Source organism: Dongia mobilis, assembly GCF_004363235.1.
GTDB lineage: Bacteria > Pseudomonadota > Alphaproteobacteria > Dongiales > Dongiaceae > Dongia > Dongia mobilis.
In genome coordinates this window covers 1-57,671 of the sequence record NZ_SNYW01000007.1, presented here as the reverse complement: position 1 = coordinate 57,671, position 57,671 = coordinate 1, and the positions used below count along the sequence as shown (strand labels likewise).

37 protein-coding genes (1 of these 37 running past the window's edge) are annotated in these 57,671 nt (G+C 64.2%); 15 read left to right on the top strand and 22 right to left on the bottom strand.

Going from position 1 to position 57,671, the window contains the following annotated elements; all coding sequences use genetic code 11:
- The 11 genes from pufC to A8950_RS05965 all read right to left on the bottom strand — a co-directional run.
- Positions 1–311: the beginning of a photosynthetic reaction center cytochrome PufC gene (gene pufC, locus A8950_RS06015; protein ID WP_133612742.1), read on the bottom strand. 709 nt of this gene lie to the left of the window's left edge; 311 of the gene's 1,020 nt are visible here — the first part of the coding sequence; the start codon lies at positions 309–311; its stop codon lies beyond the left edge, outside the window.
- Positions 308–1,288 (bottom strand): photosynthetic reaction center subunit M, encoded by a 981-nt coding sequence (gene pufM, locus A8950_RS06010; RefSeq protein ID WP_133612741.1) that lies wholly within the window; start codon positions 1,286–1,288, stop codon positions 308–310. The genes pufC and pufM overlap by 4 nt, the downstream gene beginning before the upstream one ends.
- 29 nt (positions 1,289–1,317) lie before the next feature.
- The gene (pufL, locus tag A8950_RS06005; protein WP_133612740.1) at positions 1,318–2,142 is read right to left on the bottom strand and encodes a photosynthetic reaction center subunit L; all 825 of its coding nucleotides are present in this window, start codon (positions 2,140–2,142) and stop codon (positions 1,318–1,320) included.
- Between the two features lie 110 nt (positions 2,143–2,252).
- Positions 2,253–2,447 carry a light-harvesting antenna LH1, alpha subunit gene (gene pufA / locus A8950_RS06000; RefSeq protein WP_133612739.1) on the bottom strand — a complete coding sequence of 65 codons (195 nt, stop codon included), beginning with the start codon at positions 2,445–2,447 and terminating at the stop codon, positions 2,253–2,255.
- Positions 2,448–2,466: 19 nt separating this feature from the next.
- Positions 2,467–2,700, bottom strand: a complete 234-nt coding sequence (gene pufB, locus A8950_RS05995; protein WP_133612738.1) for a light-harvesting antenna LH1, beta subunit — start codon at positions 2,698–2,700, stop codon at positions 2,467–2,469.
- A 141-nt stretch (positions 2,701–2,841) separates the two neighbouring features.
- Positions 2,842–4,287: a chlorophyllide a reductase subunit Z gene (gene bchZ, locus A8950_RS05990; protein WP_133612737.1), complete on the bottom strand. Its 1,446-nt coding sequence runs from the start codon at positions 4,285–4,287 to the stop codon at positions 2,842–2,844.
- Entirely contained in the window at positions 4,287–5,873 is a 1,587-nt protein-coding gene (gene bchY, locus A8950_RS05985) for a chlorophyllide a reductase subunit Y (RefSeq protein WP_243735547.1), read from the bottom strand. Before bchY ends, bchZ begins: the two co-directional genes overlap by 1 nt.
- 17 nt (positions 5,874–5,890) lie before the next feature.
- A complete protein-coding gene (locus A8950_RS05980; protein WP_133612736.1) occupies positions 5,891–6,889 on the bottom strand; it encodes a chlorophyllide a reductase iron protein subunit X in 999 nt (332 codons plus the stop codon).
- Entirely contained in the window at positions 6,886–7,824 is a 939-nt protein-coding gene (gene bchC, locus A8950_RS05975) for a chlorophyll synthesis pathway protein BchC (RefSeq protein WP_133612735.1), read from the bottom strand. Before bchC ends, A8950_RS05980 begins: the two co-directional genes overlap by 4 nt.
- Positions 7,825–7,920: 96 nt before the next feature.
- Positions 7,921–9,048: a methyltransferase gene (locus A8950_RS05970; RefSeq protein ID WP_133612734.1), complete on the bottom strand. Its 1,128-nt coding sequence runs from the start codon at positions 9,046–9,048 to the stop codon at positions 7,921–7,923.
- A gap of 22 nt (positions 9,049–9,070) precedes the next feature.
- Positions 9,071–9,940: a polyprenyl synthetase family protein gene (locus A8950_RS05965; RefSeq protein WP_133612733.1), complete on the bottom strand. Its 870-nt coding sequence runs from the start codon at positions 9,938–9,940 to the stop codon at positions 9,071–9,073.
- A 137-nt stretch (positions 9,941–10,077) separates the two neighbouring features.
- Between A8950_RS05965 and crtD the strand changes: the two genes are divergently transcribed.
- Together crtD and A8950_RS05955 are read left to right on the top strand one after the other, a co-directional pair.
- A complete protein-coding gene (gene crtD / locus A8950_RS05960) occupies positions 10,078–11,616 on the top strand; it encodes a 1-hydroxycarotenoid 3,4-desaturase CrtD (RefSeq protein ID WP_133612732.1) in 1,539 nt (512 codons plus the stop codon).
- A gap of 122 nt (positions 11,617–11,738) precedes the next feature.
- On the top strand, positions 11,739–12,482 hold the full coding sequence (locus A8950_RS05955; RefSeq protein WP_243735546.1) for a carotenoid 1,2-hydratase: 744 nt from the start codon (positions 11,739–11,741) through the stop codon (positions 12,480–12,482).
- Between the two features lie 144 nt (positions 12,483–12,626).
- On the opposite strand, the gene A8950_RS05950 is transcribed toward A8950_RS05955, so the two are convergent.
- The 5 genes from A8950_RS05950 to bchI all read right to left on the bottom strand — a co-directional run bounded on the left by A8950_RS05950 (position 12,627) and on the right by bchI (position 18,949).
- On the bottom strand, positions 12,627–13,673 hold the full coding sequence (locus tag A8950_RS05950) for a phytoene/squalene synthase family protein (protein ID WP_243735545.1): 1,047 nt from the start codon (positions 13,671–13,673) through the stop codon (positions 12,627–12,629).
- Positions 13,666–15,192, bottom strand: coding sequence for a phytoene desaturase (locus A8950_RS05945; protein ID WP_133612730.1), 1,527 nt, complete (start codon positions 15,190–15,192; stop codon positions 13,666–13,668). The genes A8950_RS05950 and A8950_RS05945 overlap by 8 nt, the downstream gene beginning before the upstream one ends.
- Positions 15,193–15,273: 81 nt before the next feature.
- The gene (gene bchO, locus A8950_RS05940; RefSeq protein ID WP_133612729.1) at positions 15,274–16,200 is read right to left on the bottom strand and encodes an alpha/beta fold hydrolase BchO; all 927 of its coding nucleotides are present in this window, start codon (positions 16,198–16,200) and stop codon (positions 15,274–15,276) included.
- The gene (locus A8950_RS05935) at positions 16,197–17,924 is read right to left on the bottom strand and encodes a magnesium chelatase subunit D (RefSeq protein WP_133612728.1); all 1,728 of its coding nucleotides are present in this window, start codon (positions 17,922–17,924) and stop codon (positions 16,197–16,199) included. Before A8950_RS05935 ends, bchO begins: the two co-directional genes overlap by 4 nt.
- Positions 17,921–18,949 carry a magnesium chelatase ATPase subunit I gene (gene bchI, locus A8950_RS05930; RefSeq protein WP_133612727.1) on the bottom strand — a complete coding sequence of 343 codons (1,029 nt, stop codon included), beginning with the start codon at positions 18,947–18,949 and terminating at the stop codon, positions 17,921–17,923. The genes A8950_RS05935 and bchI overlap by 4 nt, the downstream gene beginning before the upstream one ends.
- A 116-nt stretch (positions 18,950–19,065) precedes the next feature.
- Between bchI and A8950_RS05925 the strand changes: the two genes are divergently transcribed.
- From A8950_RS05925 to A8950_RS05875, 11 genes are all read left to right on the top strand, one after another.
- Complete coding sequence (locus A8950_RS05925) at positions 19,066–20,163, top strand: alpha/beta fold hydrolase (protein ID WP_208109761.1); 1,098 nt, start codon at positions 19,066–19,068, stop codon at positions 20,161–20,163.
- Between the two features lie 601 nt (positions 20,164–20,764).
- On the top strand, positions 20,765–23,023 hold the full coding sequence (locus tag A8950_RS05920; RefSeq protein ID WP_133612726.1) for a NosR/NirI family protein: 2,259 nt from the start codon (positions 20,765–20,767) through the stop codon (positions 23,021–23,023).
- Between the two features lie 41 nt (positions 23,024–23,064).
- A complete protein-coding gene (nosZ, locus tag A8950_RS05915) occupies positions 23,065–24,987 on the top strand; it encodes a TAT-dependent nitrous-oxide reductase (RefSeq protein ID WP_133612725.1) in 1,923 nt (640 codons plus the stop codon).
- A complete protein-coding gene (locus tag A8950_RS05910) occupies positions 24,984–26,252 on the top strand; it encodes a nitrous oxide reductase family maturation protein NosD (RefSeq protein WP_133612724.1) in 1,269 nt (422 codons plus the stop codon). Before nosZ ends, A8950_RS05910 begins: the two co-directional genes overlap by 4 nt.
- Positions 26,249–27,175 carry an ABC transporter ATP-binding protein gene (locus A8950_RS05905; protein WP_133613217.1) on the top strand — a complete coding sequence of 309 codons (927 nt, stop codon included), beginning with the start codon at positions 26,249–26,251 and terminating at the stop codon, positions 27,173–27,175. The genes A8950_RS05910 and A8950_RS05905 overlap by 4 nt, the downstream gene beginning before the upstream one ends.
- Complete coding sequence (locus A8950_RS05900; RefSeq protein WP_133612723.1) at positions 27,172–27,999, top strand: ABC transporter permease; 828 nt, start codon at positions 27,172–27,174, stop codon at positions 27,997–27,999. Before A8950_RS05905 ends, A8950_RS05900 begins: the two co-directional genes overlap by 4 nt.
- Positions 27,996–28,559, top strand: a complete 564-nt coding sequence (locus tag A8950_RS05895; RefSeq protein WP_133612722.1) for a nitrous oxide reductase accessory protein NosL — start codon at positions 27,996–27,998, stop codon at positions 28,557–28,559. Before A8950_RS05900 ends, A8950_RS05895 begins: the two co-directional genes overlap by 4 nt.
- A gap of 10 nt (positions 28,560–28,569) precedes the next feature.
- Positions 28,570–29,523: an FAD:protein FMN transferase gene (locus A8950_RS05890; protein ID WP_166645023.1), complete on the top strand. Its 954-nt coding sequence runs from the start codon at positions 28,570–28,572 to the stop codon at positions 29,521–29,523.
- A 108-nt stretch (positions 29,524–29,631) separates the two neighbouring features.
- A complete protein-coding gene (locus tag A8950_RS05885) occupies positions 29,632–30,072 on the top strand; it encodes a pseudoazurin (RefSeq protein WP_133612720.1) in 441 nt (146 codons plus the stop codon).
- 140 nt (positions 30,073–30,212) lie between these two features.
- Positions 30,213–31,127 (top strand): ferritin family protein, encoded by a 915-nt coding sequence (locus tag A8950_RS05880; RefSeq protein WP_166645022.1) that lies wholly within the window; start codon positions 30,213–30,215, stop codon positions 31,125–31,127.
- A 22-nt stretch (positions 31,128–31,149) separates the two neighbouring features.
- Positions 31,150–31,653, top strand: a complete 504-nt coding sequence (locus tag A8950_RS05875) for an RrF2 family transcriptional regulator (RefSeq protein ID WP_133612718.1) — start codon at positions 31,150–31,152, stop codon at positions 31,651–31,653.
- Between the two features lie 65 nt (positions 31,654–31,718).
- Here the strand turns inward: A8950_RS05875 and A8950_RS05870 are convergent, their stop codons facing one another.
- Positions 31,719–32,753, bottom strand: a complete 1,035-nt coding sequence (locus A8950_RS05870) for a CsgG/HfaB family protein (protein WP_166645021.1) — start codon at positions 32,751–32,753, stop codon at positions 31,719–31,721.
- Positions 32,754–32,839: 86 nt separating this feature from the next.
- A complete protein-coding gene (locus A8950_RS05865) occupies positions 32,840–33,172 on the bottom strand; it encodes a hypothetical protein (RefSeq protein ID WP_133612716.1) in 333 nt (110 codons plus the stop codon).
- A gap of 686 nt (positions 33,173–33,858) precedes the next feature.
- Between A8950_RS05865 and A8950_RS05860 the strand changes: the two genes are divergently transcribed.
- On the top strand, positions 33,859–45,144 hold the full coding sequence (locus tag A8950_RS05860; RefSeq protein ID WP_133612715.1) for a hypothetical protein: 11,286 nt from the start codon (positions 33,859–33,861) through the stop codon (positions 45,142–45,144).
- A 63-nt stretch (positions 45,145–45,207) separates the two neighbouring features.
- On the opposite strand, the gene A8950_RS05855 is transcribed toward A8950_RS05860, so the two are convergent.
- Together A8950_RS05855 and A8950_RS05850 are read right to left on the bottom strand one after the other, a co-directional pair.
- The gene (locus A8950_RS05855) at positions 45,208–45,948 is read right to left on the bottom strand and encodes an SDR family NAD(P)-dependent oxidoreductase (protein ID WP_456073074.1); all 741 of its coding nucleotides are present in this window, start codon (positions 45,946–45,948) and stop codon (positions 45,208–45,210) included.
- 502 nt (positions 45,949–46,450) lie between these two features.
- Positions 46,451–47,569: an aromatic ring-hydroxylating oxygenase subunit alpha gene (locus tag A8950_RS05850; RefSeq protein ID WP_166645020.1), complete on the bottom strand. Its 1,119-nt coding sequence runs from the start codon at positions 47,567–47,569 to the stop codon at positions 46,451–46,453.
- A gap of 762 nt (positions 47,570–48,331) precedes the next feature.
- Between A8950_RS05850 and A8950_RS05845 the strand changes: the two genes are divergently transcribed.
- On the top strand, positions 48,332–50,407 hold the full coding sequence (locus A8950_RS05845) for an oxidoreductase (protein WP_133612712.1): 2,076 nt from the start codon (positions 48,332–48,334) through the stop codon (positions 50,405–50,407).
- Between the two features lie 400 nt (positions 50,408–50,807).
- Here the strand turns inward: A8950_RS05845 and A8950_RS05840 are convergent, their stop codons facing one another.
- Positions 50,808–51,344: a hypothetical protein gene (locus tag A8950_RS05840; RefSeq protein ID WP_133612711.1), complete on the bottom strand. Its 537-nt coding sequence runs from the start codon at positions 51,342–51,344 to the stop codon at positions 50,808–50,810.
- A 126-nt stretch (positions 51,345–51,470) separates the two neighbouring features.
- The coding region (locus tag A8950_RS05835; RefSeq protein ID WP_208109760.1) for a DUF5801 repeats-in-toxin domain-containing protein at positions 51,471–57,671 on the bottom strand (6,201 nt) is incomplete at its 5' end.

The window sequence follows — 57,671 nt, the reverse complement described above, 5'->3', positions numbered from 1 at the left end:
ACCCATTCGGTGATCGCCGACATCACACGAATGAACTCGTCCGATCCGACATGCCCCAGCACCTGCACGTTCTCGTAGACCGTGGAGGATGGCTCGCCCGGCTCCACCGGATCCAGCGGCGGTGGCAGCACATTCGCCTGCTGCAGCTCGGCATAGGTGCGCGGGTTCTGAACCTGCTCCATGCCGGTGCCGCGATAGCCGTTCTGCGCGGTCATGACGGGCGGCCGTTCGAAAGTGCCGAAGATGATCGCCGCAGCGACGGTGGCGCCGATGATGGCGATGGCTGCGGTGGACTTCAAGGGCGCGCTCATGATCCACCTCCCGCTCCGACAGCCGGGTCGGTCACCGGCGGAAACACCGACGGATAGGCCGGGGCAACGCCGTGCTTCACCGCCCACAGATACCAATCATCGACCACGGTACCGGTCAGCAGGATGCCGATGCCGCCGGTCAACGGGCAGAGCACCGCAAACCACCACGCCCAACGGTGGATCGATTCCATCGTGGCATTGAAGCCCATGGTCCAGCGCCAGAACAGGGCGGCGCGTTCCGCGGCCGTGCCGCGGTCGACCGATTGCTCCAGTTCGCGCTCGCCGCCATAGCGACTTACCGCCAGGATGGTGGCGCCGTGCATGGCAAAGAGCAGCGTCGCGCCATAAAGGAACACGATCGAGAGCATGTGGAATGGGTTGTAGAACAGGTTGCCGTAGCGGATTGAGAAGGCCGCCGTCCAGTCGAGATGCGGGAAGATGCCGAAGGGCACCGCCTCGCTCCAACTGCCCATCAGCAACGGCCGGATGAAGCCCAGCACCAGGTACAGCCAGATCGCCGCAGCAAAGGCCCATGCGATATGCGTCCCCATACCGAGCGCACGGGCGCGACGGTACATGCGCACCCACCAGAGGATGATCGATGCGGTAAGGAAGAAGCCGGCCATCAGCCACCAGCCGCCTTCGCGCAGCGGTGGCAGCACCTTGAGGCCCCATTCCGGACCCGGTGGCTCCAGCGCCAACCAGGGGAGCTGGCGTACGAACTGGATCGGGTCCCAGTTCACCGAGGCCAGCATGTTGAGGCCGATGATCTCGATCGCGGCGAAGCCGCACATCAGCGAGGCGACGCCGAGCCAACCGAGATAGATCGGCCCGATCTGCGCGTCGCCGATCTTGCCCAGCAGATGCGAGAACCAGGGTTGACCGATGCGCGGCATGTCCGCACGCGGCAGTGCGACACCAAAATCCGCCGGCCCATGAACCTGGACCTGGGTGAAAATGTTCTGATACTGCGCCATGACCTTGCCCTTCCCTTGCCCGGATCGGCCTACGACCAGATCGGCAGGCTGAGCCACCAATCCCACCATTCCGGCCAGCCGCGGGTCCAGAACGGCCCGCTGATGATGATGCAGACCGCGCTCCAGAAGCCCGCCGACAGCGCCAGGAAGAGGCCGAGTCGGTGGATGCCGAGCGTCCCGATCGAGTAGCCGATGGCGTCACGGAAGAAGGTGTTCTCGTGCTCGACCGTCTTTACCCGCTCGCCTGGCGCGGGATTGAGCGCCGAGAGGATTAGGCCGCCATGCAGGGACAGTGCGAACACGGTGGCGAAGAAGAAGCTGACCCCCAGCATATGCGCCGGATTGTAATGAAAGTGCAGGTACTGGTAGCCGGTGTTCGACACCCAGTCGAGATGCGAGATGATGCCATAGGGAAAGCCGTGCCCCCATGCGCCCAGCAGCAGCGGGCGTATCACCACCAGCGAGAAGTATGCGAATATGGCCACGCCGAAGGCGATCGGGACATGGAAACCGATACCGAGCTTGCGGCAGATCTCGACCTCGCGCAGCGCCCAGGAAATGAAGGCACCGAGCGCGCATACCGTGATGATCTGCCAGAGTCCGCCCTCCCTGAGCGGCGCCAAGGCAAGTCCGTACTCAATATCTGGCGGCGCGATGCTGATCTGCCAGAGGTTCCAGGTCGGCCCGAGTGCCGCCCCCCAGACGATGAGCGCCGTGCCGACGGCGGCGAAGAAGATCGTCGTCACGCCGAAGAAGCCGACATAAAAGGGTCCAACCCAGAAGTCGAACAGATCGCCGCCAAGCAGCGTTCCGCCCCGGACCCGGTACTTGCGCTCGAAGTTCAGCAATGCCATCGCCGCCTACTCCCCTCGAAAGGCCCCCCGGCGTTGGATCGCCGGGCGGCCATCCGGTCGACATGCGGCAGAAGCCCTTAGGCTCCGGCCGCATGCCTGGCCGGGTGACGTCAGCCGACCTGTGTCGGCTGCATCGTGACAATCGATGATTGTCCGGTCGCTGCTCCATGGCCGGGACCTTCCAGCCAATTGAACCGGTCCGTGCTCAGCAAGATGAAATGAATCACGATTGCCAGCACGAACAGGAAGGTGAACAAAGCGACCAATGCTCTCCTTGGATCGAAGAGAAGCCATATACGCCACATTGTACTCTCCTCCGGTTCGTTAAGTGAGCATGGTCAGCAGGTTGCTGACCGCTCCTTGAGCGCCGTCGATCATCGACGTCGTGTACCCTTCCGGGCCGGGTAGCCACGGGCGCCACATCCACGCAAGTACATGCGCGACGATGGCGACGGCGACGAAGAGGATGAAGCTCCGCATGAAAATGCCGTGGAACTCCTGTGCCTCTCCTTCCGTCAATCCCGAAAGCGAACCGCTCCCTCTCCCATCAGCTGCCATTTCTGGATCCTCCGTATGGTGGGACGTTTCGACGTTCGCCGCGCAACCCCCGCGCGGCCGGGATCACCACACCCACAAGGAGAGTGGTGAACTCGTTGCCCGGAGCGACCGGGCGAATGCCATCTTGTGCGGCACGGCGGTTCATGCCGCCCTGCCTTCCGCCAGCGCGTGCCGCGCCAGCTCCAGTTGTTCGGTCGAGACCCGCTCGGCGCCCGCCCTGAGGGCTTCGCGTTCGGCCGCATCGCGCAGCCTTTTGGCGGCGGAAATGCGCACGACGACGGGTTCGGCGGCGACCAGGCGGTCGAGCGATTCCATGGCCTCGTCGTCCCAGGGCAATTCGCGGTGAAGTCGGGACGGCGTTGCCTCGACCTTATCCATTTCAGTGCCGAGCGGGAGAATGTTGAACAACGCGTCGAACAGCGCGTTGCAGACCTCCTGCAGCACGTAGGTGGCACCGGCATAGCCCATGAAAGGCGTGCCCGTGTGCCGCCGTATGACGGTGCCGGGGAACGAGGCCGGAATGTAGATCGATCTGGAGCCGATTTCGGCCAGGTACATGCGTTCGTTGTAGCTGCCGAAAAGAATGAGCGGGGTGTTCTCGCGCACCTGGCGGCGGATCGCCTCATTGTCGGTCTTTTCCCCGGGCCGCCGGGCCACTGCAAAGGTGCAGGGCAGACCCAGTTCGTCTTCCAGGAAGTTGCGCAGGCCGCGTGTATAGGTCTCGTTCGCGACAACAGCGAAATTGGCGGTGGCAAAGAAATCCTGAGTGACCGAACGCCAAAGATCCCAGAGCGGCTTGATGGTGGTATGCTTCTCCCGCGCGATGAAGGGTTCCGGATCGAGCCCGAGAAGTTCGCCAAGGGTGCGCAGGAACTTGGTCGTGCTGTGGAGCCCGATCGGTGCCTGCAGATAGGGTCGGTCCAGCGCTTCGCACAGCAGGCGGCCGAACTCGCGATAGAGGCAGATGTTGACATCGGCATCGATCAGCTTCGGCACATCGGCCAGATGGCTGCCGAGCGGAAACTCCATGTTGATTTCAGCGCCGATCCCTTCGACCAGCCGGCGTATCTCTGCCAGGTCTGACCAGGTATTGAAGTGGCCGTAGATCGGACCAATGATGTTGACCTTTGGCCTGGCACCCGGCTTGCGTGGCGGAATGCTTTTCTTGATTCCATATTCACTCCACAGCCAGAAGAGCGCGCGGTCGGCACTCTGCCACTGATCCTCGTCGATGGTGCGGGGCAGGAAGCGCTGGATATTGGTGCCTTCCGGCGTCACGCCGCCGCCGATCATCTCGGCGATGGAGCCGGTAACCACGACGCTCGGCAGATGCGGGTCGAGGACGCGATGCGCGCGTCGCATCGCCTGTTCGGTGCCGTGCTGGCCGAGTTCTTCCTCGGCGAGACCGGTGACAACGATCGGCAACTCATGCGGCGGCAGGGCGTCGGTATAGTGCAGCACCGAGGTGACCGGCAGATTCTCGCACCCCACCGGGCCGTCGATAATCACCTGCAGGCCCTTGATGGCAGTGAAAACGTAGACGGAGCCCCAATAGCCCCCGGCGCGATCGTGATCGAGGACCAGCATCAGACGGGCTCCTCGACGGATTTGCGGGAGGCAGCGCGCTCGGCCTGGCGCTTCAGGCGTTCGCGGAATTCCGGGCGATCCTTCGGCTGCGCTGTCCACACCCCGGCGGCATGACCGGTACCGACGCCCTCGAAGAAGTCGCGCATCGCGTCGAACTTCCCCTTGCGGCCGATTGCGGCATTGATCACCTGCGGGAGGGAGCCGGCGCCGGCCGGGCCCATCAACGGTCGCGCCGAAATCAGGTTGGTGAAGTAGAGCGCCGGAATGGCTCGCTCCTTGGCATGCTGCACGACGGGCGTCGTGCCGATGGCGAGGTCCGGCTTGAACTCCTCGACTGCGGCGATGTCCTGCTCCAGCGAGGCACGATACTGTACCTGGACGCCATGTGCCTCGAGCCATTCCCGGTCAGGATCCGACCAGGGCGTCTTCGGGCAGGCCGTGCCGACATAGCGCAGGTCCGCGCCGCTTTCGACCAGCAGCCGCGCCACCAGCAGTTCCGAGCCTTCATAACCCGAGAGCGTGATCCGCCCGGCGATGGGTGCGGCCGCAAGCGCGCCGGCGACGGCAGCATGCAGGCGGTTCTTCACCGCATCGATCCTGGCGCGTGCGACGCCACAAGTTTCACCCACCGCCTCAATCCAGGCGACGGTGCCTTCGGCACCGACCGGGGCCGAGCCGATGACCTTGCGGCCCGCCGACTCGAACTCGCGGATCGCAGCGGTATAGAATGGATGGATCGCCGCCACGGCAGCACAATCGAGCGCCGCATAGAGTTCGCGCCATTCGCGCGTCGGCACCACGGGCCCGGCGGCGAGGCCGAGCGGCTCCAGCATCATGCCGATGCCGACTGGATCGGCCGGAAACATTTCGCCAAGCAATGTCACCGTCGGGCGCTCGCTGCGTCCCCCGCGCGGCGCCTGCACAGCGCCCTGCTCTGCCTCGTTGCGGGCGTATTTCAGCATCGCGCCGGCCAGCACGTCCTTCGCCTCGGCATGGGTAGGAACGCCAAAGCCGGGCACATCGATACCGATAATCCGGACGCCGTTGATTTCCTTCGGCAGCAACTGCAGCGGCACACCGGAAGCAGTCGGTACGCACAGGTTGGTTACCACGATGGCGTCATAGAGTGCCGGATCGGCCAGCTTGAAGACCGCGTCGCGGATATCCTCGAACAGCTTGCCGGTGACCAGGGTCTCGGAATTGAACGGCACATAGCCGACCGTGCGGCGCGCTCCATAGAAATGCGCGGTGAAGGTAAGGCCGTAGACACAGCAGGCCGAGCCGCTGAGGACGGTCGCTGTGCGGCGCATGCGGAGGCCCACTCGCAGCGAGCCGAATGCGGGGCACATGCTCTGTGGCTTGTCATGGGGGCCGACGGGATAATCCTCGGCATAGCGGGCGAGCGTCTCGCTCTTGCCGGCTGCCTCGGCCGCATGAAGCAGCTCCGCCTTGCCGCCATGGCAGCCGCCGTCAGGCGCGTCCGGCGCGTCCGGACCTGCCATCGCTGTTGCGTCACCGAGCGAATCGCAGGCAACCTCGGCGCTTGGCCGCATCCTGTCGTCGCTGTACTGGTCGCTGCCGGGCATGACGTTTCGGGCGCTCCTCAGACGGATTCGTAGATGACTTCGAGCGACGGCTTCTGCACCAGCGTGCCGCCGCACATGTCCTCGGCCGAGGCCGGCTCCAGCACCACGCCGCGACCGACCGCGTCACCCTTGAACAGGCCGAGCAGTTGCTCGTGAGTCAGCGGCGTCGGATGCTTGGGCGGCGCCTCTGCCACATTGCGCGCCAGGTCGGCGAAGAGCGGACCCCATTCGCCGTCAGGCTTGCCGATGATCTCGTAATTGGCGCTCTTGCGCCGGATGTCCTCGTGCGCCGGGATCGACGCCAGCACCGGGATCCCGACCGAGTCGGCAAAGGCCTGGGCCTCGCCGGTGGCGTCATCCTTGTTGACCACCAGACCGGCGACTCCGACATTGCCGCCGAGCTTGCGGAAGTACTCCACGGCCGAGCAGACATTGTTGGCGACGTAAAGCGACTGCAGGTCGTTGGAACCGACCACGATCACCTTCTGGCACATGTCGCGGGCGATCGGCAGGCCGAACCCGCCACAGACCACATCGCCGAGGAAATCGAGCAGAACGTAATCGAACCCCCATTCATGGAAGCCGAGCTTCTCCATCAGTTCGAAACCGTGGATGATGCCGCGTCCGCCGCAACCGCGACCGACTTCCGGCCCGCCCAGTTCCATGGCGAAGACGCCGTCGCGCTTGAAGCAGACATCGCCGATTTTCACCTGCTCGCCAGCCAGTTTGCGCTTGGACGAGGTTTCGATGATGGTCGGGCAGGCGCGACCGCCGAACAGCAGAGACGTGGTGTCGCTCTTCGGGTCGCAGCCGATCAGGAGCACGCGCTTGCCCTGCTGCGCCATCATGTAGGAGAGGTTGGCAAGGGTGAAGCTCTTGCCGATGCCGCCCTTGCCGTAGATGGCAATGATCTGCGTTTCCTTGGTGGCGGAGACCGGCACCGGATCGGGTTCGATGGCAGCTTCGGCGCGCAATTGTTCCGTCATGGCGGCGGTACGTGGGGCGAGCGAGTTCATGCGTGGCCTCTCCAATCCAGAACCATCTTGAGACAGGCGGAATCGCCGAAGGCGGTGCGATAGGCATTCTCGGCCCCGCTCGCTTCGGCGCGGTGGGTGATCAAGCCATCAAGCGATAATCTTCCCGTCTCCACAGCTTGTCTGACGGCCACCAGGTCCGGCGCACGCCATTCCGCCGCGACGCGCAGGCGCGCCTCGCGCATGAAAGCGGGCGGGAAGGCGAAGCTGAGGGGCTCGGCATAGAAGCCGGCCAGGATGATTTCGCCGCCAGGGGCAAGCCGGGAGATCAGTTGGTCAAGCAGCGCCGCGTCGCCGGTCACATCGCAGATCACGGGATAGTCGCGGCGCGGGTCGGATGCGGCATCGCTAACCCGATAGCCATCGGAGGCTTGCGCCCGTTGCGGGTCGCATTCCCAGACGACAGGGTCGCCACCCAACATCCGGGTGACACGCGCGATGAGCCGGCCGAGGACGCCGTGGCCGACGACGAGATCCGGCAGTTGGCGGTTCCCCCCCGCGACGGCGTGATGCGCCGTGGCGGCAAGCGCCAAGAGAACAGCGCGTTCCTCGAGTGATTCCGGGACGGCAACGACCTTTTCCGCCGGCACCACGAGCCGGGAGGCGGCACCGCCGAAGAGGCCGCGGATCTCGCCAAAACAGCGGGCGCCAGGGACGAAGACGCGGGTGCCGAGTGGCAGAGTGGCGTCGGGCCCGGCCTGGACCACGCGACCGACCGATTCGTAACCGGGTACCAATGGGTAACCGAGGCCGGGGAAGGACGGCATCCGCCCATACCACAACAGCTTTTCGGTCCCGGTGCTGATCCCGCTCCATTCCACGTCGACCACGACATCCGCCGCACCTGGCTGGGCCAGATCAAGGCGCATCAGCTTCAGATCCTGGGGACGTTCGAGGACAACAGCGGTGGTGTTCATCGTAGCTCGCATTCCGCCGACGCCGGCAAAGAAGCATGAACCCTGTGTGTCACTATAACGTGACAATTATGAGTGTCAATTGAGATGTACACTTTTTCAAAGCGGCCTTTGGCCGGTCATCACGCGAACCAGCACGGGGCGCCTTGTGCGGCGCAGTTTCGGCGCAACGAAACCGGCCTCGGCCAGCAAGCCGGCAAGCGTCTCGGGCGGGCGGGCCCGCCCGCTACCCATGGCAGCGAGATAGAACCCAAAATAGGCGTCCCCGACCGGATCGGTGGCGTCCGCCGCAGCCATCGGCTCGGCGATCAGCAGCACACCGCCGGGCGGCAGGGCCGCCCAGGCCGCCCGCAGCAGGTGCCGCACGGCGGCATCCTCATGGTCATGCACCACGCGGACGAGGGTGATGAGATCGGCGCCGCCGGGCAGCCGATCGGTGAGGAAGCTGCCGCCGTGGATTGCCAGCCGGTCCTGGAGGGCGTCAGGCAATTGACGACCGGCGGATTCCGCGACCGCCGGAAGATCGAACAGCATGCCGGTGAGATGCGGGACGCGATCGAGTACCGCGGAGACGAAACCGCCGAGGCCACCACCGACATCCAGGACGCAACGGTGCTGGGCGAAGGAATAGGCCTCCAGCACATCCTCGACCAGTAGCGGCAACGACGCCGCCATCAGCGCCGAATAGGGGGCGACGGAAACAGCGGTGGGCTCAGTTGCCCCCGCATAGGGCCAGAACGTGCCCAACCCGGTCGACGGCTGCGCCCCGCGCAAGAGGGCAACCGGATTGCGCAGATCGTCATAAAACAGCCGGTGATGTCGTACCATCGCCGCGATGGCCGGGTTGCCGACCAGGGCAGCACCCAGCGGGCCGAGCCCCACCCGCCCGGCGCTGCGGCCTTCCACCAGTTGGAGTGATTGCGCCGCGCGCAGCAGACGGGTCATCGCTGCCAGCGGCAGATTGAGCCGCCTTGCCAGTTCCGCCGCGTCGCAAGGGCCATGCTTCAGGATCGCAAAGAGATCGAGTTCGACGCAAGCGGCGAGAACCTGCGTATAGACGAAGCCCGCGCAGAGATCGAACAATTCCCGTGTCCGCCGCTCGGCAATGCCACGGGTCATCGGAAACGCGGCGGCCCATCGCTGGAACCGCTGGCTGGCCAGCAATTGGTCGCGCCAGGTCAGCAGCCGGTCACGCAGGGTTACCGCTTGCGCCGGAGCATCCGGCATCAGCACATGCATTGTCCGGCGCTCACGCCGCCCGCAGCGCCAGCCCTTTTGGCAGCAACCGCCCGGACTCGGAGAGAATATGCGCCTTCAGATCCTCGGCGCCGGGACAAGCGGGAATGCCCTCGACCGCCTCGGCGACCAGGCATTTGAGCCGTCGGATGGCACCGTCTAGGCCAAGTTGGAGCACTGCGCTGGGGCGGCCGAGCAGGGCATCCTGCCCCACGGGCTTGCCCAAATCTACGCTGTCGCCAGCCGCATCGCGGATGTCGTCCGCCACCTGATAGGCCTCGCCGATGCGCTCACCGAGCAATTGCCAGGGCGCCGCTTCGGCACCTGCCGCGGCAGCACCGGCGACCGTCGCCGAGGCAAACAGAGCGCCGGTCTTGGCGCGGTGATAGGCGGAAAGATCGGCCTCCGGCTCGCATTCCCAGGCCTGGCCCGCGACGATGCCGAGCGGCATGCCGACCGAGCGCGCGACGACCAATTGCAGCGCACCGCAGCGCGGCGGCGCCAGCATCGTCTGCCGTGCGATGGTCTGGAAGGCGAGCACGATCAGGGCGTCGCCGGCGAGCACCGCCAGGCGTTCGTCGAAGGCGCGATGCACCGAAGGTTTGCCGCGCCGTTCGTCGGCATTGTCGAAGCAGGGCAGGTCGTCGTGCACCAGCGAGGCGCAATGCAGCATCTCGATGGCGCAGGCCGCCGCGTCGGCAACGGCCGGTTGGTCGTCACCGCAGGCTTCCGCGACCGCAAGGCAAAGGCGAGGCCGAATACGCGCACCGCCCGGAAAAACGGCATAGCGCACCGCGGCCATCAATCTTGGGGGACATCCCGATCCATCCGAGGCGGCGATCGCCTCGTTCATCGCCCGCTCAATGCGCGTCATGGCAACCATGGGGGCCTCCCGCGTCCGACCGACTGTCAATTTGTTTGGTCATTTTATAGTGTCATGTATACTTGACACTCATAAAACAGTCAACCGGGCAGTCACCCCGGACATTCATTCGGTCTCAGGGAACCACGGACGGAGCCATGGCGCGGGTCATCATCATCGGTGCCGGCATCGGCGGCCTGGCGGCGGCGGCGCTGCTGGCAGCTCGCGGCCTCGACGTGACGGTCGTCGAGCGCGCCGCGGAAATCGGGGGAAAAATGCGCCTGGCGACGATCGGCGGGCGGGCGATCGATTGCGGGCCGACCGTCTTTACCATGCGCTGGGTATTCGACGAGCTCTTTGCCGATGCCGGCGGTGATTTTGCCGCCGCCGTTGCGGCGCGGCCGGTCGAGATCCTTGCCCGCCACGCCTGGGACGATCGCGGCCATCTCGATCTCTACCCGGACTTGGATCGCTCCGCCGATGCAATCGGCACGTTCTGCGGTGCGGCCGAGGCGCGTGCCTATCGCAGTTTCTCTACACGGGCAGCGGAGATCTACCGGACGCTCGAGCACAGCTTCCTGCGCGCGAGCCGGCCAAGCCCGGTCTCGCTGATGTTCCGTGTCGGACCGCAGCGGCTGCCGGAGTTGCTGCGCATATCGCCCTTCGCCACGCTGTGGGATGCGCTTGGCGAGCATTTCAACGATCCGCGGCTGCGCCAGCTCTTCGGGCGTTATGCCACCTATTGCGGGTCATCCCCCTTTCAGGCGCCGGCCACGCTGATGCTGGTCGCCCATGTCGAACGCGAAGGGGTCTGGCTGGTCGACGGCGGCATGCACAGCATCGCGCGCGCACTCGCCACACTGGCGCGCACCCACGGCGCCGAGATCCACCTTAATGCCGAGGTGAAAGAGATCGAGATCACCCGTGGCCGAGCCACCGGCCTCACCCTCGCCGATGGCATCCGTTTGCCTGCGGACGCAATCGTCATGAACGCCGATGTGGCGGCGCTCGCTGCCGGGTGTTTCGGCGCCGCCTTGCGCGGCGCCGTTGCGGCGGTGCCGCCGGCGGCGCGCTCGCTCTCGGCCGTGACTATCGCGAATTTGGCCCCCTGTGACGGCTTCCCCTTGCTGCGGCACAACGTCTTCTTCTCGCCGGATTACCAGGCCGAGTTCGACTCAATCTTCCGCGCCGGTCGGCTGCCGGACGATCCGACCGTCTATCTCTGCGCCCAGGACCGAGGCGACGGCGACGCGGACGTTCCCGCGCCCGGCGAGGCTGAGCGGCTCTTCTGCCTGATCAATGCGCCGCCCGGTGGCGACACGAGGGCCCCGGCGCCTTCGGGGGAAACGACATGGCAAGCCAGGATCGCACACCGGCTGGCGCAATGCGGCCTCAGGATCACCAAATGGGAGAACGGCCAATGGACCGGACCGCGGGAATTCAACCGGCTCTTTCCGGCGACGGGGGGGGCGCTCTACGGCCGGGCCTCGCATGGCTGGGCGGCGACCTTCAGGCGCGAGGCGGCACGCAGCCGCCTGCGGGGCCTCTATCTGGCGGGGGGCGGGACGCATCCGGGGCCGGGTGTGCCGATGGCGGCGCTCTCTGGCCGGCTGGCGGCGGATGCCCTGCTGGCGGACCTCGCTTCGACCAGAGAGTCGGTCCGAACGGCTATGCCTGGTGGTATGTCGACGCCCTGAGTGAAGACGGGCGGCACGCCCTCACCGTCATCGCTTTCGTCGGCAGCGTCTTCTCGCCCTATTACGCCCGGGCGCGGCGGCGCGGCAACGCCGACCCGGCAAATCACTGCGCCATCAATGTCGTGCTCTACGGTCCGCGCGCCAAGCGCTGGGCGATGACCGAGCGCGGCGCGAGGTCCCTCTCCCGCGATGCCACCAGCTTCGCCGTCGGGCCGAGCGCGTTGCACTGGGACCAGGGCCGCCTCGTCATCCGGATCGACGAGATCGGCGTCCCACTGCCGTTGAGGCTGCGTGGCGAGGTCCGACTGACACCCCATGTCCTGCCCGAATTCGCGATCAACCTAGACGGTGCGGAACGACATCACTGGCGCCCCATCGCCCCCAGCGCCGCTGTCGAGGTCGTGATGGAGCAGCCCGCGCTGCGCTGGCGGGGAACCGGCTATTTGGACAGCAACTGGGGTGACGAGCCACTCGAGAAGGGCTTCATTGCCTGGGATTGGTCGCGGGCGCATGGCGACGGTACCACCGCCATTCTCTATCACGGCGAAAAGCGGGATCGGGACACCTTCGGCTTTGCCATCGCCTGCGACGCTGCCGGGCGGTTTCATCACATTGAGGCGCCGCAGCGCGTCGCCTTGCCCGCCACCCTGTGGCGCATCGGGCGGGCGACGCGCGCCGACAATCCCTTCGATGCGCGCGTGCTGCGCACCTACGAGGATACGCCCTTCTACGCCCGTTCACTGATGGAGACGCAGTTGCTGGGGCGCCGGATGATCGCCATGCATGAAAGCCTGTCGCTCGACCGCTTCGCCAATCCGTTGGTGCAGTTGATGCTACCCTTCCGGATGCCGCGACGATCCTCCTGACCGGGAACTTGACCCACCCTCAGATTTCCCGCGTTCACCGGGCTTCGGCGTCGCGCGCAACTCGTAGACGGCCCAGCCGAGCACCAGACCACCGACCAGCAGAAGCTCGATCAGACCCAGCCAGTTTCCGCTCATGGCGAGCCCTCAGGCGCGGGAGCGTTGCTGCTCCAGCCGCGCCTCCCGCTCCAGACGGTGGAACAGGTCGATGACCCAGCCGGCCTCCTCGTCGAAGCTGCGCGCCTTGCGCGGCGCTGCGACGGGGCTGCAACGGACGGCCTCGACCAGGAAGCGCAGTTCATGCGTCGGTACATCATCGCTTCCGCTCCTTCCGGCCAGCACCGTCAGCGCAAGCTGCACGCCAACCGCTTGCGTCAGGCGCCACACCTTGCGCCGGCCGCTCACCACGGCCCGGCGGGTGACCGAATCGCCGCCCTGACGCAGCACCTCGTTGCCGATCTCGGCATAGAGCCAACGCGCCGCCGCGATTCCGGGCCGACAGGCAAAGGGCAGCCGCGTGATGGCCGGGTCGGCGCGGCGGTAATGCTGATCGGCCGCCTGCACCAGGCGGGACACGATCCCCGCGAGGCGTGCATCGAAGACCGGCCGTGCCAGGAATCTCTCGGCATCGATCCCCGCCGCAGCCAGCCAGTCCAATGGCAGATAAAGCCGACCTGCCGCCGCATCCTCGCCGACGTCGCGGACGATGTTGGAGAGCTGCATGGCCATGCCGAGGTCGCCGGCACGGGCCAGCGAATCCTCATCCCGCGTCTCCATCAGCAGCGCCATCATCGCCCCGACCGAACCGGCAACCCGCGCCGCATAGGCGCGCAGTTGCGGCAAATCGGCATAGCGACGCCCCGCGAGGTCCCAGGCGAAACCCTCCAGCAGTGCCGCCGGCAGGTCGATCGGAATCGCGAATTCGCGCACCACGGCCGCCATGGCACGGTCGGCGGCGATGGGTGCCGGACGCCCGGCATAAAGGTCATCGAGACGCCGCCGCAACGCATCGAGCGCCGCGCTGCCGCCACCCAGATCGACCGCGTCGTCCGCCAGCCGGCAGAAGGCATAGAGCGCATAGGCCGGCGCGCGCACGCGGCGCGGCAGCAGCAGGGAGGCCGCATGGAACGAGCGTGAGCCGCCGCGAATCAGCCGCGCGCAGGCGACGATGTCGGCATCAAGGGCGTCAGGCAAAGCTGGCTGCATCGGGGACCACGGAATCGAGCACGCGGGCGGATGACAATACGCCGGGCAGGCCGGCGCCCGGATGTGTACCGGCACCGACCAGGAACAGGTTTTCGACCTCCTCGCTGCGATTGTGCGGCCGGAACCAGGCGCTCTGCAGCAGGGTCGGCGCCATGCCGAAGGCGGCACCACGATAGGACAGCAGCCGATCCTGGAAATCCTGCGGTGTCAGCAGGCGCGAGGTGACGATCTCGCGCTCGAAGCCCGGCAGCAATGTCAACGAGAGCCGCCCGGCCACCGCCTTGCGGAAGCCCTCCGCCGCCTGCGACCAGTCGATCCCGCTCTCCAGATGCGGCACCGGCGAAAGCACGTAGAAGGCGTCGCAGCCCGCGGGGGCCAGCGATGGGTCAGTTGCCGTCGGGCGATGCAGATAGAGGCTGAAATCGGGCGCCAGGACCTTGCGGTCGAAAATGTCGGAGAGCAGTTCGCGGTAGCGCGGGCCGAGCAAAATCGTGTGATGCCCGACCGCCGGATATTGCCGCCGTGTGCCGAAGTACCAGACGAAGAGGCTCATGGAATAGCGCGCACGCTCGATGCGGCGGTCGGTCCAGCGGCGGCGGATTTCCTGTGGCAGCAGGTTGCGATAGGTCCAGGCCGCATCGGCGTTGGAGACGACGATGTCGGCGCGGATTTCCTCGCCGCTTGCCAGGCGTACGCCGGTGACTCGCTTGCCGTTGAGGGTGATCGCACGTACTTCGGCGCCGAAACGCAGCACATTGCCTTGGCGGCGAATCAGCTCGGCGAGCCCGTCGACGATGCGCCCCGTCCCGCCCATGGCGAAATGCACGCCCCAGCGCCGTTCCAGAAAAGCGATCAGCGTGTAGACCGAGGTCGTGTCGAACGGATTGCCGCCGACCAGCAGCGGATGGAAGCTGAATACCACGCGCAGGCGCGGGTCCTTGATGTAACGCGCGACCAGCCCATAGACGCTGCGATAACCCTGGTGACGCAGCAGGTCGGGCGCCACCTTCACCATGTCCGTGATTGAACCGAACGGCACGTGGCCGAGCTCCTCGAAGCCGATGCGGAAGATCTCCTCCCGGGTCGCCATGAAGCGTTCGAAGCCGGATACGTCGGCCGGCGAGAACCGCGCCACTTCCGCCCGCATCGCCTCGGGATCGCCGGAATAGGAGAACTCGGCGCCATCGTCGAAACGAATGCGATAGAAGGGTGTGAGGGCGCGCAATTCGACGTCGTCGGCCAGGCGACGGCCGCACATGGCCCAGAGTTCTTCGAGGAGGAACGGGGCCGTGACGATGGTTGGCCCGGCATCGAAGATGAAGCCGTCCTGGCGGTGGACATAGGCGCGACCACCCGGTGCGTCGAGGCGCTCCAGCACGGTCACGCGGTAGCCGCGGGCACCCAGCCGCACCGCCGCGGCGAGACCGCCGAGGCCGCTGCCGATCACGACGGCATGTGGCTTCGCGGGCGCCGATTGCGACGCCGTCCTGGCAAGCGCGGCCATCATGGCGCTATGTCACTTTTTTTTGACATGTCGAACTGTAGTCACATGTTGTCATTCGGCGCAAGTGGCGCTGGACTGAATGACTTATGAAGTTGCCGTGCTGACTGCCTTGAAGATGAGGTCGGCAACGCGCTCCGCCTGCTCCTCATGCGCCAGATGGCCGAGACCCGGCAGGCGTACCACCTCTGCCTGCGGCATCAGGGCATGCAGCCGATAGGCGTCCGCCGAGGGGATCGTGCGGTCGTTGGAGCCGGCGACCAGCACCAGCCTTGTCTTCAGTTTCGGCAGATCATGGGCAAGGCCGTGCAAATCCCAGTTGGCCATCATCGACAGCGCCGCGCCCACATGGGCTGGATTGCGCGCAAGTCGTTGATAAATCTCCGCGCCCGCCGCATCGATGGTCGAGCCGGTGCCACGCAGCAGACGCTGCACCATGTTGCGGTCGCCGGCCCGCCACGCGAAAAACTGCGCTGCCAGCGCATTCGAGGCCAGCACCTTGGCGAGCGGCGAGAACAGGCGGCCCGGCAGGCCACCCAGCGGCAGCAGGGCGCCGTTGAGGCTGATCAGGCAGCGCGGCGCGATCAGGCTGTCGAGGCACATGCGAGCAAGGATCGCTGCGCCCGCGGAATGGCCGACGACAATCTCCGGTCGCATATTCAGCACACGCAGCAATTCGCCGAGCAGATGCGCCATGCCGGGCAGCGACATGCGGTGCGGCGCCGGCTGCGCCGTGAAGCCATGACCTGGCAGGTCAGGGCCAACCACAGCGAAGTGCTGCGCCAGCAGCGGCAACAGCCCGCGCCAGGAATGTGTCGTCGCACCGGTACCATGTACCAACAGGAGCGGCGGTCCCTGCCCCATCTCCTGCACATGCCAGTTAATGCCGCCGGCGGCGACGAAGCGACTCTGCGCGCGATTGGGCCAGTCACCGCCGTCGCGGTCCCAATCGAGCCGTCGGTCAAGGCGCCGGTCAAGCCGTCGATCGAGCCGCCGATCGAGCCGGTCGCTCATGCCGCGCCGCGCCGCGTAGCGGCGGCCTGAACCGTGCGCGCAATGGCCGAGGCGTCGGCATAGGGCAGCGGCAGATACTGCGCCCCCACCTCCAATGCAAGGCGTTGTGCGGCCGGGGTCGGGGCGGGCGAGGTATCGACCAAAAGGGCGCTCAAGCCCGCGGTACGCGCCATCCGAGCCGCAGCCAGCGCATCCGTTTCCGCCTGCGCCCGACCGCCGCTGCCGTCGCGGGCAACATTGGCGCGGCCATCGGTCAGCAGCACGACCAACGGACTCTTGCCCCGTCGCCGCGAGCTTTCCGCCAGTGCAGTCATGGCAGCGATTGCTGAGGCAAGGGGAGTTCCACCCCCTCCCGGCAGGTCGGCCAATGCCCGGCGGGCACGCACGAGGGACCGCGTCGGCGGCAACAGCAACTCTGCGCCGCGGCCCCGGAAGGCGATCAGTGCCACCTCGTCGCGCCGCACGTAACACTCGGCCAGCAGCAATTCCACCGCCCCCTTCGCTTCGGCCAGGCGATGCAAGGCCGTGGAACCCGAGGCATCGACGGCGAAAATGGTCACCGTCTCGCTGCGCTGTCTGCGGCGGACGAGCCGCAGGTCCTCGCGCTTGACGACAATGCGCCGGCCCGGCAAGGCGGCGGTCTCGCGCAGCCGCTGCCACGGCGCCGCGGCGCGCAGGGTGTCGATAACGCTGAGGCGCAACCCGCCACGTGGAACCCCGGAAAGAATTCCGGCCGGCCTCCCCCGTTGTCTGGAAGCGATCTGCGCCCCGGCACGGCCACCCGGGCCGGCTTTCTGCTGCACCCCGCGCTGCGTCAGGCGCGCCAGCAGGCCGGGCGGAATGCTCGCCGCAGCCGCGGCAAGTACACGATCGGCCAATGCGCTGTCACCATCTGCCGAGTCGGACGACACTTCCTCTTCCTGCCGGTCCGGTTGCTCGGGCGGGTCTACTTCCGTTGCCTCCGCTGGGGCCGTGGTCGCGCGCGGCGCCAGCACCAGCCGCGCGGCCGCCGCGAGGTCGGCCTCCTCGATGCTGTCCGCATCGCGCAGCGCCGCGTGCGCCCGCGCAGCTGCCAGGGCAAATGCCGGCATGCGCAGCGACCAGATGCCGAGCGCCAGCGCGGCGGCACACAGGATCTCGATGTTGTCTGCGGTCACCCTTATCCCTACAAGCCGCCGGCGCGCCGCTGAGACCGTTGCTCGTTCGACAGATGTAGTGAGACCATCCGCCTTCACGCCATCGAGTGAAATCACCAAGCCAAGTCGATCAGTCAGAGCTTCAGGCGGCGCCTCGTCGCCGGCGATTCCCTCATCCAATGCAATGACGGCGATGCGCGTCGGCACTAGGCGCGAAAAGCCGTCCCGCTCAACCACAACCTCGCCACGATCAAGCGCGACGGCGAGATGCGCCGCGATGACCGGACGCATTCGTTCGGCCATTGTCGCGATCAGGAACCCGCCATTGGCCCGCGTGAGCAGGCCGCTTTCGGCAATCGGCCGACCGGCACGCAAGGTTGCCGCAAGATCCAACCCGCCCAACAGGCGGTCCTCGCCCACATGGCTGGGCAGGCGGAAACAGGGTGTATCCGCGGGTGATATGTCGTCGAGGGAACTTAGCCAGCGATCGCGCGCCGGGCCGGGTGCGGCCAACAATCGAATGCCGCCGAGGCCGCTCGGATCGATCGCGAGGAGCGCGGCGGCGAGTACGGCATCGCTGGCGCTCACGGCCCGAACAGCTCCTCGATCGCGCGGGCGACACGCGCGCCGGCACCGCTTTCATCCAGTGGATTGCGCCGCAGCCGGTGATGCAGGGCCGGTGCCGCCACCCGGCGCAGATGCACATCGCCGACGCGCTTGTTGCCATCGAGTGCGGCCAGAGCGCGTGCGGCACGGATCAGGGTGAGTTCGCCGCGCAGGCCGTCGGTGCCAAGCGACATGCAGAGCTGCGCGACGCGTTCCAGCGCTGCGTCCGGCACGTCGATCTCCGCCAGCCGCTTGCGCCCACCGATGATGCGGCGACGCAGGGCGGCCTGTTCCTTTTCCCAAGCCGTCACGAAACCGGCGCGGTCGCGCTCGAAGGCATCGCGACGCCGTACCACCTCGACACGTGTCGGCAAGTCGGTCGGCGTCTTCACCTCGACCGAGAGGCCGAAGCGGTCAAGCAGCTGCGGACGCAACTCGCCCTCCTCCGGATTGCCGCTGCCGATCAGCACGAAACGCGCCGGATGGCGTACACTCAAGCCTTCGCGCTCGACCACATTCTCGCCGGAAGCAGCGACGTCCAGAAGCACGTCGACGAGGTGGTCCTCCAGCAGATTGACCTCATCGACATAGAGAAAACCGCGATGCGCACGCGCCAGCAGGCCCGGCTCGAATGCCTTGACACCCTGGGACAGTGCGCGCTCCAGGTCCAGCGCGCCGATCACGCGGTCTTCCGTGGCGCCCAGCGGCAGATCAACCACGGGAACATCGGTGAATTGCGCCTTGAGCCTGCCCTTTTTCATCAGGGCGCGGCAATCCTCGCAAAGCGCCTCCGGCGTCGCGTCGGGATCGCAATGGTAGCGGCAGCCAGCGACCGCCTTCATCTTGGGCAGCAAAGCGGCGAGCGAACGGACTGCGGTCGACTTGCCGGTGCCACGATCGCCAAAGACCAGCACGCCGCCGATCCCCGGATCGATGGCGGCAATCAGCAGCGCCAGTTTCATCTCGTCCTGCCCGACCAATGCTGCGAAGGGATACGCGATCGTCATGCCGGACTGGCCTCTCTCACCATGCCATCGGGACTGGAGCGCATCGAACGCCAGCCGCACTGATATAACCTGTGCTGGCTGATGTGACTTGCTGTAGGCTCCCTCCGGGCGGCGCCATGCCGATGCCGACATACTTCACCGATCGCGAGGCAGACTGCATGTTCTGGGCCCTGATGGCATTTGCCGCTTTCGCTGTGCTTGTCGGCCTCGTTGTTCTTGGCTGGATTGCCTATTGCGGGATCTTCATCCCGCGCCAAATGCCCTTGCCGCCGGCGCTCTCCGGCAAGCGTGAGGAGCTGGATACGCCAGCGGGCCGCGTCAGCTACTATCGGGCGGGGCCGCCCGCCGGGCGACCGCTGCTCCTGATCCATAGTGTGAATGCCGCCGGTTCTGCCTATGAGGTACTGCCGCTCTTCGACCAATATGGCGGCCGCCGGCCGGTCTATGCCCTCGAACTTCCGGGGTTCGGATTCTCGGCGCGCGACAACCGTCCTTATACGCCCCGGCTGATGACGGATGCCATCATCGCCATGGCGCGGGAAATCACCAGACTTCACGGCGGCCCGGACGGCACGGTCCCGGTGGACGCCCTCGCTTTGTCGCTGTCGAGCGAATTCCTGGCCCGCGCGGCAATGGAGCAACCGGACCTTTTTCGCTCGGTCGCCTTCGTCAGTCCAACCGGCTTCAACCGCTCCACGCCGGAGCAAGCTCCCGCCGGCAGCACGCGGGCAATGCCAGGCCTGCGCCGCGCCCTCACCCTGCCGATCTGGCGGCGCGCCCTGTTTGCGGCGCTGACAAGCCGCCCCAGCATCCGTTTCTTCCTGGAAAAGACATGGGGCGGAAAATCCATCGACGAGGGCATGGTCACCTATGACTATGCCACCGCGCATCAGCCCGGCGCCGAGCACGCGCCCTATTGCTTTGTCAGCGGCTATCTCTTCAGCCGCGACATCCGCGCAATCTATCGGGCGCTCTCCTGCCCGGTCTGGATGCTGCATGGCACCCGCGGCGATTTCGTCGACTATTCCGGCGCCCCGGCATTCAAGGACCGACCGGGCTGGGAGATCCATATCCTCGAGACGGGCGCCCTGCCACATTTCGAGCGCTTGGAGGTGTTCGCGCATGCCTACGACGCCTTCTGCTCGAAACTGGATGCTCCGGGTGGCTCACGGATCGCGTCGGGACCAGAAGCAGCGCTCCGGCCCCATGGGTGAAAGCGTAGCGCAAATCATAGCGTCACTCTAGCATTACATTTGTTGTTGTCCAATTTGATGGACTCACGTCGCTGCAAGGCTGCATCGACCGTGGGGCCATGATCGCGCTCCGTCCATATCCGGGAACCCGAACTGGCCCGACTACGCTTCCTCAGACGCCTCAGTTCAGGGGCCGTGAAGTGCGTCGCGCCGCCGCGCGGTATGACCCAATCTGCCGGTGGCGCCGGAAAAATGCGCCCGCACCTGTCAGGCGCGATCTGCCAGCCATGGGGAAGGGAATTCGCGCGATATCGGCGACATCTCTAGCCAGGCGCCGGAATGACTGGGGTCCGTCGACTGCTCTGAATGCCACTGCGACCTATGGCCGCGACGATCAGAATTCGGCCGCGCAACCAGATAGTTGCCGAGTTGGCGGATGTTTTTCTACCGCACCAGACATGAGGATCCAAGTGGGCAGGGCTGTACATTCTAAAAGATACATTTTATATGAATATTAAACCGAGACAGTAGTTCGCGTGGTGACGCAAGCCAGTTCCCGGAAAGGCAAGCCAATGCGCCCCTTCGTTCGTGCCGGCGGTGACAGTTCCAGTGGAAGGCGGTCATGAGTCCGGCCATCCCGGCAAGCGCCAGGGCAACCACGCGCCAAGTCTTGGGCGGGGCGATCCGGATTTTTTCTCTCGTCGTGCTGCTGCTGGTTGCCGGCCTTGCGGAGGCCGCCGCCCAATCGCAGCTTGCCCGGTACCTCCCCGACTTGACGGCAGCCGAGCTGATTGCAGATGCAGACGGCTTCGGCGCCGTTACCGGTGATCCGCCGATTGCTCCGGTCCTCAAGGCAGGCGCGGTGGTCGGGTATGCCTATGTCACGAGTGATTTCGTCAATACCGTCGGCTATTCGGGAAAGCCGATCGACATTGTCGTTGCCCTCGACACGGCGGGAACGATCATCGGCGCCCGGTTGCTCATGCATCACGAACCGATCGTGCTGATCGGCATTCCGGAGAGCGAAATAGCCGACTACATCGCCGGCTATATCGGCTTCAATCCCCTGCGCCCAACCGGCGCCACCGGCGGGCGACCGGACGTCGACATCGTCTCGGGCGCCACGGTTACGGTCCTGGTGATTGGCGATAGCCTGATGCGCTCCGCAGCTCGCGTGGCTGCGCGCGTGACAAAATCGCCCGACGTGGCGGTCGCTGGTGAGGCACGCGATATCGACCCGGATGCCGGCGAAATCATGGATTGGGCGGGACTTGTCGGCAATGGCGCAGTCCGGCGCCTCCACCTGACCATCGGAGATGTCAACGCGGCCTTCGAGAAGCTGGGTGATCATCAGGGCAAGTCGCGACCGGAAAAAGGCGCCGCCGGTGACACATTTATCGACCTTTATGTCGGCCTCGCCTCTCACCCTGCGATCGGCCGCAGCCTGCTCGGCGAGGCCGGTTTCAAACGCCTCCAGCAACGCCTGGGCGCCGGGCAATCCGCCATCCTGGTCATGGGGGAAGGTCGCTATTCCTTCAAGGGATCGGGCTATGTCCGTGGCGGCATATTCGACCGGGTCGAACTGGTACAGGGCACCGAAACCGTTCACTTCCGCGACAAGCAGCACGAGCGGATCGGCGCCGTGGCTGCCGCGGGAGCGCCCGCTTTCAAGGAGATCGCACTCTTTGTCGTGCCGAGCGAGGTGACGTTCAACGTCACCGATACGTGGTCGCTGCAGTTGCTGGTGGCGCGCGCCACCGGCGCCCTCAGCAAGGTTTTCTCCACCTTCGCGATCGATTACCGCCTGCCTGACCTCTACACCAAACCGGCACCGCCGCCACCTTCTGCCGCGACAGTGCCGACGATGATGTCCGACGCCACTGCCACAGCCGATGCCGCGTCCGCAACGCCCGGACTGGCCGTGGAGCCGCCCCCGCTCTGGCAGCGCGCCTGGCAATCTAAGATCGTCTCGATCGGTGTTCTCGTCGTCATGGTCCTGGTGCTCACCGCCATCTTCTTCTTCCAGGACATCCTGGTGAAGCACGAGAAGCTGTTTGACCGCGTTCGCCTCGGCTTCCTCGCCATGACGCTGTTCTGGCTGGGTTGGGTGGCGCAGGCGCAGCTCTCGGTGGTCAACGTGCTGACCTTCGCCAGCGCCGTGCGCGCCGACTTCCAGTGGTCCTATTTCATGCTGGATCCGCTGGTCTTCATCCTGTGGTTTGCGGTGGCGGCCTCGCTGATCTTCTGGGGCCGCGGCCCGTTCTGCGGCTGGCTGTGCCCCTTCGGCGCTTTGCAGGAACTCGCCAACCGTTTCGCCCGCCTGGTGCGCATCCCGCAGATCAAGGTGCCCTGGGCCGTGCACGAGCGCCTCTGGCCGATCAAGTACATTATTTTCCTGGTCTTGTTCGGCATTTCGCTCTCGTCGCTGGCACTCGCCGAGCAACTGGCAGAAATCGAACCCTTCAAGACGGCGATCATCCTGCGCTTCATGCGGGAATGGTGGTTCGTCTTGTTCGCCTTGCTTCTCATCGCCGCCGGACTCTTCGTCGAACGCTTCTTCTGCCGCTATCTCTGCCCGCTCGGCGCGGCGCTGGCGATACCCGGCCGCATGCGCATGTTCGACTGGCTTAAGCGCTATCGCGAATGCGGCAACCCCTGCCGGCGCTGCTACAACGAATGCCCGGTAGAAGCGATCCATCCGGAAGGCCACATCAACCCCAACGAATGTATCTCGTGCCTGCATTGCCAGGTGCTCTATCACCACGACCGGAAATGCCCGGTCGTCATCCAGCGCCGTCTCAAACGCGAAAAGCGCGCGGCGCTGTCCAGCCCCGGCATGACGGCCGTGCCGAAATCAGCGACAGGCGGAACGCCGCAATGACTTCCCGCCATCAACCGGCTAACCAAATGATGGAGACAGCCATGACCGAGAAAGAGATCCGCGAAGAATTCAGCCGCCGCAGCCTGCTGGGAGGCACCGCAAAGGCCACGGTCCTGGCCGGCCTAGCGGGAGCCGGCGGCCTTGCCGGTGGCACCATGATCGCCCCGCGGCGGGCAGCGGCGCAGAACGATGCCAAGCATGTCGGCCCCGGCGAGCTGGACGAATACTACGTCTTTTTCTCCAGCGGCCAGAGTGGCGAGGTCCGCATCGTCGGCCTCCCCTCGATGCGCGAGTTGATGCGCATCCCCGTGTTCAACCGTTGCAGCGCGACCGGCTGGGGTCAGACCAACGAGAGCCGCAAGATTCTGACCGAAGGCCTCACCCCGGAGACCCGCGCCTTCCTGGAAAGCCGGGGCGGCGTGTGGCTCAACGGCGATCTCCACCACCCGCACATGTCGTTCACCGATGGGACCTACGACGGGCGCTTTGTCTATGTCAACGACAAGGCCAACACCCGCGTCGCCCGCATCCGCTGCGACGTCATGAAATGCGACAAGATCATCGAGCTACCCAACCAGCACACCGTGCATGGCCTGCGTGTGCAGAAATTCCCGAAAACCGGCTACGTCTTCGCCAACGGCGAATACCGCGTGCCCGTGCCGAATGACGGCAAGATCCTGGACGAGCCCCGCAAGTACCACTCGATCTTCAGCGCTGTCGACGGCGAAACCATGAAGGTCGCCTGGCAGGTGATGGTCAGCGGCAATCTCGACAACGTCGATGCCGACTACCAGGGCAAGTATTGCTTCGCCACCTGCTACAATTCCGAGGAGGGCGTAACCCTGGCGGAAACAACCGCAGCCGAACAGGACCACATCGTCATCTTCGATCTCAAGGCGATCGAAGGCGCCATTGCCAACGGCGACTTCCAGGAAATGGGCGGCGTGCCCGTAGTCGACGGCCGCAAGGGATCCAAATACACGCGCTACGTACCGGTGCCGAACTCGCCGCACGGCATCAATACCGCTCCCGATGGCATGCACGTCGTCGCCAACGGCAAGCTTTCACCGACCGTGACCGTGTTCGACGTGCGCCTGTTCGACGACCTCTTCGCCGACAAGATCGGACCGCGCGATACGGTCGTTGCCGAGCCGCAACTGGGGCTTGGCCCGCTTCACACCGCCTATGACGGCAAAGGCAATGCCTATACCACCCTGTTCATCGACAGCCAGGTCTGCAAGTGGAACATCGATGTGGCCATCCGCGCCTACAAGGGCGAACAGGTTGACCCGATTATCGAGAAACTCGACGTCCATTATCAGCCGGGCCACAACCACACCTCGATGGGACAGACCAAGGAAGCGGACGGAAAGTGGCTTCTCTCTCTCAACAAGTTCTCCAAGGACCGCTTCCTGAACGTCGGCCCACTGAAGCCCGAATGCGATCAGTTGATCGACATTTCGGGCGACACGATGCAGATCGTGCATGACGGACCCAGCTTTGCCGAGCCGCACGACGCCACCATTATCCACCGCTCGAAGGTCAACCCGGTCCATGTGTGGGACCGCAGCGATCCGATGTTCGAGGATGCGAGAGTCCAGGCCAAGGCGGACGGCATCGAACTGGAATATGCGGCCGATGTGGTGCGCGACAAGGATGACCCCAGCAAGGTGCGCGTCTACATGTACTCCGTGGCGCCTGCCTTCAGCCTGGAGAGCTTCACGGTGCGCCAGGGCGACGAGGTCACTGTCTATGTCACCAACATGGACGACGTCGAGGATCTCACCCACGGCTTCACCATCATCAACTACGGCATCGCCATGGAGGTGGGCCCGCAGGCAACGGCATCGGTTACCTTCAAGGCCGACCGCCCGGGCGTCTACTGGTACTACTGCCAATGGTTCTGCCATGCCCTGCATATGGAGATGTCCGGGCGCATGATCGTGGAGCCGCGCGCCGCATGATCAGAAGGTCGATCATCGGCCTGCTCGCGCTGGCGGGTGCCGTCGCGGCCTTTGCCGCGGCGGCCGCCCCCGACGAAGGCGGCATCCGGGTGGAAGCGGGAGAGAACCTGCAGGCGGCTGTCGACAATGCCGCCGCCGGAGCGACCGTTGTGCTTGCCGCCGGGAACCACGCTGGACCGATCAAGATCGACCATTCCGTCACGCTTGCGGGTGAGCCTGGCGCCATCCTGCGGGGCCGGGGAGTTGGCAGCGTCGTCACAGTAACCGGCGACGATGTCACTATTCAGGGCCTCACGATTGAAGGTTCGGGCCGGGACGTGCCGTCCATGGACGCGGCCATTCTGGCAGAACGGCCGGCGAGTCGGTTGCTGGTAAAGGACAACCACCTCGCCGGCAATCTTTTCGGCGTCTATCTGCACGGTGCGGTCGACTCGCGAGTCGATGGGAACCTCATCACCGGCATGGTCGGGCTGCGCCTGTCCGATCGCGGCAACGGCGTCTCGCTCTGGAACGCACCGGGCAGCATCGTCGCTGGCAATGACATCAGGGACGTGCGCGACGGGATCTTCGTCAATAACAGCCGAAAGAACAGGTTCCTCCACAACCGCTTCGCCAGCCTGCGCTTCGCGATCCATTACATGTATACCCATGACAGCGAGATTATCGCGAACCTGTCGACCGGCAACGATGTCGGCTATGCAATCATGTATTCCGACCATCTGCGCATAGAAGACAACGTCAGCATCGGTGATCGCGACCACGGCCTGTTGCTGAACTATGCCAATCGTTCCGTGGTCTCCGGCAACCTGGTGCGTGACGGTGGTGAGAAATGCCTCTTCATCTACAACGCCCACCGCAACCTGATCGAGGCCAATCGTTTCGAAGGCTGCAGCATCGGCATCCACTTCACTGCGGGGTCGGAGCGCAACACTGTTGCCGGCAATGCCTTTATCCGGAACCGGACCCAGGTGAAATATGTCGGCACCCGCCTGGTCGAGTGGTCGCATGAGGGATCGGGAAATTACTGGAGCGACAATCCGGCGTTCGATCTTGATGGCGACGGCATCTCCGATCGTCCCTACCAACCAAACGATTTGGTCGACGACATTCTGTGGCGCCATCCGTCGGCGAAGCTGCTGCTCAACAGTCCCGCCATCGATCTTGTGCGCCTGGTGCAATCGCGCTTTCCGGCCCTCTATCCCGGCGGCGTCGTCGATTCGGCGCCACTCATGACGCCGCCCACCCAAGCAGCCGAGGCACCATGAACCAGACGATTGCCAGATTTGACGATGTCACGATGCGCTTTGCTCAAATTTCTGCGCTGCAGAACGTCAGCGCTACGCTGGCGCCCGGCAAGGTCGTTGCCCTGGTCGGTCACAACGGTGCCGGCAAGACGACATTTCTGAAACTGCTGCTGGGCCTGCTTCGCCCGACATCAGGTTCGGTCGCGGTACTTGGTGCCGACCCGGCCGGCAGGAATGCATCAATCCTGCGGCGCCGGATCGGATTTCTGCCGGAGACGGTGACCTTTCATGGGGCCATGACCGGTCGCGAGTTGATCTGCTTCTTCGCCGGTCTTAAGGGTGTTGCGGCCGCGGCCGCGGTTGAACTGCTCTCGCAGGTCAATCTCGAGGATGCCGGCAGCCGGCGCGTCGGCACCTATTCAAAGGGTATGCGGCAACGACTAGGCATGGCACAGGCATTGCTGGGCGATCCGGAATTGCTGCTGCTGGACGAGCCCACCTCGGGACTTGACCCGCATTCCCGGCATCGCATGTATGAAACGATCGATGCGCTGAGGGCGCAGGGAAAGACCGTCGTCGCCTCCACCCACGCGCTGGCCGAGATCGAGTCCCACGCGGATGAAGTGATCCTGATCCATGGCGGCCGCGTCCTTGCGGCCGGAACCCTGACAGAATTGCGCGGGGCGGCCGCGCTGCCGACCATGGCAAAAGTCAGGTTGCGGCATGATGCAGCGCACAGCATGCCGTGCATAGACGCGAATGGGATCGAGATGAGCCGTCCGGCGCCTGATCGGCTGGACTTTCGTATTCCCGCCGGACATCTGCCTTCATTCCTCGACATTCTGGCCACTTCGAGATCATGGATCGAGGACATCGAAATCGAACCGCCGACGCTGGACCGCCTCTATCAGCATCTTCTGGCGCAGGCGGAGGAAGACCAATGAAAGCCATTCTGCGCATGGCCATGCAGGAGGTTCGGGCCGGCATACGCAATCGCCTTGTGCTCGCAACGACGCTGGTGCTGGCCGCCCTTGCCGTGTCGATCGTCTTCCTCGGCAGCGCGCCGGTCGGCGTCGTCGATGCCGATCCGGTTTCCCTGACCGTAGTCAGCCTAGCCAGCCTGACCATCTTCCTGGTGCCATTGCTGGCGCTGATGCTCTCTTTTGACACCGTGGTGGGCGAAGCGGAGCGCGGTACCCTGCTGCTGCTGCTGTCCTATCCTGTCACACGCTGGCAGATCGTCGCCGGCAAGTTCCTGGGGCAGAGCGTGATCCTCGTGATAGCCACGCTGCTTGGCTTCGGTGCTGCCGGCCTATTGCTGCTGCTTCAGCACGGTTCGGATGCGGGCGACTGGCCGGCCTTTATCCGGCTTATCGCCAGTTCGATCCTGCTCGGCGCCGTCTTCATTGCTATTGGCGGCCTGGTCAGCGTCACCGTCCGCGAACGGGCCACGGCGGCGGGAGCAGCGGTCGGCATCTGGCTGGTTTTCGTCCTCCTCTATGACGGCGCGCTGCTTGCCCTGCTCGTCGCGGATCAGGGCCGCTTTATCGGGACGGCGACGCTCGATGCATTGCTGTTGCTCAACCCGACTGACGCCTATCGGCTCTACAATCTTGCCAGCGACCCGCGCATTGCCATGTTGTCCGGCCTTACCGGCACCGCAACTGCCGAGGGCGGCAGCAATGCTCAGCAATTGCTGGCATTGTTGGCCTGGGTTGTTGCACCGCTTGCCCTCACCGTCCGGGTCTTTTCGAGGAGGCAACCATGAGGCTGCTGCGTCTGATCGCTGCCCTCGCGCTGGCAGGATTTGTCGGCGCCTGCGACGGCGCGCCCGCAACCGGCGCATTGCCAGCACCGCTGGAGCCGACAGCCGAATCACTTGGCTATTTCTGCGGCATGAACCTCGAGGAACATGCCGGGCCGAAGGGGCAAATCCACCTCGCGGATGGATCGCCGGTTATCTGGTTCACCTCGGTGCGCGATACGCTGGCTTTCACCCTGCTGCCCGATGAGGCGAAGAACTTCCTGGTCGTCTATGTCAACGACATGGCACGCGCGCGCAACTGGGATCAGCCGGAAGCCGGCGCCTGGGTCGACGCCAGTGCGGCCTACTTCGTGATCGGAAGCTCGCGCCTCGGCGGCATGGGCGCTCCGGAAGCGGTGCCATTCTCTGATCCCGAATCAGCGGCGGATTTTCGCGGCCGGTTCGGCGGCGCCGTCGTGACACTGGCGGACATGCCGCGCGACTTCATCCTTGGTGAGGGTTGGGTCGGCGAGATTCCCGCGGGTGATGCGTCGGGCGAGGGAGGTGACCATGGCCAGCATTAGCCGCCGCGGCATGCTGATCACCGGCGCGGCCGGCGGTCTCGCGCTTGCCGGCCAGTGGCCCCAGGCCGGAATGGCCAAGGCACCGCGCGGCGGTACGGAGTTGCTGCACTGGCGTGGCAGCGCGCTCGGCGCTTCCGCAGAGATGCGACTGCTCCACCCAGAGGGAATGAGGACCGGGCACTTTGTCAAACTGGCGCTGGACGAGATCGAACGGCTGGAGCGCATCTTCAGTCTCTACCGGCCGGATTCGGCGCTGGTCGCCCTCAATCGGGACGGGTTCCTGGCGTCGCCGCCGTTTGATCTCGTTATCCTGCTGAATGAGGCGCAGGGACTGGCCGGGCGCAGCGGCGGCGCCTTCGATCCCACCATTCAACCGCTGTTTGCCCTCTATGCTCGGCATTTTGCAGTATCCAACGCCAATCCGGCTGGCCCATCACCACACGAGATCACGCGATCCCTGGCCCTGGTCGATTACGCTGCTATGGAGATCCTCCCGGAAAGGATCGCCTTCGGCCGCGCCGGCATGGCGGTGACGCTCAACGGCATAGCGCAAGGCTATCTGGCAGATCGGGTGACGGCGCGGCTGGCCGAAGCCGGCATCACCGATGCCATGGTCAATCTTGGGGAGATCACCGCGCTCGGCCGAGCACCCGATGGCACCGCCTGGCGGGCCGGCATCGCCGGCAGCGACCAGGTTCTGGATATGGGCACCCAGCCGGGCGCCTTTGCCGCACTGGCCACCTCGGGCGCTGCGGGCACCCTCTTCGAACCGAGCGGCCGGCACAACCACCTGCTTGATCCACGCACCGGCTGCTCCGTTGTAGCCGGCCGCCTGGTCAGTGTCGCCGCCGCAACCGCGACGCTAGCAGATGGACTTTCCACGGCGCTGGCCATTCTACCGCGTGGTGAGGGAAGGCGATTGCAGATGCAATACCCGGGCATCCGGGTAGTCGAGGGCAGCTGATCCCGGATGGGGATCGGATTGCCGGCCGGCACGATTCGTAGCCGGCATTCAGGTGGGCCCCTGGCAGGGCCTCCATCTAGAAGAAGAAAGAAAGAGGAGTTTGCGATCATGAGTTTGAGATCCGTCCTGATCCTGGCGACGTTTGCCTTGTTGTCGATTGGCACCGCGCAGGCTGCGGAGCATGAAGTCAAGATGCTGAACAAGGGCGAACGCGGCGTTATGGTGTTTGAACCTGCTGTGCTGCAGGTTGCGCCCGGCGATACCGTGCATTTCGTGCCGACTGACAAGAGCCACAACGCCGAATCCATCGAAGGCATGCTGCCGGAGGGTGCGCAGCCCTTTGTTGGCAAGATCAACGAAGCGATAACGATCACGTTCGCGCAGGACGGGGTCTATGGGATCAAGTGCAAGCCGCACTATGCCATGGGAATGGTCGCCCTGGTTGTAGTTGGCGACCCGAAGGTCAATTTCGAGGACGCCAGGGCCGTTCCGCAGAAAGGCAAGGCGAAGAAAGTCTTCGAAGAGTTGTTCGGCGAACTTGCCCATTGAACGACTTGACGACCATTGGCCGGAGGGCAGCGCAACGTGCCGCGACATGCGGTGCAGCACCTGCCGTTCCGGCCTGAAGGAGGCAGCAGGAGATGGTGCGGGATGCACAGGGTGAAAGGTCTGGCAGGCGGCCACCGCGGATGGATTTCGCCGCGCATCCGTCGACGCATGTCCGCAGTCTCGCGGAGTTGCTGTCGATAGCGCTCGCCATCGAGACCGAGGCCGTCAGGCGATACCGGGAACTGGCTGCGGCGATGGCACGCCGGGGCGAAGCCGAGACGTCCGCCGTCTTCGCCGATATGGCGCTCGAGGAAGATGGCCATATCCGCGCTATTCAAAAGCTGGCGGCACAAGTCGGCTGTCCGGCGATCCAACCGGAAACTCATGCCTGGCGGCTGCCGCCGGAATTTGCCGAGTCCTGGGATCGCGTTGCGGGGAGCGCCTTGCTGACGGCCTATCGAGCGCTCGCCATCGCCGTCGACAACGAACAGCGCGCCTTCAGTTTCTACACTTTCATCGCGGCCGAGGCCGAAGATGCAGAAACAATCAGATTCGCCGAGGTATTGGCTCAGGAGGAACTGAACCATGCCGCACTTCTGCGCAAATGGCGCCGAGCCGCCTATCGACGGGGTGAGGTTGATTCCCTGCCCGTCGAGGTGACCTCACCGGGCGTCCTGGACCAGTTGATCGCCGGTTACGAACAGAAAGCCGCCGGCAGCCTCATTCCGATCAGCCACCAGCTGACGGAAATAGGTGCCATAGAGGCAGCGGCGGTACTGCGGGGCCTCATTCGACCAGCCGGTGGCTACGCCGAACCTTCACTACCGGTCAACATCGCACCCCCGGAGAACGTCGCCGGTGATGCCGGGCGCATCGCCCTGCTCAATGCCGCGCAGAAGCCGCTTGAGCAAATGGCCGAGAGGTTGGAGCGGGCAGTTCTGGAATCCGCCAGTGAGGAGGTCAGGATCAAGGCAGCCAATCATCTGGCGGACGTGTTGCAACGGCTGGCCTCGCTGCGCCGGCTGATAGACGACGCGAGCACGCCCGGGACGTGACGGGAATGGGCGGGGGCGCGCCATGAGGATCACGGTATTCTCCGACTACGCCTTGCGGGTGCTGATGTATGCGGCGGCGAACAGTGAGAGGCTGATCACTGTAGGGGAAACAGCGCGCGCCTATAACGTGTCGCGCTCCCACCTGACCAAGGTGGTGACGTTCCTGACTGCCGGAGGCTTCCTTCGCAGTGTACGCGGCCGGGCCGGCGGGTTCACTTTGGCCATGGCACCAAAAGAAATGAGCCTCGGCGCGATTCTGCGCAGGACGGAGGCGAATATCACGCACACATCTGGACGCGGTGCCGGCAAAGGAGGCGCCAGCGCCACTCCGGCCAGCCTGCGGGTTATCCTGGACGAGGCCATGGCCGCCTTTGGCGCGACGCTTGATCGCTACACGCTCGCCGACATTGTCCTGCCGCGTGCCGCATTGCCCCGGCTCATTGGTCAGAATTCGACGGATCGAGTCGATGATCATCCGGCAGAAACCGAGCGGCAAAGCCAGCGACGCTATCCTGGCTCTGGCTAAAAGGGGCGGCAGGTGCAGAGCAAATCCGGCCACGGCATCGACCGGCGAACGGCTGACCATCCGGCCTAGGGCGCAGTGACCAGATCGCCGCGCTGCGGTTTGATGAGATCCGTCGGCGCAAACTTGCCAGAGCTGATCCGCTCCTCGACGCTGGTCAGCGTGACCATGCCGAGAGTCTGCTTCTTGACACTCAGCACCTCGCCCGTGGCGGGATCGGTTAGTGTCTTGGCAATTTGTTCGATCTTCATCCGGTCTCCGACCTTGAGTCCACTGGATTTGCCGGCATTGACGTAGAGTTCGGCACCATCATAGTCGACCACGAGACCGCTCCAGGGCACCTTGCCGACTTCGGTTGCCAGCTGCTGCACCGCACGGGTAATCGCCCGCCGCGTCGCCTCGCCGAGTGGCGTTTTGTAGAACTGGTTGGTACCGATGCTCATTCCCTTGTATCCGGCGGAGAGGTCCCAGGAAGTATTCTCGATCTCCTCGCTGATCGTTACCGTCTGCATGATCTGGCTGGTCGTCGCATTGACATAGCGGACATCGATCGTGACCTTGCCGCTCTGCGATTGCTGCGACAAGCCGCCGACAACCCCACCCAGCAGACCGCCGCTGCCGCCGGCACCCAGGCTGAAGCCGCCGCCGCTCTCATCGACGCCGAAGGATGTCACCGAACCGATGATGAAGGCATGCACGCCAGTGATGTTTCCGACGCCTGGCCCCGTCGTCGGACTGGTGACACCACTCGCCTTCATCTGCTGTTCTGCGAGGATGGGCTGGATCTGCGCCCGCTCGACGACAATGAAGCGCTTCGATTCCAGCAAGGCCGTGATCAGCATGGCTTCCAGCCCGCCGCCGACATCCCAATTGCCATAGACGGCGGTGAAGGAACCGGCCGCGTCGAAGCGGGCAACAGCGACCACGCGCTTTGGTCCGCTGATCTCCGCGACCGAGCCCGTCAAGACGCCGGGCGCCGCCGGCGGCTCGGTGATGAAGCCATCGTCATTCGGCGGCGTCTCGGCGATCTGCGGCGACGCGCTCCAGGTCCCGGAGGCATCCGGTTCAGCGGCCAGCGTGACAGGCGATCCGAACCCGAGCATCAGAACCAGCAATCCCGGAACCACTGGGGAGAACATTTTGTCGATGCCAGACTGATCCATACGTTGCATCCTCAGATATGATGGGCCTAAGGCAGCACAGCCTCCTCGGAGACCGCCTGCGCATAAGCGGCATTCTGGGCCTTGATCAGTGCAGCCAATGCGGCAATCTGCTGATCGATAGTGTCGTAACGCGGCGACACGACGACCGTCACATGGTCATCATCGTTGTCATAGTGATGGGTGACGCGCTGGTAGCCAAGTTGCGACTGCGCCCGCTGCTGCGCCAATGCCCGCTGCAGTGAAGCCTGATTGGTGGCACTCAGCTGCGACGACAGGCAGCCATCGGCCAGAGTAGTGCCGGCGCTTGCCAGAAAGGCAACCGACACAAACAGAATTCCGAAGACCGGTTTCGAATGCATGTCGTCACCCTTTTTTGATGGCGAAGGCCGGCGGTGGAGACGTGCGGGCCTGGATGATCATGCGCTAGCGGCAACGATAGTCCTGACACCAAGGACTGTAAAGCAGTGCGCAGACAGGCATCGGCGGCGACCGGAATTGCTTCCTGCATTTCCAGTCAGTTATCCGGTGCAATGGTTCCAGCCCCAATAGGCTCGCGCCGCAGTCGGCTCGCACCATTGTGTCGATTTGCCTTGAGCAACGGTTCATCACAAGGGGTCAAGGCCCGCTCGGCGCCCGTGTTCGTCGCACTAATTAACGATATCGGGATCATTAACATTCTTTGGCAACTGCCGCCGGATGAATTCTTGCTCCATTTGGCCGTCACAGCTACCGTGAGTTTGCAAGAACCACGATGCGCCATCAGCGTTTGCGCATCGGGCAAGCCAGCGCCGCAGATGCCGCGCCAAAAAGACCGCCACCATTCTAGGGGTAGTTTCGCTGCAGCCATTGCAGCGCGCACAAGACGTCATCGGCCGCAGACGGGATCAAGTGGAGTTCCCAATAATTCAGCCGGACGGTCATAGCACCAATGACCGTCCGGACGATGCAGGGAGTGACTGCGATGGTTCACCGATCCTTCCACCTCGGACCCCCGGCGCCTGATTCGGCGGGCAGCTGCCTAGCTGCCGCCCTGGCATTCTGCATCATGACGTCGGTCGGCAATTCCGCCTGGGCCCAGGAGATCTATGTCGGTGGCGGCACGTCATCACCCGGCATATACACGACGACACCCAACTACGTGTCACCGGGCGGCCTCGCCAGCCAGGCGACGCAGGCCCAGCAGGCAACGCAGGCCCAAGGCTATGTTTCCCCTTACGCACTGGCCACGACGCAATCCTTGCCCGTCTATCAGAACAACCTCACCGGCACCTTTTCCCTGGCGCCGCAAATTGCGACCCCGGCCGAGACCTATTCGCCCACGCCAACGGTATCGACCTATCCCCTGCCGGCGCCGAGCCTGACCACCCTGCCGGCGGGTGTTGTCGGCAGCCAGATTACCCAAGGCGCGCCGCTTGAGACGGCACCCAGCCAACCATCCGCCCCGGCGCTGATTGAATCGCGCTATCCCTTTGTCAGCATTGCGAACAACCCGCCACCGGTCGAGACTCCGGTGGCAACCCTGCCGACACAGGTGCTGACCAGCCCGGGCGGCACAACCCTGCTGGTGCCCATGGGCGGGGAGGTCAGCGTGGTCGAGGACCCGCCGATGGCGCCGCCGGCGAGCGCGCCCACCGCAGCGACCGGTGGTGACAATGAAATAGCCACCACGACCGGAGAAGATTCCGCTGGCGGCGGTGGCAATGCCGCCGCCGCACCAGTCGAAGAGGGTGCGAGCGCACCCGCCGAAGGCGAGGCGGTGGTGGCCGAAGCGCAGGCCACGGAAGGCGGCGAAGTCGCGGCGGCGAAAGGCGCCAATGAGCAGCGTCATGCCGAGCACAAGCCACCGGAGAAATCAAAAGCCCAGATCGAATACGAGGCGACCCTGCGCGCGATTGGCGAGATGGAGGCGGCCAAGCAGCGCGCGCAGAGCAAACTAGGCTATGCCCAGGTCGAGGAGGACATCGCTACCGCAACGCAGAGCAAGCAGATCATGGGGCCGGAGACCCTGGCCTTGATCGGCCAGCTCGGCCAGATGATCCAGGGCGGCAACAGGATCGCCATTGCCAAGCCACCGAAGGAAACCATCGAAATTCCGATCGACCCCAACGCGGTTGATGACGCCATTGCAGAGGAGGAGAAGCGCCGGGCCGCCCGAGAGAAGGCTCTGCGCGAGGAAGCCGAACGCCAGAAGAAGGCGGCAGAAGAGGAGAAGAGAAAAGCAGACGCAGAGGAGGAGCGCCGCAAGCGCGACAAGCGCTATCGCGACCGCGTAGAGCGCGAGGAAAAACACAGGAAGACCGGCAAGGACCTGGCCGACGAGCAGCGCGATCTCAAGAACCGCGGCGACGATCTCAGCCAGCAGGAGAAGGACCTCGATACGGAAGACAAGAATCTGCGCAATATCGAAGACGAGATGAAGAAGGATGACCCGAACTGCCGCAGTTCGAGCTGCCAGAACGTGCGGCGCATGCGAGCAGACCTTCAGAAGGAGCGGACGCAGCTACAAAAGGACCAGACGCAGCTGCAGAAGGACGCGCAGAAGTTCAACAACAAGGTGCGCGATTGGCAGGCGGACGGCCGCGAACTCGAGGACCTCAAGGATCGTGGCTACGGTATGAACGAGGCCGAGCGAAAGGCGCGCGCCGACCAGCAGCGGGTTGATGCCATCAGGGAACAGCGTGCCGAGGTCGAGCGCGCCAAGAACGATCTGCGCCGGCAGGCCAAATGGATGGAGGCGGAGGGCGGAATAGGCGATGCCGATGCCGACCGCCTGCGCTCTGAAATGGAGCGCCTCGACCGACTGGGGGACAAGCTCTCCGACGCCGCCAAGTCGGCGGAAGAGCAGGCGCGTGCCAGCGAGGCGGCGTCACTCGGTATCACGGCAACAGATCCAAACAGCCTCCGGGCTGCTCGGGCGGAGGCCGACTACTGGCGCAACATGAGCGATCAGGATCTTGCCAAGACACGCGAGAACCTTGGCAACGTCATCAACGATCTGGACAAGCTGACCGGAGACATTGGCGGGGCGGTCGTGCCACAGCCAGGCGGCGCTGCCGACAAGGCGCTGGACCTGGCGCGCCAGCTGGAGGAAATCGATGCGAAGCTGAAGGACGTCGCCTACGGGCAGAAGTACATGAGCGATTCGACCTGGCGTGATCTCGCGCAGCAGCAGAACAAGGCCTACGAACAGATCGAGATGCGCGAAAGGAAGCTGCAGGAGCTTGGCGACAGCGATGCCACGATAGACCGCTGGAGCAATCTTGGCAGCGACCCCGAGCTGCCGCGCTCGCAGGCCGAACTCGAGCGCCGCCACAGCTTCTCCTTCACTGGTCCGGCCGCCCTGCGTGATGAGGTCATGAAACAGCGGGCGGCACTCGAGGCGGCGACCGAGGATTTCCTGACCGCCCAGGAAGCCAAGAACAACTATGCCATGAATTCCAGCTCATATCAGGAAGGGCAGCGTTTGAAGGCCGAGGCCGAGAAACTGCGCGGCGAATTGCGCGGGGTGCTGCCGGATGCGCAGCTGGATCTGTTGAAACAGGATGTCGGCATTGCCAACGCTTCCGCCGCCGGAGGGCTGCCCAAGGATGCCGCCGGCAATATCGATCGGCAGGCCGTGGCCAACGGCGTCTCCGGCCTTGCCCAGCAGCAGATGCGCCTGGTCCAGGCCAGCGTCGAACTTGACGCCGCCAAGCAGGCCGGAGCAACCGACCGCGTCGCCCAATTGCGCGGTGAGTTGGCCGACATCCAGGGCGATCTGGAATCCATGGGTGTCGGCGGCGAAATCGTCGAGGATCGCTTCAAGCCGGCGATCCAGCAGGAGGGCGTCGGCATCATGTGGGATGTTGCCAGGGGACAGGTTGGCAAGCAGCTGGAAGAGATCGACCGCAATCGCGCCGCGGCCGGCATGGCGGGGCAGAAACTGCTGCGGCCGGGCGAAGCGGGCCGCACCACCGAGGAACGCAAGATCGACCAGTTGCAGGATAGGGTCGACAGCAACCGGGCCGCAGTCGAGAATGCCGCCTCGCCGCCGCCACCGCCGGTGCCGCAAAGCGCCGAGGCGGCATCGCTTTCCCGCGCCCGGGACGGTCTCGAAGCCCAGATCAATGCCATAGACGACACACTGGCCGAGTACGAGAACACCGAGGTGCCGGAACTGCGCGGGCTGGTCGAGACCAGAAAGGCGCTGGAGTCAGCCTATGTCCAGGTCGACAAGGCCTTGGAGACCCTGGAGGCGAAGGAATTGTCCGAGGCAACGCGCGACAAGCTTGCCGACAAGACCGAGGTTGCACTCGCGAAACAACAGGGCGCCATCGCCCAGGCGGAGAAGAAAACCGATCCCATCAGTGCCGCCGGAAGTGCTGTTGCCGAGGCCGGCGCCGCCATCGGCAAGGCCATCGACATTGTCACAAGCAACGTGGCCGGCGAAGCGGTGGCAACGACGGACGTCACACCTGCGCCAATTTCGATACCCAGTCCTTCAGCCGGCAGCATCGCCGCGGCGGCCCAGACGATCGTTGTTCCCCAGAACCAGGGAGCCGTGGATGCGCTGACGCGCGGCCGCGACATGATCGAGCGGCAAATCGAGCAACTTGACACACAACTGGCCGGCATGCCGGATGGCGCGGCCGAGGCACAACCGCTGGAGCAGGTGCGCGCCGGTCTGGTTGCCCAGTTGCAGGGATTCGAACAGGCTCTCTCGGTCGCTGGACAGATTGCCCCGGACAACGTTGCGGCCGAGGAGACAGCGCCTGCCCTGCCCACGCCGGCCTCCGCCTTGAGGGCACAGACGTCGCATCTCGAATCCGAGATGGCTTCGATCGACGAACAGATCCGCCAGATTGACATCAAGCTCGATAGTGGTGCCGTTACCAGTGCCCAGGAAGCGGCATTGTCCGCACAGCGGCAGCGGCTTGTCGAGACACACGCCGCTTATCGCGCGGAACTGGAGCAGGCGGCCGATCTCGCCGCGAACCCGGCGAGCGGCAACGAAACCCAGCACGATGACATTGGCGCCGAGCTCAACCAAATCGATCAACAACTGATGGCCATCGACCGCGCGCTCGAAGGCGTGGCCGAGGGATCGGAACAGGCGAACGCGCTCGAAGAGCAGCGCCAGGGTCTTGCCGACCAGCATGCCCGGCTGCGTAATCAGCTGGATCAAGCGACGCAGGAGGAGCAGGAGCAGGAGCAGGAACAGCAGCAGGAAGAACCGGAACCGGCGCCGCTGCAGCGCGCGCCTACCAGTGTCGACGATGACATGCGCGTGCTGCGCGATGCCATCCTGAGGATCGACGGCGAACTGGCCGAACTTCCGCCCGGGTCGCCGGAAGCGGCCGGTCTGCAACAGCGCCGCGCGGAGATGGTGCAGGATTTCCTGAAACTGGGCGGGCAGGCGGCGGCCGAGCGGCGGGTCATCGCGGAGAACCAGGTCAATGCGCCGGCGTTGGACCCGCTCAGCCAGTATGTGGCCTGGGTCGATGCCGACGTGCTCTCGCATTTCCCGGAAGCGGGCCTGGCGCAGAGTGCCCTGCCATCCGTGCTGTCGGGCCTCGCCGCCCGATTCGGTCCCGAAACGGCACGGGGAATCGTGGAGGCTTCACTCGGCGACCTCCCAGCGCAGGAACTCGCGGGCAGCGACGTCGCTTTCCTCGACAATCTCCTCGCCCGGACGGCCGGAGCGATTGCCTCGGAGGGCCAGAAGGCGGCGGCACTCGATCTTTCCATCGCCCGGGCGCGCATTCTCTCGGAAGCCCTCACCGATGCCGCCGGCAAGCCGGCGCCGCATGCCGAAAAACTGAAGCAGCGCCTCGACCGGCTCCTCGACGAGACGCGGCAGGCGATCGGCGCCGAGATCGCAGCGCATCCCAACGACCCCGTTGCGAAACTGGATCAATTGGCGCGTCTTACTGCCATCACCGGCCTCGCCGGCGCCGCGGCCGTCGACGCCACACCGCTCCTCAACGAGATTGCCGAAACGCTCCGCAGCCTCGAGCGGATCGAGCAGCCGGCCGATCCGAAGGCCGCCCTTTCGACACTGGACGCGCAGATCAGCACGCTCGAAGCGGCGGCCAGCGCCTGGCCCGGACGCCTGTCACCGCCGCGGGGCGCCCTCCTTGCCGAAAAACTGTCGGCCAATCTGGCGGCAGCCTATGCCTTACAGCGCCGCTGGCTGGAACAGGTGCCGAATGCAGCCGAGGATCCGGGGCGCCCCGCACAGGCCCTCGCGGCGCGCCTCGCCGAAGCAGGACATCGTCTCGCCGCCGGGGAAATCGACCAGGCCCTTGCCCTCCTCGGGGACGACACCGGGCTGTCGCCCGCTTTGGCTGCGCAACGTGATGCCGCCCTGGCGGCAGCGCTCACCCGTATTCGCGACGGCTACGAATTGCTTGAACCCGGCACACGCGAACGGCTCGGCACGATCGAGCAGATTGATAAGCGCATCGACGCCCTGCTTGATGGGATAGCCCGGGGTGCCGATCCCATGCTCGCACGCGCATCCGCACTGGAACTGGCACGGCGCCGCGCGGCCGGCGGTGATCTCAAGGCCGCCGCACGGATACTTGACCGCGCGCTCGCCGACGCCAAGGAAGCGGATCCGGTGCTGCTGGCGGAACGACTCGCGATCCAGTTGATCGACAACCCAGACGAAGCGGCAAAGGCGATAGACGCCCTGCCGGCGGAGGTGCGCCTTGCCACGGCCTTTGTCGCCCTGGACGGCCTCCTCGCCGGCAATCGTCGGGCAGCGGCACAGGCCCTGCTGACTGCCCTGGCCGGGCAGAAGGTGGAAGGCGAAGGGGCGGCTGCCTATTCCGCCCTCATGGCCGTCAGCAACATCCGTCTGGCAACGTTGGGTGAGATCAGCGGGGAGCGCATGGCGTCCCTCCGCGCCGAGATCGCCGCCACCCGCGCCCTGCTCGACGCGGCGGCCGACCTCGACGAGAGCTATCGCCGCAATGCCGCAGCCTTTCTCGACAGCGTCTCCGGCGCACTCGATGCACAGGCCGGGCTGGAAACGCTGCTCTCCGATCCGGGGATGCCCGCGGACGGCTTCGCCAATGCCCTGCGCCAGGCCCTGGCGCTGGGGCGCTTCGATCTTGCGGAACGCGCCATGGCGCGCCAGAGCGACTTCCTGAAATCGGCGGAATCGGGTGATGTGGTGTCGGCCATGCGGCACATGCGCCAGACCGGCGCCCTGCTCGATATGATCCGCCAGCGCGCCATGGACCCCGCGCTGACAGAAGAGCAACGCGCACCGATGCTGGCGGCACTGGGCCGCATGGTCCCGCAGATGATGGATGCCATCACCGAACTGATCGATCAGCGCCGCTGGACCGCCATCGGCACCAGTTCCCTGCCCGAGGACGAAAAGCAGCGAACCGAAATGCTGAAACGCCGCCAGAAGGCGCTCTACGATCTGCGCGCCCTGGCACAACTGCGCGCCCGCACTGAGATGCTGAAATTCGACCCCGCGCAGCGGGCCGGCGAACTGGCAGCGCGCATCCGCAACATGGATGCAGCAATTTTTGCCGAGGAACAGCGCATCCGCCGCGAATTCGCCGATCTCGGCGCCGCGATCAAGGACGACCCGGCGCGCAAGGCGGCGCTGGACAAGGCCCTGGCCGGGCTGGAGGCCCTGCGCACAGAGCGGGACGGCATCGAGGATATCAGCTTCCGCTATGCCGGTGGCGAATCCTTCGACATTCGCGTCGACCGCGTCGGCTTCCTGCCACCGGAGACGGCGCGCGACGTGGCACTGCGCGGCGCACAGCGCGCGTTGGCCGGCACCGCCCCCGGCTGGAGTGCCGCCGAAATAACCGAGCAACGCAAGGACCTCGGCAATTATCGCCACGCCCGGGGCCTGCGCGAGGACTACCTTGCGAAGAACGGCAATGTGCCCAGCAGCCGCGACATGGTCCCCGGATCGCGGGAGATCGATTATTGGCTCGATCTCGCGATCGTCGAGAACAAGCTGCGGTATTATGAGCAGCGTCGCGAACAGCTGGTGTGGGAGGATGAGCGCAGGGACCCCACCGCTGCCGCCGAACGGCTCAACAAGCTGCTGGACCACGAAGCCAAAATTCTGACCGGTCTGGTGGCACCCAGCAACCCGCTCTCGGAAATGCTGCAGCAACTTTCCGGCTTCGGCGACGCCAATCGTGCCACGGCACAGCGGCTGCAGGGCGAATTCCTGGTCAATGAGGAACGCGGTCTGGTTTCGACCTTTGAATCTGCGCGCGCGGCCGGCGAGATACAGAAGGCTTTCTCCGCACTGGTCGAGTTGCGCGATCGTTCGCTTGCCGGTGAGATCGACGCCTATGTCGACTACATGAACGTTGAATGGTATCGCGCCGGCCCGGCCCGCGCTTTCAACCTGCTGGTCGGCGAGGCGGCGACACGGGAAGCGCTGCAGAGCCTGACCGTAGCAGCAGGCCAATTGCACGCCGCCCTAATCCGGGCCGCCAGCAATCCTCCTGAAACCCTGGGCGAGGCGGATCGCAAGATCCTGTCACGGCACGGCTTCCTGGTGGACGGCAAGTATCAGTTGCCCGAACACGTCCAATTGCGGCCGACCAGTGTCGCCAGCGAATTCGCCGAGGTCACGAAGGAAGGCGTTCTGGGTCGCGTCGATCAGGTCCTCAACGCAGCCAAGACTGCCGAACTGGTGGCGACAGTGGTCGTGCCGGGCGGCCTCGCCGCGCGTTTCAGCCGGGCGGTCACCGTGGGCGCGCTGGCGGAGGGATATGGCGTCAGCACCCTTGCCCGCCTCGGTGCCGTCGGCATCCGCCTCGGGGTCGAGGCGGGCGCCTTCACCGTGCTGTCGCGCGCGGCCCAGACCGCCATCAACCCCGAGCAGATGGCCGATCCCGCGCTCTGGTCGCCGAAGAACCTACTCTCCGAATTCCTGAGCAACTATGCCGTCATCGGGGTGCTGAAGCTGAAGGCCTTCGGTCAGTCGAAGGCCTTGCAGGTCCTTGGCAGGCCGGGTACGGGCGGCAAGGCGGCCGAACTGGCACGTTCTCTCATCCGGCAGGGTGACCCGCTGGCTGAAGCCGGCATCCTCACGCTGATGCACAATCCCCTGCTTGCCGGCGGCCGTGCGCGCGAGGACTTCATCGAGAACCTGGCCGTCGTCGGCCTGCTGCGGGCAATGCATGTCGTGCCCGAGGGCACCTCCCGCCTCGCCGGCATTGCGGCCGCGGTGGCCCGCGGCGAATCCATTGCCCGCGATCCGGCCAGGGCGCGGGCAGCCCCCGCCGAGACCGGCCAGATCAGCCGCTCCTGGCAACGCTTCTATGAATGGATGGACAATTACCACCTGCCGGCGCGTCAGTTGATGACCCGCTATCGCGGCTCCTGGGCGGATGCGCGCAAGGACTATCAGGCGGGAAAGCTCAGCGAATCCGACATGCGCAAGCTGGTCGAGCTGCGCAAATGGGTGGTCGACAGCCTGTCCGCGGAGATCGTGGCGGAACTGAAGGGCGAGGTACAGGCCTTCGGCTCGGAAAACCTGACCAGCGATTACGACATCAGCTTCGTCGGGCCCAAGGCCCAGCTGGCCGTGATCCTGTTCAATGCCCGCTTCCTCAACCGCTGGGGTGCCGCGGTGGATATCGGCGGCCGCGAAACGGGCATCATTCTCGATACCAACGCCTACACCGCACCGGAACACAAGAACTATTCCGGCGGCGAGCGCGACATCTGGTTGCAGGACGCCTATGCCCAGCTTTCCGCACGCAAATATCTCAGCGACTCAGCCTGGAAGGAATACCGCCAGCGCCTTGAAAGCAGTGCCGACGGCCCCCGTCTCAAGGAGATGTTCGACTGGGTCGAACAGCAGCACCAGCGTCTGCAGCAGCAGATCCAGACCGAAATCGCCAGGCTGGAGGCCGGTCAGGCCCCTAAGGCCACCAAGGCGGAACTGCAACTGGTCGAGGACCGCGCCAAGGGCGAAAACGACATCGTTGTCCAGAACCGCCTGTATGAGAAGACGCTCCGCGACATCGCCGACCTCATCGACCAATACAAGGCGGCCACCGACCCGGCCGCACGCGCCGAAATTGCCCAGCGCATTCGCAACGCCCAGTCCGAGGCGCTCTACTTTGCCCAGGAAGCCTACCAGACCCAGGCCGCCATCGATCACGTCGTACTCTCGATCCAGGCTGCCAAGCGCAAGATCACGGTCGAATCGCTCCTCGGCGATGGCCTGCCGAAGCTCACTGTGGAATTTACACCGGAAATGGCCCGGCAATCCTTCGTCGAGCAGATTGCCAATATGATGAAGGAACTGAGCCACGGTGGCGACAATGCCAAGCTGGCTGCCAAGGCCGCCAAATATTTCATTCGCGCCCTCGATGCGGCGCGTTTTGCCGGCGTATCGCTGGAGTCCTACCGGGAACTGGTCGAAGCTACGGTCGCCATCGAAGCCAATCGGTCCGACCCGGCGAAACTGAACGAGTCGCTCAGAAAATTCGACACCAAGGAAGGCGGCGCCGATTTTGTTCGCCGCGTGATCGAAGCTTCCGGCACGCTGATGCTCGATCTGCATGGCGGGCGCGGGAACACCAACCTGGCGCGCTATGGCGAGGGGCCGGAAGCGCTGCCCGCGATTGGCACCAGAACAGAGATCCTCGAACCGCTCGAAATGCCCGGTGAGATCGGCACGCGCACCGAAATCCTCGAACCGCTCGAGATGCCTGAAGGCCCGCTGGTCGGCGAGGCTGAAACGGCACGAACCACCGATACCGTCATTCTGGAGCCGTTCGTACCACCATCCGGCGATCCCAGCAAATCCTCGGTGGATTTGTCGAAATCGACGGCCGAGGAGCGCACCAACCGCTTGATGGCAGAGATGCACGAGGCCGAGCAGGCGGCGGCCGAAGCCAGGGGCCGCCGGATCCAGGCTGAAATCGCCAATCGCGGCTTCGAACTGATCGCCAACGATCCCGTCTTTGCGCGCTGGCGCGAGGCGGCGGCGGGCGATCCTGACTTGCGCGCCAAACTGGCCCTCATCGGCAATCTGCGCGACCTGCAAACGCCCGCCGAACGCGCCGAGGCCGATTTCGCGCTGTATGTGGCCGAGCGCCTGATCGCAGGCAACAGCGACCTCGCCGGGCTGGATCTGCTGGCTGTCGCGCGGCATCTCAACCTCAACGCCGGCCGCCAGTTGCTGGAGCAGGGGACCCAGCATCGCGAGATGCTGACCGCCACGGCCCTCGCCATCGAGGGAGTCAGGCTGCAGCGCCCCGAAGCGCGGATCAGCCTGGATTCGGTGATCGGAGCGGCCCGCATTCCAGGCGGCATGGCCGTCGATGCCATGTCGCTCGCCCGAGCGTCGCTCGGTAGCCGGCAGATCGACCTGCCGGAACCGGCGCTTGGTTCCTACCGGCCAAAAGTCCAGGCGGAAAACCTGGCGCAACCGGATCTGGTGCTGGCGCGGCTCGACATGGAACAACTCGCCCTGCTACCACGTGGCAACCAACCAGGTGATGCCGCCTTCTATCTGGAAAATGGCCTCGAACCGCGGCTCACCATCAGGGCCGGCGGCCGCGTCTTCCATCTCTCGCAACCCTTCCTCGAACGCGAGGGAAAGCCGGCCGTCATTGCCTTCCAGGAAACAGAGTTCGGCACCGTCGTCCCGCGGGTCTTCTATCTCAGCAACGAGCATGGAGTCTGGCGCAGCGCCGTCGGAATCGAGAACAACTCCTTGCTGCTCAAGGGGCCGCGCATTTTCCGCAGAGGCAATCAATGGAGTCATTCGCTGAGCGATCTTCCGGTGGGCAGCATGGAAATCGGCTTCGCCAACGAAAGTGCCGTCGACCTTGCCGCCGAACTACAGCCCGTCCTTGGCCGCTGGCTGATGGCAAAAGGGGCACTCGATTTACCGGTGCCGGTCAGGGAGCGCGCCTTCTTCGGCAATGTCGAGAACGTCTCCCTCGCTGCGGAACCGAAGGAATTCTACTCGCTCGTCGGTTTCGAGGATGTCCGCCTGCCCTTTGAGCAACGGGAACGCGGGCTGCATGAAGGCTTGCTGCCGGACATGACACAAGGGCCGATCGAACAATGGCGGTTCCGCCACGATGTCTACGGCGATGTCACCGGGCAGTTGGTGATGACGCGAAACCGACAGGCCGTCCTGGTCGTCCTGCGCACGGCTGACGGCCGGGTCTGGGTCCCAAGTATCCAGGTGGCGAATGCCGCCATGTCGCCCTTCGGCACACGATGGCGATCCTATCTCAGCAACCTGACGACAACGCCGATGGTGCATGGCTTGCGCGGCTACGTCCCAAACCGGCGATACGAGAATCAGCTCAACGCCGCCCTGCGCTGAATTGGCGCACCGGATCTCAGTCCGAACACCGGGACGGTGTGGCGGCGCCGTGACCTAGGCGGGTCAGATCATCAATGCGCCGCCATTGATATGCAAACTCTGGCCAGTGATGTAGCGCGCCTCCGGACCGCAGAGGAAACGCACAAGGGCGGCCACTTCGTCGGCGGTTCCGCGCCGACCGAGGGGCATAGCACGTCCGGCATGGTGGTGAGGGTTGGACGGATTGTGAACGCCACGCTGGGTATCGATGAGGCCAGGGACAACGCAGTTCGCCGTGATGCCGAACTCGGCGAGATCCATGGCAGCAGCCTTCGTGAACCCAGCGAGGCCGGCTCTTGCCGTCACCACATGCGCTCGTTGCTTGGCGCCGCTATGTCCAGTCATGCCCCCGATCATGACGATGGAGCCGCCGCCCCGCTTGCGCATGACCTTTGCACAGGCCTGGGTGCACAGGAATGACCCATCCAGCATGCCGCTCAGGATTTCGCGCCATTCGGCAAAACTCACCTCGGTCAACGGCGCCTCCTTCCGGATGCCGGCATTGTTGACCAGGATGTCGATCCCGGCATAGGCGTCGACACCGGTCGCCACCATTCGCGCGACGTCACCTGGGTCGGTGATGTCGGCCTGAACCACCATTGCCTCGCCGCCCGCCGCCTCGACCAGTTTCACCGTCTCTTGCGCGATTTCGACCGATTGGCGCGTGTTGACCAGGATCTCGGCTCCGCCCCGCCCCAAGGCCAAGCAGATCGCCCGACCGATATTCTTTGCACCGCCGGTAACAAGTGCGATCTTGCTGCCCAATTCCCTCATCCTATCGCCCTCCGGGTGTGCCGCCCAAAGTGGCGAATGCCGACAGATCGGTATGCCGGGCAAGCCCCACGCCGGATGCAAGCAATGCCTGCGACCGTGCGTCCGACCAGCCGCCAAAGCGGGCATTCTGCATGAATTTGTAATGCAATTGTTCCCGCGACAGCGGATCGCGGTTGCCGCCCCGCAGGTGAGGCTGGTCGATCCGCCGAGTCCCTTGCTGACGCCGAACAATCGATACGGGCGGAGCAAATAGAGTCACGACGCAAGCTGCATAGGTGCCGCTATACGAAAAGGCGCAAGCGGGTTGCTGGAAAAGATATCGCCGGATAGTCCGCTTAACAGGGCAATTGCCGGCCACCAGGAGGGTGCCTCGCGAGATAATTCTCTGGCGCCCTAGCGCACGCGGCCCGGACACGGCCCGGAACTGGGCGCGAGCCAATGGTTCGAACGATTCAGCCTGCAAGTCCGAATGTCAGACATGTCTTGTAAAATATCAGTTTGGCTCAAGCAGCATCTGCCTGCTTGCCTCCGGTATGGCAGCCAGAATCATGTCGTGGAACTGTTTCACCCTGGATTCTTGTCCGGAGAGAATCCCTGTACCATAGCCGCGCGATCCCAGACCGGCCTGGACACCCTCCACCAGGGCAACGTCTTCCTTGCCGACTTCGCGATTGATACGCTGATTGAGATAACGCGCCGCGCGCATCTCGCGCCTTGGATCCGGTAGAGCGAATGCACGAAACCTGCTCATCGCCATCCCTGGTGCAATCGGCAGGATCTGAAAGTAGTCGATCTGATCCGGATAGATATCGAAGGCCAGGTTCGGAAACATTGCATAGTAGTACCAGCCCCGGCGCTGCTGCGGCTCGAGATGCTCGACTTCGGGCAGTAGATTCAGATAGTGGCGTTCGCTCCAGGTCTGCGTCGGCATTGCGCGCAACTCCCCGCCGGCGTGTGACACGCCAAGCGGCGCCGTTTCGAAGCGGTAGTTGCGGCCGTACAGGCGTTGCAAACCGGGATGCGCCGTCGCGATATGGTAACCCTCGATATTGTTCTCGACTGCGACCTTCCAGTCGGCGCGAATAGGCGTTGTGACATGCGGCCCCAAGGGCTGCATTTCCTCGATACGATAGCGTTGAAGTGCTTCCAGGTACGGGGATAACTGCATTGCCACGGAGGGTCCATCGCCGCCGAAGCGAATGAAAATAAGGCCCAGGAATATCTCCAGTTCAATCGAGCGAAGACCATGGCAGCTTTTGTCGAAGCCATCGAACATTGGCTCTCCAGGCACGGCGAGCAGCGCGCCGTCGAGGCCGTAGGTGAAGCCGTGATAGCGGCAGCGAATAGCCTTTCCGCAATGGCCAGTCGCGCCGTCGAGCAGTCGGAAGGCGCGGTGTCGGCAAACATTGTAGAAGGCACGAATCTCGCCGTCGCGGTCGCGCAGTACGATCGCACTCTCGCCCATAAGATCAAAACGCAAGTAGTCGCCAGGTAGCGCGATCTCGCTTTGGTGTCCGACCAACTGCCAGGTGCGCGTGAAGATGGCTTCGCGCTCAAGCGCATGGAAGCTCTCACTGCGGTATATCCATCCGGGTAGCGTCTTCGGTGGCATAGCAATCCGTCTCCACGATGCTGCGACGCTCCCGGACGACGCTGTCGTCATGAGATGCCGCGACCTTGCCGGCGAATCCTAGCCCGCCGAACATCCTGTTCCAATGAGAAATTGCCACTCCATTTTTTGGCCCATCAATCGCTATCGGGTTGAGTGTGCCACGGACCAAGGAGTTGGAGCGAGCCCGCCAAACGAACACGACGAACTGAAGTGCACCCTCCGCCATTGCGATTTTCCGACTTCAACGAAAGCTTGTGCCGGTCCTGCAGGTCCGGCTTGGCATAGAGATTCTCGAGTCCTGCGATGTCGCCCGCTGCAATCTTCTGGAGGATCAGGGCGTAGCCCTTTTTCAATACGCCGCGCGCGCAACCAGAATGAATCCTGGCGCCGCAACGTTGTCCTGAGCAGCGGCAATGATCACTCCGCCAAGGTTCGCTATGGAGGCGATCTACTCCCGGCAGCCCTCGGATCTCATGCGAAGGGCGGTGCCGGTTTTGCATTGGCAGTAGCCATCAATCCATCACCCAACTACGCTTGCAATAACAAAAGGTCGCTGCCTACACTCGAGAGCCAACGAGCTGACGCTTCCATTAGACCGCAGGTTCGCATGGCTTACTTACTTTGATGACGGACACCCTCATGTCCAGCAAGGAAGCGCTTACGATAGTGGGACTTCTTCGTTCAACCATACTCCCATCTCGTGGCGAGACGACCATGAAGCGTGCGACGCCTCTCCAAAAATACCTGCCCTGACGAGTGAAAATGCCCAGAGATTCTCGATACGACATCCTGTTCGAACCGGTCAGGATTGGTCCCGTGACAACAAGGAATCGCTTCTACCAGGTGCCGCACTGCAACGGCATGGGGCGGGTATATCCTGACAGCATGATTGCAATGCGCGGTGTAAAGGCCGAAGGTGGTTGGGGCATAGTTTCGACCGAACAGGTCGACTTTCATCCGACAGGGGACGTAACCCCCTACACAGAGGCCAGGCTATGGGACGCCGGCGATGCGTCGGTGCTGGGCGGCATGTGCAATGCGGTTCATGAACATGGCGGTCTGGCTGCCGTGCAACTTGTACATAACGGGCAGGACACCGGTAACATCTACAGCCGTGAGGTTCCTATTGGGCCAGTGCATCGTCCGGTAAGCTGGAAGAACCATCCTGTTCAGGCCCGCGCGATGGACATCGAAGACATTCGCGCCTATCGCCGCTGGCATCGCAAGGCAGCCTTGCGGGCAAGGTCAGCAGGATTCGACATCGTCGTCGTCTATGCCGGTCATGATGGTTCGCTGCCGGCGCATTTCCTTGCACGGCGCCACAATCAGCGGACGGATGAGTATGGCGGTAGTCTCGAAAACCGCTTGCGCCTCTACCGTGAGCTTCTCGAAGAGACGCTTGAAGCAGTGGGAGACACCATGGGTGTAGTCGCGCGTTTTGCTGTCGACGAACTGCTGGGAAGCGACGGCCTGGAATGGGGAAACGAAGGACATGACGCCATCGAGATGATGGCTGAATTGCCGCACATGTGGGATGTGAACATATCCGACTGGGACAACGACTCAATGACTTCTCGCTTCGCAGCCGAGGGCTACCAGGAGGAATATGTAAGCTTCGTGAAGAAGGTTTCATCGAAGCCGGTCGCTATTGTGGGCCGCTATACGTCACCCGACACGATGGTATCGGTTATCCGGCGCGGTATAGCTGATCTGATCGGTGCTGCGCGCCCCTCCATCGCCGACCCGTTCCTTCCGAAGAAAGTCGAGGAGGGTCGCCTCGAGGATATTCGCGAGTGTATCGGCTGCAACATATGCGCGGCGTGGAACAACATTTCCGCTCCAAGCCGCTGTACGCAGAATCCTACCTTCGGTGAGGAGTGGCGCAAGGGTTGGCATCCCGAAAGGATACGGCCCAGGGAATCTCAAGCGCACATACTTGTTGTCGGGGCCGGACCAGCTGGCTTGGAAGCCGCCCACGCGCTGGGCAAACGAGGCTACGAGGTCACTCTCGCCGACGCAAGGAGTGAGCCCGGAGGCCGGGTTGCCCGCGAGAGCGCCCTGCCAAACCTTCGCGCGTGGAATCGCGTGTGCGACTACCGCCTCGGCCAGTTCGCACTCATGACCAATGTGAAGCTGTATCTGGAGAGCGCTCTCACCAAGGAACTCGTCCTCGATTTCGGCGCGGATCATGTCGTACTCGCAACCGGGTCTACCTGGCGGCGTGACGGCGTGGGCCGGGCATTGCGCCAGCCAATTCCGGGTACCGAGGCGGAACGGTCATTTAGTCCCGATGACATCATGGACGGCAATCGTCCGCCGCTAGGATCCGTTGTGGTGTTCGATGATGATCACTACTACATGGGCAGTGTGATGGCGGAATTGCTTGCAGGCGAAGGTTACAAGGTGACACTTGCTACTCCTGGCAATTGCGTCAGCAGTTGGTCAGAATATTCGCTTGAGCAAGGTCACATTGAACGTAGACTGTTGAAGTTGGGAGTGGAGATCTTGCCGCGACATCTCGTAAGAGCTGTCAATGACGGAGTGATCGAACTCTTCAACACCATGACTGGAGATACGGTCAAACGCTACGGTCACCTGGTGCCAGTCACCATGCGTTTGCCAAACGATGAGTTGTATTACGCGCTCATCGCAACGCCGTCCTCACTCATGTCCGTTGGTATCAAGTCTGTGCGTCGCATTGGCGATTGTTACGGACCCGCCACTATCGCGGCCGCTGTCTATGAGGGACGCCGTTACGCTGAGGAGTTTGACCGGGAGTGCGATAGTGATGGTGTGCCATTCAAGACGGTGAAGCACGTACTGGAACTTGGCGGGTGAGCACCGGACTTCAAGGCGCCTGCGATACGGGCACCTGTTCGTTCACTTACGCACCAAGTCCCGGCTTATTTGGAGGGCCCGCATTCCATCAGCCATGACCTAGCCTGCAATCTGTCTCATGGGAATTGATGCCGGGCATCTTTGGTATAAATGCGGCATTTCTCGGCGCGTAAGGCCCCGGGTTGCCGTGGACAGATTGTCTCCTCGTGACCTGATCCCCATGGCTCATCCATTCGGCAGTGGACTTCCTTGTGCACTTGACCCCAAGGTCCTTGAACTCTGGCGAGATCTCGACCATCTCCGGCATTGCAGGCTGTCTAGATCGGTCCACCAGGATCTCCCGGGGGTCTGGTTCGAGTTCGGCAATGACGCGCAACGTCGCTTGACGAGAGCGCGGGCGTCAATCGATCAGATCGATCGCGGCGACCGTGAGGACGTCCAGGATGGCGTTGGTAGCAGCCTTGACCAACATTACCTTGTCGCCAGCCTGCAGATAGCGATAGCCCTGAGGCAGTGCGGGCAACTGGCGCAATAGGTCCGGCGGCAGGTCGCGTCCTTCGAGCCCGGGCGGCAGGTGACCATTGCGAACCAGCTGCTTCGCGAGGCCGGGTGGCAGTTCGCCCCGCTTGGCAAGACCCGGCGGCAGGTTCTTGGCATTCTTGTTGCCGCGCCCCTTTCCCTTGCCCGGTCCCCGGTTCCATTCCTCATAGGTCCGCTGGTAATAGCTCCGGATCAGCCGGCGCTCAATTTCGCCGATCACTATCCCGCCAATATCGACGTCACTCGACAGGGTTCGGTGGCTGAACAGGGGCGGGATGCCGACATCCGGTTGCTGGCCAGCCGCGGCTAGGCCGGCAAATGCAACAGACGACAGTACTATGATGGGCAGGACCACCGCGCCCGCCAGACAGAGCTCTCTCGTTCTAGATCGTGACATGGGTCGACTACTCCAATTGGTTCCGGTTCATGCACCTAGGACAAGGGGTGCCGCAGCTTGCGCCGCAGCACCCCTTCTTCCCGTGGGACATGGGGCTGCATACCCGCCGGGAAGGCCGCCCCGTGCTCAGGGCACGGTTGTCACCGCGACGTCGCTGTCGACGATCAACGTGCCGCCATTGTCGAGGTTGTATTGGGTAAAGGTCATTCCACGAACATCGTCGTTGATCACGGATTGCGATGAAATCGTGGCACCACCGAGATGCAATTCGAGCGTATCGCCACCGCTGCCAAGCACGTAGAGCGTATTGCCCTCGAGCCCGTCGGCGTCCTCGGTATCGTCAGTGAAGCTGAGCACGTCGGCAGCGCTCAGGACCAGCTTGGTGCCGGCGGCGCCTGGGGTTGCCTCCTCGGTGAGCAGGATCGATTCGATGTTCGAGATCGCCTTGCCGGTCAGGTCCACTGTGGCATTGGTGAGCCCGGTACCGCTCGTATCCAGCCCTTCGGCCGTCATCGTATTGAAGATGGCACCCTGGTCGATGCGCAGAATGTCGAAGCCGGCGCCACCATCCAGCGTATCCAGGGGGTCATAGACCAGGACGTCGGTACCGGACCCGCCGGTAATGTTGTCGGCGCCGTTGTTGGCGGCATCCAGGATATCGCCGCCATTGAGGATGTTGACGCCGTTGTTGGTGGCGACAATGGTGTCGTCGCCGGCGGCACCGAACACATAGTCCGGCGTGCCCGCGTCGGAATCGGTCAGACCAGCATTACCACCAGCGACATTGTCGTCCTTCGAATATTCGAAACCGACATACTGACCGGCATCACCGTCCGGATTGATTGTCGTCACGATCGCAGTGCCCTCGTTGGCGCCGGTCGCATTGTTGTCGACCTCGACCTGGGCGTTGCCCGGATCGACGATCCTCACACCCTCCAGGCTGAAATCGGTGATGATCACCTTGGTCCCGGCCGTTGCCTCGGCGCCGACCAGATGATCATGCGTCGGATCGATCAGGAAACCCGCATTGCTGAGGATAACGCCCTGCTGCCCCTGCGATCCGCGCACGACCAGCTGCGCGTAGGCACGCAGCGGGTCCTGCTTGTCAACGAAGGTCACCAGGGCGACCTGTTTCTGCACGTTGGTGTTGGTCACAAACTCGCCGTTGAGGATGTTCGGCCGGTTGAGCGTGGCAATGGTCGTCGACTGATTGTCCAGCGCGCCATCCGGGCTATTCGGGTCGGCATCGGTATTGTTCGGACCGCAGCCGCCATCGGTGGGGGATTCCACCGCCGTCGCGGTGACCTTGAACGGATCGGTTGTGCCATAGGCGTCGAAAGTGTCCTTTCCGACGAGGCCGCTGGCTACGATGTCGAACTCGTAAGAGAAGTCAGTGGTGCCGGGCAGTAGCGTCAGCACGAGATCGTTGCCGTCGAAGGCATAGCTTTGAACGCCCGGAATCTGGGCCGGCAGGTTCTGGAAGGCGAAAGGCGCCGGCAGATCCACCCGGACCGTATGGGCTTCCGAGCCGTCGGTATCGTTGAAACTGGCGGTCACGAGCAGTGTACCGGTTTCGTCCTTGACGAAAATGCCGTCATTGGCGTCGACGGTGACCTTGGTGCCCTTGTCGTTCTGCTCGTACCCGTCATCAGTGATCGAGATGGTGACATTGGTCGGCTTGTCGGCCACCGCGTCGAGATAGACGGTGAAGGCTTGGTCGAGGACCGAGGTGGCGCCGGAATCCGGATCCTCGATCTCGAGATGCAGGGTGAAGAGGCCATCGGCATCGGCGTTGGCCGGCGGGACCGGGCGGAGCTCATAGATGCCGCTGAGGACATTCGCCATGTAGCTGTCGAGGTTTACTCCGGCGCCAGCTGCCAACAGCGCAACTTCCGAACCGCCACCGGTCGTGTCCCAGACCTGCAGTTGCCAGCCGGTCGGAATGTCGATCGACCCGCCGGTTGCGGTCTCGTTGTCCGAGGGCGCAAAGCCGATGCTCAGGGCCTCGGGCATTTCGGTCTGATCACCGCTCCACTGGTTCGGCTGGTTGTCTTCGGCCACACAGCCACTGATCCTGAGCACGCCGCTTGCCTGGTCCGTCTGCGGCACAGTGATGGTAAGGGTAGCCGTGTCGCTGTCGTCATCGCCGTCGGTCAGGGTATAGGTGAACACCTCCTCGGCATCCTCCGGCACAATGGCGTCGGGCGAGAGCGTGTAGGTATAGTTGCCCGCCTTGTCCATCACCAGAGTGCCGTACTTGCCGGCAACCGAGAAACCATCCGAGCCGTCGGCATCGCTGGTCTCGCCCTCGAGCTTGGATACCTCGCCATCATCCGCACCCGGCAGGTCGGCGACACCATCCGATTTGTTGTCGTCCTCGCCGGCGCCGATATCGACACCCGTCAGCACGTTGCCGGTTGCCTTGGTCTCGATGCCGACCAGGCTGTCGACATCGTCATTGGCGATCGGCGTGTCGTTGACGATGTTGATGTTGAGACTGCCATTTGACGTGTCGCCATCGGCATCTTCGACCACGACTGCGAAGTCGTCCGTGACCGCACCGCCGCTATGGTCGACATTGTCGAGCAGCGTGTAGGCATAGCTGAGTGTCCCGTTGCCTGAACCGTCGACGCTGAAGGCCGTGATCAACAGGTCACCATAGAGACCGTGTACGGTGACACCATTTGCAATCACGATCGGGCCATCCTTGCCCGATATCGTCAGCGAAGCGAACCCGTCGGGCGCGGCAAAGGACATGGTTCCGGTGGTGGCTTCCGACGGATCGTCATTGTCGGTGCCATCGCCATCGGCGGCCTCGCCGGTGCCGGCCGGCTCTATCACCGCATTGATGGTTCGGATCGGCAGGCCTTTCTCATCGACCTCCTGGGCGTCCTCGCCGGTCGGATTGGTATCAAGCTCCGTTCCCTGATCATAGATGTTGATGGTGAGGTTGGCGGTAACGGCATCGGTGTCGCCGTCCATCAAGGTGTAGGAGAACTTGTCGTCGCCGATGAGGGGCGCCGCATCGCTGCGGGTGTAGGTATAGTATCCGTCGGCATAGATGGTAAGCGTGCCGTGCTCGCCCAGGATGACAAAGCCGTCGCCATGCACCGCGTCGGTCGTCGGCGTCGCCGTGTTGGCGGTCTCGAGCGAAACCACGCCGGAAACCACGGCGCCGTCGGCGCCGGACAGATCCTTCCCGGATGCCGGATCGCTGGTATCGAGGCCGGTAATGACGTTGCCATCGGTCGTCTGGAGATTGGCCACGCTGTCGAAATCGTCGTTCGCCACTGGGCTGTCATCATCGATGCGGATGGTGATGGCATGTTCGACGGTGTCGCCGTCGGAATCCTTGGCGGTGAAGCCAAAATCGATGGCGATCTCGTCCTCGAACGCGGTCTCCTTGCCCTGGCTGTAGGGGTCGTCGGCATAGGGATGGTCGACGGGCGCCTTCAGCTGGAAGCTGACCGTGCCGTTGGCCTGGTCGACGGTGAGCACCATGACCTCGGTGCCGCCGGCCATGCCGACGAGCTGGCTGGTGGTCGCGTCCCAGGTGAAGACCACGTCGACGCCGCCCGATTTCAGCGGCGAGAAGGTGGCGCCGGTCATGTCCTTGAGCACGATCTTGGCGGGATCGAAGGTGAAGGCATCGGCGGCCGGGCCGTCGGTGCCGAAATCGATCCCGAGCGACTGGTTGGCAAAGCCGATCCAGGTGCCGCCATTGCCGTCGCCGGGGCCGCCGGGCAGGCCGCCGGGCAGCGCCGCGCCGCCATCCTTGCCGTCCTCGTCGACCATCCAGTCGAGCTTGCCGGTGACCTTCGGCCCGTCATCGCGGATGGTGACGCCGAGCGGTGTCTCGACGAAATCGCCGTCGTAATCGGTGGCGCGGACCGTGACGCTATCGCCGTCACCCCGGCTGATCTCGAGGTGGTCGATCAGCAGGCCGGCATTGGCGATGGTATCGTCCTCGTTCATGACGCCGAAGCCGATCTGGATCGGGCCGCTCACCGTGAAGTCGAAGGTGAAGGTGAGATAGCCGGATTCTTCCTCCCACGAGAAGGAGCCGAAGCTGTTGCTGGTGGCGGTGCCGGGCTCGCCGACATTGGCGAGGCGGATCACCTCGCTGCCAATGACGATGAAGGCGAAATCCTGGTACTCGGTCAGGCCGCCTTCACCGCTATCGCTTTCATTTTCCAGGAAGTTGAATTTGACGGTCAGCGTGTCGCCGGCCTGGACATTGACCTCACGCTTGATCGCAGTGCCGTTGGTCGGCTCTTCGGCGCCATTGCCGGCATTGCCGTCATCGGCCGCGGCGGCGATGGCGCCAGCCGGCAGGCCGAAGAAGTTCTCGAGATCCTCGACGCTGGAATCCTCGCCCTGGTAATCATTGCCGCCGCCGCTCACCAGCAGGGCCTGGTTGAGGGGATCCGGCTGCGGATCGACCGTGCCGACATCGCCGACCACCTGGCTGAGGAGCGAACTGGTGCGGGTCCAGCCGTCGAGGCTGTCGAAACTGTCCTCCAGCACCGTCTCGGTCGGGGCGCCGCCGACGGGCGAGATCTTCAGGCTGTCGACGAGGTCGTCGTGGTCGGCGGTATCGGCATGGTTGATCTGGGCCAGCTGCACCAGCACGACCTCGCCGTTCTGCGGGTCGATGCGCAGGATGAAGACCGGGATCTCGGGCGCCGGGTTGTCACCCTCCGCCTCGCCCAGCACATAACCGACGATGGTCTGGGCGTCGACCTGGCGCGCCAGGATGGTCTGCGGCTCGCCATTGATGTTGGTGGTCCAGTTGGTCTCACCCTCGCTCAGCGGATCGGCGGACGACCCCATATAGAGCTGGAAGGCGGTGGCATTGGCGTCGCCGTCGCCGGTGAAGACGGTCTTGCCGGCTTCCTTGTTGCCGGTATAGCCGCTTTCGTCATAGGTGCCGGCGCGCCCGTCGGCGCCGAAGCTGACCGTGATATGGGTCTGCGAGGCGGCAATCGGATCGGACAGGTTGCCGAAGCCGCCCTGGGTGGCGGCGTCGAGCGCCTGCTGCACATAATAGCTGGGCAGGTTGACTTCCTCGCCGCCCTGGTTGCCCGGTGTCTCGTCATGGCCGATATCGTCGTCGCTGGGGTGCTTGGCGACCGGCAGCCAGGCGCCGTCCTGGCCTTCGTATTCGACCCAGTCGAAGCAGAGCGAGCCCAGGGCCGGCACGTCGTCGATGTCCTTGAACACCAGCGCGCCGTCCGGGGCCGGCGTCACGGAGCCGTCGGAATCCACCATGAAGAACGGCACGCCAATGTCGAGCGCCTCGGTGATGTCGCCATCGGCATCGCTGATGCCGGGCACGTTGTCGATAACGCCGTAGATGGTGAAATCGATGTTGAAGTCGCTGATCGAATCGGTGCCCTCGAACTCGCGGAAGGCGATGGTGAAGACGATTTCGGCGTAGGAATAGCTCTGTTCGCCTTCGCCCTGGGTCACGACGTAATAGGCCACCAGCGTCTCGCCGCGGCTGTCGTCGATGCCGTCATTGGGATCGCTGTCCGGCTGGCCCGGCAGGATCAAATATTGCAGCGGATGGCTGTGCGAGGTCAGCCCCATCGCATTCAGCTGGTCGAGGATCGGGGTCGAGCCGGCATTCTCGAAGCTGAGGTGCCCCGGCACGTCGCCGAAGAAATTGACGCTGGCGATGGCGGTGCTGGTCAGCGGCTCGCGGTCCTGGTCGATGCCGCCGGCATTGTCCGGGAAGCCCGGCTGCTGCTGCGAGCCGTCCTCGTGGTCATTGGTGTCGAAGGGGTCGTTGCCGGTCTCGTGCGGATAGCTCCAATAGGCCCAGATCTGCCCGCCCAGGGCGTCCTTGACGCCGTCCAGCACATGGTAGGGGAACGGCTCGAGTGCCTTGGCGGCAACAAAGGAATCATTGCCCTCGCCGCCGCCGAGATCGTCCTCGTTGACTGGGGTACCCGGGGTCAGGCTGACCAGGCTGGGCGAGGTATCCTCTTCCTCCTCCTCTTCCGCATCGGTGAGGATGCCCTCGCGCTCGATCAGGCCGTATTGCAGCGCCGTCGGGTTGAGGCCGCCCACCGCATTGAGGCCGCCCAGGCCCGCCTGCGGGGCGAAGGGATCGAACACGCCGCCGGTATTGTCCACACCCGGCGCACCGGCGGCCGGACCGGCTGCCGTCTGGATGTCGAGATTGGGATCGGTCGCCGCCACCACCGCGGCCACGTCGATCTCCTCGCCGGTATTGTCGAGCAGCGTCACGTCGGCTTCGCCCACCGCCGCGATATAGCCCTGCAGGATCACCGTGATGTCGCCGACGCGCACCGCCAGATT

Coding starts and splice junctions, on each gene's coding strand:
- pufM (WP_133612741.1), bottom strand. CDS start 1,288: ATGGCGCAGTATCAGAACATTTTCACCCAGGTCCAGGTTCATGGGCCG.
- pufL (WP_133612740.1), bottom strand. CDS start 2,142: ATGGCATTGCTGAACTTCGAGCGCAAGTACCGGGTCCGGGGCGGAACG.
- pufA (WP_133612739.1), bottom strand. CDS start 2,447: ATGTGGCGTATATGGCTTCTCTTCGATCCAAGGAGAGCATTGGTCGCT.
- pufB (WP_133612738.1), bottom strand. CDS start 2,700: ATGGCAGCTGATGGGAGAGGGAGCGGTTCGCTTTCGGGATTGACGGAA.
- bchZ (WP_133612737.1), bottom strand. CDS start 4,287: ATGCTGGTCCTCGATCACGATCGCGCCGGGGGCTATTGGGGCTCCGTC.
- bchY (WP_243735547.1), bottom strand. CDS start 5,873: ATGCCCGGCAGCGACCAGTACAGCGACGACAGGATGCGGCCAAGCGCC.
- A8950_RS05980 (WP_133612736.1), bottom strand. CDS start 6,889: ATGAACTCGCTCGCCCCACGTACCGCCGCCATGACGGAACAATTGCGC.
- bchC (WP_133612735.1), bottom strand. CDS start 7,824: ATGAACACCACCGCTGTTGTCCTCGAACGTCCCCAGGATCTGAAGCTG.
- A8950_RS05970 (WP_133612734.1), bottom strand. CDS start 9,048: ATGCCGGATGCTCCGGCGCAAGCGGTAACCCTGCGTGACCGGCTGCTG.
- A8950_RS05965 (WP_133612733.1), bottom strand. CDS start 9,940: ATGGTTGCCATGACGCGCATTGAGCGGGCGATGAACGAGGCGATCGCC.
- crtD (WP_133612732.1), top strand. CDS start 10,078: ATGGCGCGGGTCATCATCATCGGTGCCGGCATCGGCGGCCTGGCGGCG.
- A8950_RS05945 (WP_133612730.1), bottom strand. CDS start 15,192: ATGATGGCCGCGCTTGCCAGGACGGCGTCGCAATCGGCGCCCGCGAAG.
- bchO (WP_133612729.1), bottom strand. CDS start 16,200: ATGAGCGACCGGCTCGATCGGCGGCTCGATCGACGGCTTGACCGGCGC.
- bchI (WP_133612727.1), bottom strand. CDS start 18,949: ATGACGATCGCGTATCCCTTCGCAGCATTGGTCGGGCAGGACGAGATG.
- A8950_RS05925 (WP_208109761.1), top strand. CDS start 19,066: ATGCCGATGCCGACATACTTCACCGATCGCGAGGCAGACTGCATGTTC.
- A8950_RS05920 (WP_133612726.1), top strand. CDS start 20,765: ATGAGTCCGGCCATCCCGGCAAGCGCCAGGGCAACCACGCGCCAAGTC.
- nosZ (WP_133612725.1), top strand. CDS start 23,065: ATGACCGAGAAAGAGATCCGCGAAGAATTCAGCCGCCGCAGCCTGCTG.
- A8950_RS05910 (WP_133612724.1), top strand. CDS start 24,984: ATGATCAGAAGGTCGATCATCGGCCTGCTCGCGCTGGCGGGTGCCGTC.
- A8950_RS05905 (WP_133613217.1), top strand. CDS start 26,249: ATGAACCAGACGATTGCCAGATTTGACGATGTCACGATGCGCTTTGCT.
- A8950_RS05900 (WP_133612723.1), top strand. CDS start 27,172: ATGAAAGCCATTCTGCGCATGGCCATGCAGGAGGTTCGGGCCGGCATA.
- A8950_RS05895 (WP_133612722.1), top strand. CDS start 27,996: ATGAGGCTGCTGCGTCTGATCGCTGCCCTCGCGCTGGCAGGATTTGTC.
- A8950_RS05890 (WP_166645023.1), top strand. CDS start 28,570: ATGCTGATCACCGGCGCGGCCGGCGGTCTCGCGCTTGCCGGCCAGTGG.
- A8950_RS05885 (WP_133612720.1), top strand. CDS start 29,632: ATGAGTTTGAGATCCGTCCTGATCCTGGCGACGTTTGCCTTGTTGTCG.
- A8950_RS05880 (WP_166645022.1), top strand. CDS start 30,213: ATGGATTTCGCCGCGCATCCGTCGACGCATGTCCGCAGTCTCGCGGAG.
- A8950_RS05875 (WP_133612718.1), top strand. CDS start 31,150: ATGAGGATCACGGTATTCTCCGACTACGCCTTGCGGGTGCTGATGTAT.
- A8950_RS05870 (WP_166645021.1), bottom strand. CDS start 32,753: ATGCTCGGGTTCGGATCGCCTGTCACGCTGGCCGCTGAACCGGATGCC.
- A8950_RS05865 (WP_133612716.1), bottom strand. CDS start 33,172: ATGCATTCGAAACCGGTCTTCGGAATTCTGTTTGTGTCGGTTGCCTTT.
- A8950_RS05860 (WP_133612715.1), top strand. CDS start 33,859: ATGACGTCGGTCGGCAATTCCGCCTGGGCCCAGGAGATCTATGTCGGT.
- A8950_RS05850 (WP_166645020.1), bottom strand. CDS start 47,569: ATGCCACCGAAGACGCTACCCGGATGGATATACCGCAGTGAGAGCTTC.
- A8950_RS05845 (WP_133612712.1), top strand. CDS start 48,332: ATGCCCAGAGATTCTCGATACGACATCCTGTTCGAACCGGTCAGGATT.
- A8950_RS05840 (WP_133612711.1), bottom strand. CDS start 51,344: ATGTCACGATCTAGAACGAGAGAGCTCTGTCTGGCGGGCGCGGTGGTC.